66 protein-coding genes and 2 tRNA genes (1 of these 68 running past the window's edge) are annotated in these 52805 nt (G+C 62.2%); 56 read left to right on the top strand and 12 right to left on the bottom strand.

The features are described from left to right. From rplB to C8E02_RS01485, 27 genes are all read left to right on the top strand, one after another. Window positions 1-812: the 3' portion of a 50S ribosomal protein L2 gene (gene rplB / locus C8E02_RS01615; protein ID WP_082133789.1), read on the top strand. 22 nt of this gene lie to the left of the window's left edge; only the last 812 of its 834 coding nucleotides appear in the window; the start codon falls outside the window, past its left edge; its stop codon occupies window positions 810-812. A gap of 7 nt (window positions 813-819) precedes the next feature. Continuing rightward, window positions 820-1098: a 30S ribosomal protein S19 gene (gene rpsS, locus C8E02_RS01610; RefSeq protein WP_047967705.1), complete on the top strand. Its 279-nt coding sequence runs from the start codon at window positions 820-822 to the stop codon at window positions 1096-1098. A 9-nt stretch (window positions 1099-1107) separates the two neighbouring features. Beyond that, window positions 1108-1437 carry a 50S ribosomal protein L22 gene (gene rplV, locus C8E02_RS01605; RefSeq protein WP_047967704.1) on the top strand — a complete coding sequence of 110 codons (330 nt, stop codon included), beginning with the start codon at window positions 1108-1110 and terminating at the stop codon, window positions 1435-1437. Between the two features lie 10 nt (window positions 1438-1447). Next, window positions 1448-2152, top strand: a complete 705-nt coding sequence (gene rpsC / locus C8E02_RS01600) for a 30S ribosomal protein S3 (protein WP_047967703.1) — start codon at window positions 1448-1450, stop codon at window positions 2150-2152. Next, entirely contained in the window at window positions 2136-2555 is a 420-nt protein-coding gene (rplP, locus tag C8E02_RS01595; protein WP_047967702.1) for a 50S ribosomal protein L16, read from the top strand. Before rpsC ends, rplP begins: the two co-directional genes overlap by 17 nt. Continuing rightward, the gene (gene rpmC / locus C8E02_RS01590; RefSeq protein ID WP_047967701.1) at window positions 2552-2740 is read left to right on the top strand and encodes a 50S ribosomal protein L29; all 189 of its coding nucleotides are present in this window, start codon (window positions 2552-2554) and stop codon (window positions 2738-2740) included. The genes rplP and rpmC overlap by 4 nt, the downstream gene beginning before the upstream one ends. A 1-nt stretch (window position 2741) precedes the next feature. Continuing rightward, complete coding sequence (gene rpsQ, locus C8E02_RS01585) at window positions 2742-2999, top strand: 30S ribosomal protein S17 (protein WP_047967700.1); 258 nt, start codon at window positions 2742-2744, stop codon at window positions 2997-2999. Window positions 3000-3188: 189 nt separating this feature from the next. Continuing rightward, complete coding sequence (gene rplN, locus C8E02_RS01580) at window positions 3189-3557, top strand: 50S ribosomal protein L14 (RefSeq protein WP_047967699.1); 369 nt, start codon at window positions 3189-3191, stop codon at window positions 3555-3557. Window positions 3558-3568: 11 nt separating this feature from the next. After that, window positions 3569-3883 (top strand): 50S ribosomal protein L24, encoded by a 315-nt coding sequence (gene rplX, locus C8E02_RS01575; RefSeq protein ID WP_047967698.1) that lies wholly within the window; start codon window positions 3569-3571, stop codon window positions 3881-3883. A gap of 9 nt (window positions 3884-3892) precedes the next feature. After that, window positions 3893-4432, top strand: a complete 540-nt coding sequence (gene rplE / locus C8E02_RS01570; protein WP_120809397.1) for a 50S ribosomal protein L5 — start codon at window positions 3893-3895, stop codon at window positions 4430-4432. A gap of 4 nt (window positions 4433-4436) precedes the next feature. Next, window positions 4437-4742: a 30S ribosomal protein S14 gene (gene rpsN, locus C8E02_RS01565; protein ID WP_082133788.1), complete on the top strand. Its 306-nt coding sequence runs from the start codon at window positions 4437-4439 to the stop codon at window positions 4740-4742. Window positions 4743-4755: 13 nt separating this feature from the next. Then, window positions 4756-5151, top strand: coding sequence for a 30S ribosomal protein S8 (rpsH, locus tag C8E02_RS01560; RefSeq protein WP_047967697.1), 396 nt, complete (start codon window positions 4756-4758; stop codon window positions 5149-5151). A gap of 12 nt (window positions 5152-5163) precedes the next feature. Further along, on the top strand, window positions 5164-5697 hold the full coding sequence (gene rplF / locus C8E02_RS01555) for a 50S ribosomal protein L6 (protein WP_047967696.1): 534 nt from the start codon (window positions 5164-5166) through the stop codon (window positions 5695-5697). 13 nt (window positions 5698-5710) lie between these two features. Beyond that, window positions 5711-6064, top strand: a complete 354-nt coding sequence (gene rplR, locus C8E02_RS01550; protein WP_047967695.1) for a 50S ribosomal protein L18 — start codon at window positions 5711-5713, stop codon at window positions 6062-6064. 12 nt (window positions 6065-6076) lie between these two features. Then, on the top strand, window positions 6077-6595 hold the full coding sequence (gene rpsE / locus C8E02_RS01545; RefSeq protein WP_047967694.1) for a 30S ribosomal protein S5: 519 nt from the start codon (window positions 6077-6079) through the stop codon (window positions 6593-6595). Continuing rightward, entirely contained in the window at window positions 6588-6773 is a 186-nt protein-coding gene (gene rpmD, locus C8E02_RS01540; RefSeq protein WP_047967693.1) for a 50S ribosomal protein L30, read from the top strand. The genes rpsE and rpmD overlap by 8 nt, the downstream gene beginning before the upstream one ends. 1 nt (window position 6774) lies before the next feature. Next, a complete protein-coding gene (gene rplO, locus C8E02_RS01535; RefSeq protein ID WP_047967692.1) occupies window positions 6775-7209 on the top strand; it encodes a 50S ribosomal protein L15 in 435 nt (144 codons plus the stop codon). Between the two features lie 10 nt (window positions 7210-7219). Next, complete coding sequence (gene secY / locus C8E02_RS01530; RefSeq protein WP_047967691.1) at window positions 7220-8536, top strand: preprotein translocase subunit SecY; 1317 nt, start codon at window positions 7220-7222, stop codon at window positions 8534-8536. A gap of 20 nt (window positions 8537-8556) precedes the next feature. Continuing rightward, window positions 8557-8775 (top strand): translation initiation factor IF-1, encoded by a 219-nt coding sequence (gene infA / locus C8E02_RS01525; protein ID WP_047967690.1) that lies wholly within the window; start codon window positions 8557-8559, stop codon window positions 8773-8775. A gap of 35 nt (window positions 8776-8810) precedes the next feature. Continuing rightward, the gene (gene rpmJ, locus C8E02_RS01520) at window positions 8811-8924 is read left to right on the top strand and encodes a 50S ribosomal protein L36 (RefSeq protein ID WP_011137711.1); all 114 of its coding nucleotides are present in this window, start codon (window positions 8811-8813) and stop codon (window positions 8922-8924) included. A gap of 70 nt (window positions 8925-8994) precedes the next feature. Then, the gene (gene rpsM / locus C8E02_RS01515; protein WP_047967689.1) at window positions 8995-9357 is read left to right on the top strand and encodes a 30S ribosomal protein S13; all 363 of its coding nucleotides are present in this window, start codon (window positions 8995-8997) and stop codon (window positions 9355-9357) included. 15 nt (window positions 9358-9372) lie between these two features. Continuing rightward, window positions 9373-9768, top strand: coding sequence for a 30S ribosomal protein S11 (rpsK, locus tag C8E02_RS01510; protein WP_017507353.1), 396 nt, complete (start codon window positions 9373-9375; stop codon window positions 9766-9768). An 18-nt stretch (window positions 9769-9786) separates the two neighbouring features. Continuing rightward, on the top strand, window positions 9787-10407 hold the full coding sequence (rpsD, locus tag C8E02_RS01505; protein WP_047967688.1) for a 30S ribosomal protein S4: 621 nt from the start codon (window positions 9787-9789) through the stop codon (window positions 10405-10407). Between the two features lie 23 nt (window positions 10408-10430). Next, window positions 10431-11414, top strand: a complete 984-nt coding sequence (locus C8E02_RS01500; protein WP_120809396.1) for a DNA-directed RNA polymerase subunit alpha — start codon at window positions 10431-10433, stop codon at window positions 11412-11414. A 22-nt stretch (window positions 11415-11436) separates the two neighbouring features. Further along, window positions 11437-11826: a 50S ribosomal protein L17 gene (gene rplQ / locus C8E02_RS01495; protein ID WP_047967686.1), complete on the top strand. Its 390-nt coding sequence runs from the start codon at window positions 11437-11439 to the stop codon at window positions 11824-11826. Between the two features lie 470 nt (window positions 11827-12296). After that, complete coding sequence (locus tag C8E02_RS01490) at window positions 12297-12524, top strand: aldehyde dehydrogenase family protein (protein WP_120809394.1); 228 nt, start codon at window positions 12297-12299, stop codon at window positions 12522-12524. A gap of 278 nt (window positions 12525-12802) precedes the next feature. Continuing rightward, complete coding sequence (locus tag C8E02_RS01485) at window positions 12803-14425, top strand: methyl-accepting chemotaxis protein (RefSeq protein ID WP_245961034.1); 1623 nt, start codon at window positions 12803-12805, stop codon at window positions 14423-14425. Window positions 14426-14506: 81 nt separating this feature from the next. Here the strand turns inward: C8E02_RS01485 and lnt are convergent, their stop codons facing one another. The 9 genes from lnt to C8E02_RS01440 form a co-directional block, all read right to left on the bottom strand. Then, window positions 14507-16021 (bottom strand): apolipoprotein N-acyltransferase, encoded by a 1515-nt coding sequence (gene lnt / locus C8E02_RS01480; protein ID WP_120809392.1) that lies wholly within the window; start codon window positions 16019-16021, stop codon window positions 14507-14509. Beyond that, a complete protein-coding gene (locus C8E02_RS01475; protein WP_120809391.1) occupies window positions 16022-16864 on the bottom strand; it encodes a CorC family transporter in 843 nt (280 codons plus the stop codon). A gap of 9 nt (window positions 16865-16873) precedes the next feature. Next, complete coding sequence (gene ybeY, locus C8E02_RS01470; protein ID WP_120809390.1) at window positions 16874-17383, bottom strand: rRNA maturation RNase YbeY; 510 nt, start codon at window positions 17381-17383, stop codon at window positions 16874-16876. Then, window positions 17370-18359, bottom strand: coding sequence for a PhoH family protein (locus C8E02_RS01465; RefSeq protein WP_425451929.1), 990 nt, complete (start codon window positions 18357-18359; stop codon window positions 17370-17372). Before C8E02_RS01465 ends, ybeY begins: the two co-directional genes overlap by 14 nt. Then, a complete protein-coding gene (locus C8E02_RS01460; RefSeq protein WP_120809388.1) occupies window positions 18329-18670 on the bottom strand; it encodes a hypothetical protein in 342 nt (113 codons plus the stop codon). Before C8E02_RS01460 ends, C8E02_RS01465 begins: the two co-directional genes overlap by 31 nt. Window positions 18671-18673: 3 nt before the next feature. Then, on the bottom strand, window positions 18674-20008 hold the full coding sequence (miaB, locus tag C8E02_RS01455; RefSeq protein WP_120809387.1) for a tRNA (N6-isopentenyl adenosine(37)-C2)-methylthiotransferase MiaB: 1335 nt from the start codon (window positions 20006-20008) through the stop codon (window positions 18674-18676). A 195-nt stretch (window positions 20009-20203) separates the two neighbouring features. Next, window positions 20204-20280 (bottom strand) — tRNA-Met (locus tag C8E02_RS01450). 35 nt (window positions 20281-20315) lie between these two features. Next, window positions 20316-20392, bottom strand: a tRNA-Met gene (locus tag C8E02_RS01445). Between the two features lie 89 nt (window positions 20393-20481). After that, window positions 20482-21636, bottom strand: coding sequence for a class I SAM-dependent methyltransferase (locus C8E02_RS01440; protein WP_120809386.1), 1155 nt, complete (start codon window positions 21634-21636; stop codon window positions 20482-20484). A 120-nt stretch (window positions 21637-21756) separates the two neighbouring features. On the opposite strand from C8E02_RS01440, the gene C8E02_RS01435 reads away from it, so the two are divergent. The 26 genes from C8E02_RS01435 to C8E02_RS01315 all read left to right on the top strand — a co-directional run bounded on the left by C8E02_RS01435 (window position 21757) and on the right by C8E02_RS01315 (window position 46732). Beyond that, window positions 21757-22506, top strand: coding sequence for an SDR family oxidoreductase (locus C8E02_RS01435; protein ID WP_170152076.1), 750 nt, complete (start codon window positions 21757-21759; stop codon window positions 22504-22506). Beyond that, window positions 22506-22901 (top strand): dihydroneopterin aldolase, encoded by a 396-nt coding sequence (locus C8E02_RS01430; protein WP_120809384.1) that lies wholly within the window; start codon window positions 22506-22508, stop codon window positions 22899-22901. The genes C8E02_RS01435 and C8E02_RS01430 overlap by 1 nt, the downstream gene beginning before the upstream one ends. A gap of 85 nt (window positions 22902-22986) precedes the next feature. Then, window positions 22987-24006, top strand: a complete 1020-nt coding sequence (gene ttcA / locus C8E02_RS01425) for a tRNA 2-thiocytidine(32) synthetase TtcA (RefSeq protein WP_120809383.1) — start codon at window positions 22987-22989, stop codon at window positions 24004-24006. After that, complete coding sequence (locus C8E02_RS01420) at window positions 23996-24796, top strand: polyamine aminopropyltransferase (protein WP_120809382.1); 801 nt, start codon at window positions 23996-23998, stop codon at window positions 24794-24796. Before ttcA ends, C8E02_RS01420 begins: the two co-directional genes overlap by 11 nt. 113 nt (window positions 24797-24909) lie before the next feature. Beyond that, window positions 24910-25968, top strand: a complete 1059-nt coding sequence (locus C8E02_RS01415) for a Gfo/Idh/MocA family protein (protein ID WP_047967672.1) — start codon at window positions 24910-24912, stop codon at window positions 25966-25968. Between the two features lies 1 nt (window position 25969). Then, window positions 25970-26539, top strand: coding sequence for an acyltransferase (locus C8E02_RS01410; RefSeq protein WP_120809381.1), 570 nt, complete (start codon window positions 25970-25972; stop codon window positions 26537-26539). A 19-nt stretch (window positions 26540-26558) separates the two neighbouring features. After that, on the top strand, window positions 26559-27656 hold the full coding sequence (locus tag C8E02_RS01405) for a DegT/DnrJ/EryC1/StrS family aminotransferase (RefSeq protein WP_120809380.1): 1098 nt from the start codon (window positions 26559-26561) through the stop codon (window positions 27654-27656). Then, window positions 27657-28007, top strand: coding sequence for a DUF3147 family protein (locus C8E02_RS01400; protein ID WP_047967669.1), 351 nt, complete (start codon window positions 27657-27659; stop codon window positions 28005-28007). Continuing rightward, the gene (locus C8E02_RS01395) at window positions 28004-29296 is read left to right on the top strand and encodes a lipopolysaccharide biosynthesis protein (RefSeq protein ID WP_120809379.1); all 1293 of its coding nucleotides are present in this window, start codon (window positions 28004-28006) and stop codon (window positions 29294-29296) included. The genes C8E02_RS01400 and C8E02_RS01395 overlap by 4 nt, the downstream gene beginning before the upstream one ends. Next, window positions 29289-29813 carry an acyltransferase gene (locus tag C8E02_RS01390; protein ID WP_120809378.1) on the top strand — a complete coding sequence of 175 codons (525 nt, stop codon included), beginning with the start codon at window positions 29289-29291 and terminating at the stop codon, window positions 29811-29813. Before C8E02_RS01395 ends, C8E02_RS01390 begins: the two co-directional genes overlap by 8 nt. Beyond that, the gene (locus C8E02_RS01385) at window positions 29807-31033 is read left to right on the top strand and encodes a DegT/DnrJ/EryC1/StrS family aminotransferase (RefSeq protein ID WP_120809377.1); all 1227 of its coding nucleotides are present in this window, start codon (window positions 29807-29809) and stop codon (window positions 31031-31033) included. The genes C8E02_RS01390 and C8E02_RS01385 overlap by 7 nt, the downstream gene beginning before the upstream one ends. Further along, window positions 31030-32145: a glycosyltransferase family 4 protein gene (locus C8E02_RS01380; RefSeq protein WP_120809376.1), complete on the top strand. Its 1116-nt coding sequence runs from the start codon at window positions 31030-31032 to the stop codon at window positions 32143-32145. Before C8E02_RS01385 ends, C8E02_RS01380 begins: the two co-directional genes overlap by 4 nt. A 137-nt stretch (window positions 32146-32282) precedes the next feature. Further along, window positions 32283-33392, top strand: a complete 1110-nt coding sequence (locus C8E02_RS01375) for a glycosyltransferase family 4 protein (protein ID WP_120809375.1) — start codon at window positions 32283-32285, stop codon at window positions 33390-33392. A gap of 10 nt (window positions 33393-33402) precedes the next feature. After that, on the top strand, window positions 33403-33840 hold the full coding sequence (locus C8E02_RS01370; RefSeq protein WP_047967663.1) for a hypothetical protein: 438 nt from the start codon (window positions 33403-33405) through the stop codon (window positions 33838-33840). Between the two features lie 27 nt (window positions 33841-33867). After that, window positions 33868-34554, top strand: coding sequence for a DUF1345 domain-containing protein (locus C8E02_RS01365; RefSeq protein WP_047967662.1), 687 nt, complete (start codon window positions 33868-33870; stop codon window positions 34552-34554). 18 nt (window positions 34555-34572) lie between these two features. Continuing rightward, window positions 34573-35802, top strand: coding sequence for a glycosyltransferase family 4 protein (locus tag C8E02_RS01360; RefSeq protein ID WP_120809374.1), 1230 nt, complete (start codon window positions 34573-34575; stop codon window positions 35800-35802). Window positions 35803-35989: 187 nt separating this feature from the next. Then, a complete protein-coding gene (locus C8E02_RS01355) occupies window positions 35990-37030 on the top strand; it encodes an acyltransferase family protein (protein WP_120809373.1) in 1041 nt (346 codons plus the stop codon). A gap of 154 nt (window positions 37031-37184) precedes the next feature. Further along, a complete protein-coding gene (locus C8E02_RS17105) occupies window positions 37185-37796 on the top strand; it encodes a hypothetical protein (RefSeq protein WP_147424408.1) in 612 nt (203 codons plus the stop codon). Then, the gene (locus C8E02_RS01350) at window positions 37793-38956 is read left to right on the top strand and encodes a DegT/DnrJ/EryC1/StrS family aminotransferase (RefSeq protein ID WP_120809372.1); all 1164 of its coding nucleotides are present in this window, start codon (window positions 37793-37795) and stop codon (window positions 38954-38956) included. The genes C8E02_RS17105 and C8E02_RS01350 overlap by 4 nt, the downstream gene beginning before the upstream one ends. After that, entirely contained in the window at window positions 38956-39738 is a 783-nt protein-coding gene (locus tag C8E02_RS01345; protein WP_211329130.1) for a sugar transferase, read from the top strand. The genes C8E02_RS01350 and C8E02_RS01345 overlap by 1 nt, the downstream gene beginning before the upstream one ends. A 37-nt stretch (window positions 39739-39775) precedes the next feature. Then, entirely contained in the window at window positions 39776-41668 is a 1893-nt protein-coding gene (locus C8E02_RS01340) for a polysaccharide biosynthesis protein (protein ID WP_120809371.1), read from the top strand. A 297-nt stretch (window positions 41669-41965) separates the two neighbouring features. Further along, the gene (locus C8E02_RS01335) at window positions 41966-43279 is read left to right on the top strand and encodes a dicarboxylate/amino acid:cation symporter (RefSeq protein WP_120809370.1); all 1314 of its coding nucleotides are present in this window, start codon (window positions 41966-41968) and stop codon (window positions 43277-43279) included. Between the two features lie 60 nt (window positions 43280-43339). Beyond that, window positions 43340-43585 carry a DUF2164 domain-containing protein gene (locus tag C8E02_RS01330; RefSeq protein ID WP_047967656.1) on the top strand — a complete coding sequence of 82 codons (246 nt, stop codon included), beginning with the start codon at window positions 43340-43342 and terminating at the stop codon, window positions 43583-43585. A 114-nt stretch (window positions 43586-43699) separates the two neighbouring features. Then, entirely contained in the window at window positions 43700-44611 is a 912-nt protein-coding gene (locus tag C8E02_RS01325; RefSeq protein ID WP_120809369.1) for a LysR substrate-binding domain-containing protein, read from the top strand. Between the two features lie 192 nt (window positions 44612-44803). Then, window positions 44804-46207 carry an aspartate ammonia-lyase gene (gene aspA, locus C8E02_RS01320; RefSeq protein ID WP_120809368.1) on the top strand — a complete coding sequence of 468 codons (1404 nt, stop codon included), beginning with the start codon at window positions 44804-44806 and terminating at the stop codon, window positions 46205-46207. Window positions 46208-46375: 168 nt separating this feature from the next. Further along, entirely contained in the window at window positions 46376-46732 is a 357-nt protein-coding gene (locus C8E02_RS01315) for a hypothetical protein (protein WP_147424407.1), read from the top strand. 208 nt (window positions 46733-46940) lie between these two features. On the opposite strand, the gene C8E02_RS01310 is transcribed toward C8E02_RS01315, so the two are convergent. Next, entirely contained in the window at window positions 46941-47300 is a 360-nt protein-coding gene (locus C8E02_RS01310; protein ID WP_120809366.1) for a YggL family protein, read from the bottom strand. Between the two features lie 86 nt (window positions 47301-47386). After that, a complete protein-coding gene (ubiD, locus tag C8E02_RS01305) occupies window positions 47387-48862 on the bottom strand; it encodes a 4-hydroxy-3-polyprenylbenzoate decarboxylase (protein ID WP_047967651.1) in 1476 nt (491 codons plus the stop codon). A 147-nt stretch (window positions 48863-49009) separates the two neighbouring features. Between ubiD and C8E02_RS01300 the strand changes: the two genes are divergently transcribed. The 3 genes from C8E02_RS01300 to C8E02_RS01290 all read left to right on the top strand — a co-directional run bounded on the left by C8E02_RS01300 (window position 49010) and on the right by C8E02_RS01290 (window position 51881). After that, window positions 49010-49609, top strand: a complete 600-nt coding sequence (locus C8E02_RS01300; RefSeq protein ID WP_120809365.1) for an OmpW/AlkL family protein — start codon at window positions 49010-49012, stop codon at window positions 49607-49609. An 89-nt stretch (window positions 49610-49698) separates the two neighbouring features. Beyond that, on the top strand, window positions 49699-50769 hold the full coding sequence (locus C8E02_RS01295; RefSeq protein ID WP_120809364.1) for a PLP-dependent cysteine synthase family protein: 1071 nt from the start codon (window positions 49699-49701) through the stop codon (window positions 50767-50769). 26 nt (window positions 50770-50795) lie between these two features. Then, window positions 50796-51881, top strand: a complete 1086-nt coding sequence (locus C8E02_RS01290) for a VanZ family protein (protein WP_120809363.1) — start codon at window positions 50796-50798, stop codon at window positions 51879-51881. On the opposite strand, the gene C8E02_RS01285 is transcribed toward C8E02_RS01290, so the two are convergent. Continuing rightward, entirely contained in the window at window positions 51859-52503 is a 645-nt protein-coding gene (locus tag C8E02_RS01285) for a pyrimidine 5'-nucleotidase (protein ID WP_120809362.1), read from the bottom strand. The genes C8E02_RS01290 and C8E02_RS01285 overlap by 23 nt on opposite strands. Window positions 52504-52805 lie beyond the last annotated feature (302 nt).

Raw genomic sequence — 52805 nt, 5'->3', positions numbered from 1 at the left:
CGACGTCTGCTGGTCGCCGTGCTGTTGTCAAGGTGGTAAACCCTGACCTGTACAAAGGCCGCCCGCACGCCGCACTGGTTGAGAAGAAAAACTCGACCGGTGGCCGTAACAACAACGGCCACATCACTACCCGTCACATGGGTGGTGGTCACAAGAAACAGTATCGCATCATCGATTTTCGTCGTAACAAAGACGCGGTTCCGGCCAAGGTTGAGCGTATCGAATACGATCCAAACCGTACAGCCAACATCGCGCTGCTGTGCTACGCGGATGGTGAGCGTCGCTACATCATTGCCCCGCGTGGCGTAAAGGTTGGTGCTGAGCTGATGTCCGGTTCCGAAGCACCGATCAAAGCTGGTAATGCCTTGCCAATCCGTAATATCCCGGTTGGTACCACCATCCACTGCATCGAGCTGCAACCAGGCAAGGGTGCGCAAATTGCCCGTTCCGCCGGCTGCTCCGCCATGCTGCTGGCTCGTGAAGGCATCTACGCTCAGCTGCGTCTGCGCTCTGGCGAGATCCGTCGTGTACACGTTGACTGCCGCGCCACCGTTGGCGAAGTGGGCAACGAAGAACATAGCCTGCGCAAGATTGGTAAGGCCGGTGCAAACCGTTGGCGCGGTATCCGCCCAACAGTTCGCGGTACTGCCATGAACCCGGTTGATCACCCACACGGTGGTGGTGAAGGCCGTACAGGTGAAGGTCGTGTTCCTGTTAGTCCGTGGGGTACCCCGACTAAGGGCTTCCGTACACGTCGTAACAAGCGCACTGACAACATGATTGTACGTCGTCGCTTCTCGAATAAAGGGTAATTGAGCTATGGCACGTTCGCTTAAAAAAGGCCCGTTCGTTGACCTGCACCTGCTGAAAAAAGTGGATGCGGTGCGTGCAACGAGCGACAAGCGTCCAATCAAGACTTGGTCGCGCCGTTCGACGATTTTGCCTGACTTCATCGGCCTGACCATTGCGGTTCATAACGGTCGTACGCACGTTCCGGTGTATGTTTCCGAAAACATGGTTGGCCACAAGCTCGGTGAATTCTCGCTGACTCGTACCTTCAAAGGCCACGCGGCTGACAAGAAGGCCAAGAAGAAATAAGGTGATGCGATGAGAGTTTCTGCACAACTTAATAATGCACGCCTGTCGGCACAAAAATGCCGTCTGGTTGCAGACCTGATCCGCGGCCAAGCCGTCGGCCAGGCACTGAATATCCTGACCTTCAGCCCGAAAAAGGGTGCCGCGCTCATCAAGAAGGTGCTTGAGTCCGCTATCGCCAATGCTGAGCATAACGAAGGCGCTGATATCGACACCCTCAAGGTGACTTCCATCTACGTTGATAAGGGTCCTAGTCTCAAGCGTTTCTCCGCCCGTGCCAAAGGCCGCGGTAACCGCATTGAGAAGCAGACCTGCCATATCACGCTCAGTGTTGGCAACTAAGGGGTAAGCTATGGGTCAGAAGATTCATCCGACGGGTTTCCGTCTCGCAGTGACTAAAAACTGGTCTTCCAAATGGTTTGCAAATTCGCATGACTTTGCCGGCCAGCTGAAGCAAGACATCGAAGTACGCGAGTTCCTGAAGAAGCGCCTAGCGCATGCTTCGGTAGGTCGTGTTGTTATCGAGCGTCCAGCCAAGTCCGCCCGCATTACCATTCACAGCGCCCGTCCAGGTGTTGTTATCGGTAAAAAAGGTGAAGACATTGAAGTTCTGAAGAAAGAACTGCAGCGTCGTCTTGGTGTGCCTGTGCACGTCAATATCGAAGAAGTTCGCAAGCCAGAGATCGATGCTCAGATCATTGCTGACGGTATTGCCTCGCAGCTGGAAAAGCGCGTGATGTTCCGTCGTGCCATGAAGCGTTCCATGCAAAATGCAATGCGCATGGGTGCCCAAGGCATCAAGATCATGAGCTCCGGTCGTCTGAACGGTATCGATATCGCTCGTAGCGAATGGTACCGCGAAGGCCGCGTGCCTCTGCACACTCTGCGTGCAGATGTTGACTACGCTACTTCTGAAGCTCACACCACCTACGGTGTTATCGGCATCAAGGTATGGGTATACAAGGGCGACATCAAGCCAGGTCAAGTCCAGGCTGCCCCTGTAGCACCAGAGAAGAAATCCAGAAAGGCAGGAGCTCGAAATGCTGCAGCCAACTAGACTGAAATACCGTAAACAGCAGAAAGGTCGCAATACTGGTATCGCGACCCGCGGCAACAAAGTTAGCTTCGGCGATTTTGGTTTGAAAGCAATCGGTCGTGGTCGTCTGACTGCCCGTCAAATCGAAGCGGCTCGTCGTGCTATGACTCGTCACATCAAGCGTGGCGGTCGCATCTGGATCCGCGTATTCCCAGACAAGCCAATCACTTCCAAGCCAGCCGAAGTTCGTATGGGTGGGGGTAAGGGTAGTCCGGAATACTTCGTGGCCGAAATTCAGCCAGGCAAAATGTTGTACGAGATGGATGGTGTTGCCGAAGAACTGGCACGCGAAGCCTTCCGTCTTGCAGCTGCCAAGTTGCCTATTCCGACAGTGTTTGTAATTAAACAGGTGGGTCAGCAATGAAAGCATCCGAACTGAGAGCGAAAAGTGTTGATGAGCTGAAGGCCGAGTTGCTTGGTTTGCTGAAGGCGCAATTTGCACTGCGCATGCAGCATGCAACTCAACAGCTCGCCAAGAATAGTGAGCTGAAAAAGGTGCGTCGCGATATCGCCCGTACCCGCACTGTTCTGAAAGAAAAGGCTGCCTGAGATGAGCGAAACTAAAGTAGTCCGCACGCTGGTCGGCAAAGTAGTCAGCGATAAGATGAACAAGACCGTTACTGTCCTGGTAGAGCGCAAAGTAAAGCACCCTATCTACGGTAAAATTGTTCGTCGCTCCAAAAAGTTTCACGCTCATGACGAAACCAACCAGTACAAAACTGGCGACCTCGTTGTGATCAGCGAAACTCGTCCACTCTCCCGGACGAAAACTTGGGTTGTGACCTCACTGGTAGAGCGCGCAGTTTAATCTGTGTGTAATGCTTGCAGGGGGGCTTGCCCCTCTGTATAATGTGTGATTCGGTGTTCAGCCGAAGTCATCCCTTACGGGGTCCAAGACTGGCCGTTGGATACGCCACCTTACTTTAGGTGGCGTTTCTTTCATCTTCTTGAAGGTGAAAGAAAGTGACGGAATTAAGTTGGATAGAAAGGTAATCAAATGATTCAAATGCAGTCCATTTTGGATGTTGCAGACAACACTGGTGCGCGTTCCGTTATGTGCATCAAGGTGTTGGGCGGCTCCAAGCGTCGCTACGCTGGCGTGGGCGACATCATCAAGGTGAGCATCAAGGATGCAGCACCTCGCGGTCGCGTGAAAAAAGGTGATGTGTACAACGCTGTTGTCGTGCGTACTGCCAAGGGCGTTCGCCGTCCTGACGGTTCGCTCATCAAGTTTGATGGCAACGCTGCAGTTCTTCTGAACAACAAGCTGGAGCCTATCGGTACCCGTATTTTCGGGCCGGTGACTCGTGAGCTTCGTACCGAGCGTTTCATGAAGATCGTTTCGCTCGCGCCAGAAGTGCTGTAAGGAGACCACAGATGCGCAAAATTCGTAAAGGTGATGAAGTCGTAGTAATCACCGGTAAAGACAAGGGCAAGCGCGGTTCCGTTCTGCGTGTCCTGGAAGGCAAAGTCGTAGTGGAAGGCATCAACCTGGTGAAAAAACACCAGAAGCCTAATCCAGTACGTGGTGTCGCTGGTGGCATCGTTGAAAAGACTATGCCGATTGATGTATCTAACGTCGCTATTTTCAATGCGGGTAGCCAGAAAGCTGACCGCGTAGGCTTCAAGGTGCTTGAGGACGGCCGCAAGGTGCGTATCTTCAAATCCACCGGCGAAGTTATCGGCGCGTAAGGGGTGAAGATGGCACGTCTGTACGATTTTTACAAAAACACTGTTGTACCAGAGCTGGTAAAACAGTTCGGTTACAAGTCCCTGATGGAAGTTCCGCGCATTGAGAAGGTTACTCTCAACATGGGCGTGGGCGAGGCTGTAGCTGACAAGAAAGTAATGGATCACGCTGTTTCCGACCTGGAAAAGATCGCCGGTCAGAAGCCAGTTGTGACTACCGCACGTAAGTCGATCGCGGGCTTCAAAATCCGTGACCACTACCCGGTTGGTTGCAAAGTGACCCTGCGTCGTGAACGCATGTACGAGTTCCTGGATCGTCTGGTTACGATCTCGCTGCCTCGCGTACGCGACTTCCGTGGCGTTTCTGCCAAATCCTTTGATGGCCGTGGTAACTACAACATGGGCGTTAAAGAGCAGATCATTTTCCCGGAAATCGAATACGACAAAATCGATGCTTTGCGTGGTATGAACATCACTATCACCACTACTGCAAAGACCGATGAGGAAGCCCGCGCTTTGCTGGCTGCGTTCAAATTCCCGTTCAAGGGCTAAGCACATGGCAACTCTAGCTTTGATTAATCGTGAAGAGAAGCGCGCTAAGCTCGTGGCTAAGTACGCCGGCAAGCGTGAAGCGCTCCTCGCTATCATCAATAACCAGAATCTTTCCGAAGAAGAGCGTTTTGCTGCTCGTCTGCAACTGCAGACCCTGCCGCGTAATGCTAGCCCGGTTCGCCAGCGTCGCCGCTGCGCACTGACTGGTCGCCCTCGCGGTGTATTCCGTAAATTCGGTTTGGCACGTAACAAGCTGCGCGAACTCGCCATGAAAGGCGAGATCCCGGGCGTGACTAAAGCCAGCTGGTAATAGGAGATACAGAATGAGCATGCAAGATCCTATCTCCGATATGTTGACTCGTATCCGCAACGCCCAACGTGCTGCTAAAGCCGTTGTTGCAATGCCTTCTTCCAAGTTGAAGGTGGCCATTGCTCAGGTGTTGAAGGAAGAGGGTTATATCGAGACTTTTTCTGTTACCGATGCTGATAAAAAGCCGGTTCTGGAAATTGAATTGAAGTACTACGTTGGTCGTCCGGTAATCGAGAAGATCGAGCGCGTTTCGCGCCCAGGTCTGCGCGTTTACAAGGGTTCCAACGAGATCCCTAAAGTAATGAACGGTCTTGGTGTCGCTATCGTTTCGACTTCAAGTGGTGTGATGACTGATCGTAAAGCACGTGCAGCCGGTATCGGCGGCGAACTGCTCTGCGTCGTAGCCTAATCGGAGGGTTGAATGTCTCGCGTAGCAAAAAACCCGGTAGTCATCCCTGCTGGCGTAGAAGTGAAATTCGGTGCTGAAGAAGTGACTGTAAAAGGCGCTCTCGGCTCTTTGAGCACAGCACTGTGTGCTGATGTTGAAGTCAAGCTGGTTGATAACCAGCTCGAATTTGCCGCCAAGAACGACAGCAAGTTCGCACGTTCCATGTCCGGAACCCTGCGCGCGCTGCTGAACAACATGGTCATTGGTGTTAGCAAGGGTTTTGAGAAAAAGCTGAACCTTGTGGGTGTGGGTTACCGCGCTCAAGCCCAGGGTGAAGCACTCAACCTGTCCCTTGGTTTCTCGCACCCGGTTGTTCACGCCATGCCAGCCGGCATCAAGTGTGAAACCCCGACTCAGACCGAGATTTTGATCAAGGGTGCCAACAAGCAGTTGGTTGGCCAGGTCGCAGCCGAGATCCGTGCTTATCGTTCCCCAGAGCCTTACAAGGGCAAGGGCGTGCGTTATGCCGACGAGGTTGTGGTTCTGAAAGAAACCAAGAAGAAGTAATTGAGGCCCTGAAATGGACAAGAAACAGACTCGACTCCGCCGCGCACGTAAAACCCGTGCCCGTATTGCGGAGCTCAAGGTGGCTCGTCTGTGCGTTCATCGCACTAACAGCCATATCTATGCTCAAGTGATTGACGCAACCGGTAATGTTGTTCTGGCTAGCGCCTCCTCCCTGGAGTCCGCTGTGCGTGCCGACCTGAGCAATGGCGGCAACACCGCTGCTGCTGCGGTTGTTGGCAAGAACATTGCTGAAAAAGCTAAGGCTGCTGGTATCAATCAAGTTGCTTTCGATCGTTCGGGTTTCAAATACCATGGCCGTATCAAAGCCCTGGCTGACGCAGCCCGTGAAAACGGTCTTGTATTCTAATCGGAGTTAAGAATGGCTAAGCACGAGATCGAAGATCGTGGCGATGGTCTGATCGAGAAGATGATCGGCGTAAACCGCGTCACCAAAGTGGTGAAGGGCGGTCGTATCATGGCCTTCTCGGCTCTGACCGTAGTTGGCGATGCTGACGGTGGTATTGGCATGGGCAAAGGGCGTTCGAAAGAAGTGCCAGTTGCTGTGCAAAAAGGTATGGAGCAGGCTCGTCGCAACATGATCAAGGTTCCGCTGAAAAACGGCACCATCCATCATGCTGTTGTCGGCAAGCACGGTGCGACTACTGTGTTCATGCAGCCAGCTAAAGAGGGTGCCGGTGTTAAAGCTGGTGGTCCTATGCGCGCTGTATTCGAAGCACTGGGCGTACACAACGTTACTGCCAAGATCCATGGCTCGACCAACCCGTACAACGTGGTTCGCGCCACGATTGACGGTTTGAGCAAAATGGCAACTCCTTCGCAGATCGCTGCGAAGCGTGGCCTGACCGTTGCTCAGATTCTGGGAGCGGATCATGAGTGATGTTAAAAAAATCCGTGTGACTCTGGTTAAGAGTCTGATTGGTCGCATCGAGTCTCATAAAGCTTGCGCGAATGGTCTGGGTCTGAAGAAGATCAACCAAGTCGTTGAAGTGATTGATACTCCTGCTAACCGTGGCATGATCAACAAGATCAGCTACCTGGTTAAGAGCGAGGGTTAATATGCTGCTGAATACTATTAAGCCTGCAGCCGGTGCCAAACACGCAAAGCGTCGCGTGGGTCGTGGTATCGGTAGCGGTCTGGGCAAGACTGCTGGCCGTGGTCACAAAGGTCAGAAGAGCCGTGCTGGTGGCTTCCACAAGGTAGGTTTCGAAGGCGGTCAGATGCCTCTGCAACGTCGCCTGCCGAAGCGTGGCTTCAAGTCCCTGACTGCTGGCGATGTAGCCGAAGTTCGCCTGTCCGAACTGGCGCTGATGCCGGTTGACGAGATCGACCTGTTGTCCCTGAAGCAAGCCGGCATCGTGCCGACGCAAGCTCTGGGTGCAAAAGTCATCCTGTCCGGCAAGGTTGAGCGTGCTCTTAAACTGCGTGGCATCGCTGCCACCGCTGGTGCCAAGGCTGCAATCGAAGCCGCTGGCGGTAGCTTCGTAGAATAAGGTAAAGCTCGTGGCGAATGCTTCTCTAGTTGGTAATGCCAGTAAATTTGGTGACCTCAAGCAGCGGATTTTCTTTTTGATCGGCGCGCTGATTGTTTATCGCATCGGTGCCCACGTTCCGGTGCCTGGTATCAATCCGGTAGAACTAGCGAAGTTGTTCCAGTCGTCACAGACGGGCCTGCTTGACATGTTCAACATGTTCTCGGGCGGCGCCCTGTCGAGATTTTCGGTATTTGCCCTAGGCATCATGCCGTACATCTCCGCCTCCATCATTCTTCAACTGGCTTCAGAAATTGTTCCAACGCTGAAGCAGTTGAAGAAGGAGGGTGATGCTGGCCGTCGCAAAATCACTCAGTACACGCGTTATGCAACGCTCTTTTTGGCTACGTTCCAGAGTTTCGGTATTGCTGTCATGCTATTCAAGCAACCGGAGCTGGTACTGAGTGGTCAGACCGAGTTTTATGTAACGACCGTGGTGACTCTGGTCACCGGCACCATGTTCCTCATGTGGCTGGGCGAGCAGATTACCGAACGTGGTTTGGGAAATGGTATTTCGTTGATCATCTGTTCGGGTATTGCCGCTGGCATTCCTGGATCGATCGGTCAGACACTGACCTTGGCTAGCCAGGGCTCCTTGTCCATCCTGTTGGCGATTGCCTTGTTTGCGGGCGTGATTGCTGTCACTTACCTGGTGGTGTTCGTTGAACGCGGCCAACGTAAAGTGCTGGTCAACTACGCCAAGCGGCAGGTTGGCAACCGCGTGATGCAGGGCCAGTCGACGCATATGCCGCTGAAGCTGAATATGGCCGGGGTCATCCCGCCGATTTTTGCATCCAGCATCATTCTTTTCCCGGCAACCGTACTGGGCTGGTTTGGTAATACCGAAGGCTTGGGTGTGCTGAAGTCTGTTGCAGACAAGTTGCATCCTGGTCAGCCGCTGTATGTTCTGCTCTATGCTGCTGCTATCGTTTTCTTCTGTTACTTCTATACCGCCCTTGTGTTCAACCCCAAGGAAACGGCTGATAACCTGAAGAAAAGCGGTGCGTTCATTCCGGGTATCCGTCCGGGTGAGCAGACGTCGCGTTATATTGAGAAAATCATTCTCCGTCTAACACTTATTGGTGCGATCTACATCACGCTGGTTTGCTTGTTGCCTGAGTTCCTGATCCTGAAGTGGAATGTACCGTTCTACTTTGGCGGGACTTCGCTGTTGATCATTGTTGTCGTGACAATGGACTTCATGGCGCAGGTTCAATCCTACGTGTTGTCTCACCAGTATGACGGGTTGCTCAAGAAGGCCAACTTCAAGGGCGCATCCGGTCGCTGACGGTCAACGGTAGCAGTTTTATGGCTAAAGAAGATACCATCCAGATGCAGGGCGAGATCCTGGAAAATTTGCCTAGCGCAACTTTCAAGGTCAAGCTCGAGAATGGACACATTGTGCTCGGGTATATTTCCGGAAAGATGCGGATGCACTACATCCGCATCCTGCCGGGAGATAAGGTGACAGTAGAAATGACACCTTATGATTTGTCCCGTGCCCGTATTGTGTTCCGTGCGAAGTAGTCGCACTTGCTCTTTTCAGATAGAAAGGAACTGAAATGCGTGTACAACCTTCGGTAAAGAAAATTTGCCGTAACTGCAAAATCATTCGCCGCAATCGTGTGGTACGAGTGATCTGCACTGATCCGCGTCACAAACAAAAACAAGGCTAACATTTGTTAGCCAGGTTTTCGTATGTTACAATCGCAACCTTTTCAAGCTCGTAAAGCTTAAGGAAAGAGAATGGCCCGTATTGCAGGGGTAAACATCCCCAATCATGCGCATGCCGTTATCGGCCTGCAGGCTATCTATGGCATCGGTTCTACTCGTGCGAAGCTCATTTGTGCTTCCGCGAGCGTTAATCCTTCTTCCAAGATCAAGGATTTGACCGAAGCCGAGATGGAATCTCTGCGTGTAGAAGTCAGCAAGTTCACTGTTGAAGGTGACCTGCGTCGCGAAATTACCATGAGCATCAAGCGTTTGATGGACATGGGTTCTTATCGCGGTTTCCGCCATCGTCGCGGTCTGCCTTGCCGTGGTCAGCGCACCCGCACGAATGCACGCACCCGTAAGGGTCCGCGCAAGCCGATCGCCGGCAAGAAGTAATAAGGAACATAGATAATGGCTAAAGCAAACACAGCAGTGCGTGTACGCAAAAAGGTACGCAAAAGCGTAAGCGATGGCATCGTCCACGTTCACGCTTCCTTTAATAACACCATCATCACCATCACTGACCGTCAAGGGAATGCTTTGTCTTGGGCTACCTCCGGCGGTGCTGGTTTTAAAGGCTCGCGTAAAAGTACACCGTTTGCAGCTCAGGTAGCTGCAGAGCACGCTGGTAAAGTTGCCCAAGAATATGGTGTAAAGAACCTTGAGGTTCGTATCAAGGGCCCAGGCCCTGGTCGTGAATCCTCCGTGCGTGCCCTGAACGCCCTTGGCTTCAAAGTTACCAGCATCTCCGACGTGACTCCGGTACCACATAACGGATGTCGCCCTCCCAAGAAACGTCGTATCTAATCCGGAGAGTCTGAGAACATGGCACGTTATATTGGCCCAAAATGTAAGCTTGCTCGTCGCGAAGGGACTGACCTCTTCCTGAAGAGTGCCCGTCGCGCACTTGATTCCAAGTGTAAGCTTGATACCCCTCCTGGTCAGCACGGCGCGAAAAAAGGTCGTCTGTCTGACTATGGTGTACAGCTGCGTGAAAAGCAGAAAGTTCGTCGTATTTACGGCATTATGGAACGTCAATTCCGTAAGTACTTTGCTGAAGCAGCTCGTCGTCAAGGCTCCACCGGTGAAAACCTGCTGAAGATCCTTGAAGCTCGTCTGGACAACGTTGTTTATCGCATGGGTTTTGGTTCCACCCGTGCTGAAGCACGTCAGCTGGTTAGCCACAAGGCAATCACTGTGAATGGTCAGATTGTGAATATTCCTTCTTTCCAAGTGAAAGCAGGCGACGTTGTTGCTATTCGCGAAAAGTCCAAGAAGCAAGTGCGTATTCAGGAAGGCTTGGCGCTGGCCGAGCAAATCGGCTTCCCTTCGTGGGTTGCTGTTGACAGCAAGAAGATGGAAGGTGTCTTCAAGACTGCTCCTGAGCGTTCCGAGCTGTCTAGCGATATCAACGAGCAGCTCGTTGTGGAATATTACTCCAAGTAATCGCTAGCTCTTAAGGAATGACTATGCAAAACAGCGCTTCGGAATTTCTGAAACCGCGTTTGATCGATGTGCAGCCGGTTTCGGCTACACACGCCCGTGTGTCGATGGAGCCGTTCGAGCGTGGTTATGCCCATACTCTGGGTAACGCCCTGCGCCGGATCCTGCTCTCGTCGATGCCTGGTTACGCACCGACCGAAGTTACTATTGCTGGCGTTTTGCATGAGTATTCCGCTCTTGACGGTGTTCGGGAGGATGTCGTCGACATTCTTCTGAACCTGAAGGGTGTAGTACTCAAACTGCATGGTCGTGACAGTGTCATTCTTTCCCTGAAAAAGGAAGGTGAAGGCCCTGTCCTGGCTGGTGATCTGGAATTGCCGCACGATGTTGAGGTGATCAACCCTGATCACGTCATCTGCAACCTGTCGGTTGGCGGCAAGATTGATATGGAAGTCAAAGTTGAGAAGGGCCGTGGCTATCAGCCAGTTTCCGCCCGCATCAGCCATGATGACAACCGTACCATCGGCACCATCCAGCTCGATGCTTCGTTCTCCCCGGTGAACCGCTGCAGCTTCAATGTTGAGAGCGCCCGTGTGGAGCAGCGCACAGACCTTGACCGTCTGGTGCTGGACATCGAGACCAATGGCGTGATCGAGCCGGAAGAAGCAGTGCGTATTGCTGCCCGAATCCTGGTTGATCAGCTGTCGATTTTTGCAGACTTGCAAGGCACCGCAGTTGAGGAAATCGTTGAAAAGGCGCCGCCGATCGATCCGATCTTGCTGCGTCCGGTTGACGATCTCGAACTTACGGTACGTTCCGCCAACTGTCTGAAGGCAGAGAACATTTACTACATCGGTGATCTCATTCAGCGTACGGAAACCGAGCTGCTGAAGACTCCGAACCTTGGTCGCAAGTCTCTGAATGAGATCAAGGAAGTTCTCGCTTCTAAAGGCCTGACCCTTGGCATGAAACTTGAGAACTGGCCACCGGCTGGTCTTGAGAAGCCGTAAGTCGGGATAAAAGGACACTAAAATGCGTCATCGTAACAGTAATCGTAAATTGAACCGTACGAGCAGCCACCGTCTTGCGATGCTTCGCAACATGGCTAACTCGTTGCTGCGTCACGAAGTGATCGTGACTACTCTGCCAAAGGCCAAAGAACTGCGCCGTGTCGCCGAGCCGCTGATTACCCTGGGTAAGAAGCCATCGCTGGCCAACCGTCGTCTGGCTTTTGACCGCACTCGTGATCGTGAAATGGTTGTAAAACTGTTTGACGAACTCGGCCCACGTTTTGCTAACCGCAATGGTGGCTATGTGCGTATTCTGAAGTACGGCTTCCGTCAGGGCGACAACGCTCCGATGGCACTGGTTGAACTGGTGGATCGTGCAGAAGAAGCAGTTGCAGTAGAAGCCGCTGAATAAGCTGCTTCAAGTAAAAAAGCCGGCGCAAGCCGGCTTTTTTATTGCCCTCGCCACTTAGATGACTCCCGCACTGTTGCCGCCTGCTGTAGCTGATGCTTCGGCCATTGCCTGCACATTGTGTAGTTGCCAACGCTGGTCGCTGAGTGTGAAAAGTAGACGCAGCCGTCGGTGTTATTGTGGGCTACTGCATGCTAGGTGATGCGGCAGCACACGGCATGCGATTCCGTGTCGCCTAAGACAATTCATGCCAGCAGCGGTGCTGGCTATGTGCTGATTGCAGCATTGGGGGCGGCATGTGTGTCACGGTAGCCGGCCCTCGGTCAGCGTAGCCGCCGCTGGTCCGCTGTCTCGCACAAGACGCGGAATCATTTTCTGCAGATCCAGCCCCGGCCTGCAGCTCATCTCTACAGACTGATCGTAGTTCCCTGTCCCTATTAGTTGGTCCTGCCCGCATCCTGCCGGTGGTGTGAGTGGCATGGCTGCCCGATTTCGATAGTACGGTGCCGCTGCTCAACGCGCACCAGTATGGCAGCGACAGCAACATCTTTACCCGCCCCGTGACGGTAGCGCGCGAGTTAGGTGGCCGCATCCAGGTCGGCATGATCGGGGTCGATCTTCCGATCCCGCTGCCGATGGTGTGCCACCGCTTTGGCGGCGTGGCGTCACTATTCGGCGACCAGCACGGGCACGGCCCGTAAGGGGGACTTCTCTCGCCGCATGCAGATCCTTGCCACGCGCAGTCCGGATAAGCGAGCGCCGAATTGGTGATGGCGATGATGAGATAACCCTGTCCATGATGAGGGATTACCCGCTATCGCTGTTTTGCCCGGCCCAGGCCGGGTTTTTTTCTGGTTAAATGCTTTAAAAAGGGCAATTGCTCTAGTGGTGGTTTACATAAAGTGATACTAAATAAGCACGCCGGCCCACACGGCGACATAAAACGACAAGGAGAGTAGCGATGAGCAGTAAGGGAACGATGTCATTGAGGCGACGTTTGCAATTGCAGGTGGTACTGGTAGCTGTGCTGCTCTGTATCATTGGCGGCATCACGCTGTACTTCGAGCGTGCCTCGCTGTACGCCGACCGCGAGGCCAAGGTGCGTAACCTGGTCGAGAGCGCGGTCACCCTGATCAAGGGGTACGAGGAGATGGCCGCAGCCGGCAAGCTGTCCGAGGCCGATGCCAAGCAGCAGGCGATTACCGTACTCAACAGCATGCGCTACGACGAGCGCGAGTATTTCTTTGCCTTTGATCCCGGTTGGGTGTGGGTGGCGCACGGCGCCAAGCCGCAGCTGGCCGGCACCAACCTGAAAACCATCAAGGACCCGACCGGCGTCAACCTCGGTGAGCTGTTCGAGACAGCGGTGCGCGACGGTAACGGCCGCAATTTCGTGTCCTACGTGTGGGACAAGCCGGGTTTCGACCAGCCGCAGCCTAAGCTGTCCTACCTCGCCACCAGCGGCAAGTGGGGCTGGGTGGTCGGTACCGGTATCTATCTTGACGACGTGGCGCTGGCGCTGCGCAATACCGCGCTGCTGCTGTTCGCCGAGATCTTTGTCGCGCTGCTGCTGGTGGTGCTGATCGGCTACCTGACCCGCCGCAGCGTGATGCAGCAGCTGGGCGGCGAGCCGGCGCTGACGCGCGACGTGGTGCGGCAGATCGCCCAGGGCCAGCTCAATGTCGCGGTGCCGGTGGCGGCCAGCGACAAGGACAGCCTGCTGGCGGCGGTGGCCGACATGCAGCAGCACCTGCGCGAACTGGTCGGCGGCATCGCCGACAGCAGCCACAGCCTGACCGGCATGGCCGGCAATATTTCCGGCAGTGCCACCGCGGTGGCCACCGGTTCCGAGCAGCAAAGCCGCGCCGCCAGCGACATGGCGGCCTCGATCGAGGAGCTGACCGCCAGCATCAAGCAGATCTCCGAACTGGCCAGTCACGCGCACGCGGTATCGGCCAGCTCCGGGCAGCTGTCGCATAGCGGCGGTGAGGTGATCTCGCGCGCGGTGGACGAGATGCACCGCATCAACGAATCGGTGGATCAGGCGGCGCTGACCATCGGCGACCTGGTTAGCAAGACGCAGACCATCTCCACCATCATGCAGGTGATCAAGGACATCGCCGACCAGACCAACCTGCTGGCACTGAACGCGGCGATCGAGGCGGCGCGGGCCGGCGAGCTGGGCCGCGGCTTTGCCGTGGTCGCCGACGAGGTACGCAAGCTGTCGGAGCGCACCGGCCAGGCGACGCAGGAGATCGCGGTGATGATCCGCGAGATCCAGAACGGCTCCGAGGCATCGCGCAGCAATATGGAAGAGGCGGTGGAGCGGGTGAAATCCGGGCTGGCGCTGGCGGAGAAGGGCGGCGAGTCGATCCGCCAGATCCGCGACAGCGCCGGCGGCGTGGTGGCGGTGGTGAATGACATTTCGCAGGCACTGTCGGAGCAGGGCCACGCCAGCGAGGAAATCACCCGTCACGTCGAGCAGATCGCGCAGGCGGCGGCACAGAACGCCGAGGCCGCTGGTCACACCTCCGGTGCCATCGGCGAGCTGCACGGCCTGACCGGCAATCTGCGGCAGATGGTGTCGCGCTTCCACGTGTGACAAGACGACAAGGTTGGCCGCAGGCTTGCGGCCAACCTTGTGTGCAATAAAAAAAGCCCGACGCAGTGCGTCGGGCTTTGTTCATGCCGCGGCCGGCAACTGACGCCGGTAACGCTGCCAGCCATGCAGTGCGATGCCGGCCAGCAGCAGCGCCACGCAGCCCCACAACACCGGCGCATTGCCGTAGCGCATGTATGGGGTCAGCCCGCTGCGGCCCTGTACCCGTGCCGTCAGCGTCTGCCGCGTGTCCGGCGCCGCCACGGTCTGCACTTCGCCGCCGGCATCGATCACCGCGGTCATGCCGGTATTGGTGGCGCGCAGCATTGGGCGCCCGGTTTCCAGTACCCGCGCCTGCGACAGCTGCAGCTGCTGGCTCATCGCGTTGCTGCTGCCGAACCAGGCCAGATTGCTGACGTTGGCAAGCATGGTGGCACCGGCGGCGGGGCCGATCAGCTCCTCGCCGAAACCGTCCTCGTAGCAGATGTTGAAGGCGATGCGCTGGTCGGCCACCGCCAGCGGGGCCTGGCTGTCGCCGCCGCGGCTGAAGCCGGATAGCGGCATGTCCATGAAACGGTAGATCCAGCCGGTCACCGCCGGCAGCGGGATGAACTCGCCGAACGGCACCAGATGGTTCTTGGCGTAGTAGGGCTGCGCCGGATCGTTCAGCGCCACCACCGCATTGAGATAGCCACTGCCGTCGTCGGTGCGGCGCGGAATGCCGGTGATCAGCGTCGCCTGGCGGCGGCTGGCGTCACCGTTGATCATGGTCAGGTAGCCGGAGGGGAGGTCGTCGAGGAACACCGGCAGTGCGGTTTCCGGCAGCAGAAGCAGGTCGGACGGCGGCGCGCTGGCCACCATGCGGTAGTAGGTGCTCAGTGTCAGCTCGAAGGTGGCCGGATCCCATTTCAGCGATTGCGGGATATTGCCCTGCAGCAGCGACACCGCCAGCGGCTTGCCGCTGGCTTGGGTCCACTGTTGTTGCTGCAGCCAGGCGCCGCCGCCCCACAGCGCGGTGGCCAGCCCCAGCAGTGCCAGCTGCGGCAGGCGGCGCCAGCGCGGCAGCAGCACGAGGATGGCGGCGGACAGCGCCACGGCATAGGTGACGCCGTGGATGCCGGTGACGGCGGCCAGGCCGGCGAGCGGGCTTTCGGTGATCTGGCTGTAGCCGATGGCGCCCCACGGGAAGCCGGTCAGCATCCAGCTGCGCAGCCACTCGCCCAGTGTCCACAACGCCGGGAACAGCAGCAGCCAGAGGCTGGCGCTGTTGGTGCCGATGCGGCAGGCCAGCCACACCGCCAGCGCAGGGAACAGCGCCAGCCAGGCCGGTAGCAGCAAGGTCATGGCGCCGGCCATCGGCGCCGGCATGCCGCCGATATCGTGCAGGCTGATGTAGATCCAGTAGAAATTGCTGGTATAGGCAGCCAGCGCCCAGCCGTAGCCGAGCAGGAAGGCGCGTTGCGGCCAACGTTGCACCAGCTCCAGCAGCAGCGCCAGCAGCAGTGGCATCAGCAGGAACAGGCGGTAGGGGGCGAAGGCGAACACGGTGGCGGCGCCGGCCAGCAGCACCAGCAGCAAATAGCCGAAGGTACGCAGCATCTAGCGGTCTGCCTGCGGACGGCGCTCGACCAGCAGCGCCTGCAGCCGGCGGCTGTCGGCGCGGATCACGGTGAAATGCCAGTCCTGCAGCTGCAGGCCTTCGCCGCGTACCGGCACGTAGCCGAGATTGGCGGTGACCAGGCCGCCGATGGTGTCGACCTCGTCGTCCGGCAGCGCGCATTCGAAGAAGTCGTTGAAGTCGTCGATGCTGGTGGTGGCCAGCACGCGGTAGCGTTCGCCGCGCACCGGCACGATGTCGTCTTCCGATTCGATCAGGTCGTGCTCGTCGTCGATGTCGCCGACGATCACTTCCAGCACGTCCTCGATGGTGATCAGCCCGGACACGCCGCCGTATTCGTCGACCACGATCGCCATGTGCGTCTTGGTGGCGCGGAATTCGCGCAGCAGGCCGTCGAGGCGCTTGCTCTCCGGCACGAACACCACCGGGCGCAGCGTCTTTTGCAGGTCGAAATCGTTGGGCGTCAGGAAGTAGCGCAGCAGGTCCTTGCTCAGCAGGATGCCCTGCACGTCGTCCTTGTCCTCGCCGATCACCGGGAAGCGCGAATGGCCGGCCTCGATCACGTGCGACAGCAGCTTTTCCATCGGCTCGGACAGGCGGATCACGTCCATCTGGCTGCGCTGCACCATCACCTCGCGCACGGTGCGCTCGGAGAAGGACAGCACGCCTTCGATCATCGACAGCGCTTCGGCGTCCAGCACATTGCGCTCGAAGGCGGCATGCAGCTGGGAAACCAGCTCTTCGCGGTCTTCCGGTTCGTGGGTAAAGCGGTTGAGCAGGCGCTCGAACCAGTTGGGCGCGGGTTTACTGGAATAGTCGTCCATGGTGTCGGGTCAGGATTTCTCTGCGGCGTAAGGATCGGCATAGCCTAACTTGCCGAGGATGACGGTTTCAAGCGCTTCCATCGCCTCGGCCTCGTCGTCGGCTTCGTGATCGAAGCCCTGCAGGTGCAGCATGCCGTGCACCACGAGGTGGGCGTAGTGTGCGTCCAGGCGCTTGCCCTGCTCGGCGGCCTCGCGTGCCACCACCGGCGCGCAGAACACCAGATCGCCGAATAGCGGCATGCCGGCGACGGTGTCGCCCTCGTTCAGCGCGAAGCTCAGCACGTTGGTGGCGTAGTCCTTGCCACGGTAGTCGCGGTTCAGCGCGCGGCCTTCGGCCTCGTCGACCACTAGCAGCGAAATCTGGGCCTTGTGCACGTCGCGCTGCAGCGCGGCCTGGCACCAGCGGCGCCACTGTTTGCCTTCTGGCAGCGCCTGTTCGGCTTCCAGCCGGTCTTCGAGGGTCAGGTCCAGCCGTGCGGCCAACCTTTGCAGTACTTGATTGCGTTTAGCGGTCTTCATCTTCTTGGATCTGGTAACGGTCGTAGGCGTCGACGATTTTCTGCACCAGCGGGTGGCGCACCACGTCGTCGCTCTGGAAATGGTGGAAATGGATGCCGCGCACCTGGCTCAGGATACGCTCGACCTCGACTAGGCCGCTCTTCTGGTGGCGGGCGAGGTCGATCTGGGTCACGTCGCCGGTGATCACCGCGCGCGAGCCGAAGCCGATGCGGGTGAGGAACATCTTCATCTGCTCCGGCGTGGTGTTTTGCGCCTCGTCGAGGATGATGAAGGCGTTGTTCAGCGTGCGGCCGCGCATATAGGCCAGCGGCGCGATCTCGATCAGGTTCTTCTCGAACAGCTTGGCGACCTTGTCGAAACCCATCAGGTCGTACAGCGCGTCGTATAGCGGGCGCAGGTAGGGATCGACCTTCTGCGCCAGATCACCGGGCAGGAAGCCCAGTTTTTCACCGGCTTCCACCGCCGGGCGCACCAGCACGATGCGTTTCACCGCGTCGCGCTCCATGGCGTCCACCGCGCAGGCTACGGCGAGATAGGTCTTGCCGGTACCGGCCGGGCCGATGCCGAAGGTGATGTCGTGGCTGAAGATGGCCTGGATGTAGCGGCTCTGGCGCGGGGTGCGGCCTTTCAGGTCGCGGCGGCGGGTGTGCAGGGTCGGGGTGTCGTCCAGCCCGTCCTGCGGGTTGTCCTGCCGTGCCTCGACCAGCCCCAGCTGGATGTCCTGCACCGACAGCTCGCGTTTTTCCGCCAGCGCATAGAAACGCTGCAGCAGGCCAAGCGCGCGGGCGGCCTGCTCGCCGCGCAGGCTGAACTGCTCGCCGCGGCGCTGGATGCTGACATCCAGCCCGGTTTCGATCTGTTTCAGGTTCTCATCCAGTGCGCCGCACAGGCGGGACAGGCGTTCGTTGTCGACAGGGGTAAAGCTGTGGCTGCTGTGGGCTTCGGTCATGGACTGGTGGTCGTCAGGGGCGGACATTGCCGTTGCTGGTATCGCTGCTGCAATTGCAGCAGCCTGTGTTCAAGCCCGGCGATGCGCTGCGGATCCGGTTGCGCGGTGCCCAGCGGCACGCCGAAACCGATACCGGCGCTGCCGTGGCTGCCGATGGCGCCGCCCAGCCCGATATTGAGTTGCACCGGGCTGCGTGGCGCCTGTCGCTCATCCTGCAGCTGCTGCCGCGTTTGCGCAAGCGCCTGCGTCAGCGCCGCGCAGTCCATGGTCGCCGGATCGGCCGGTGGCAGGCTGGCACAGGCGGCCAGCAGGGGCAAGATTGCAAGCAGCAGGCGCATGGTTCAGTCACTTTCACGCAGCAGCAGTTCGCCGCCCAGCGAGTGCGGGTTGGCTTCGGTAATCACCACGTCGACCAGCTGGTTGATCAGCCGTGGCTGACCGACAAAATTGACCACGCGATTGTTGGCGGTACGCCCGGCCAGCATCGACGGGTCCTTCTTCGAGATGTTCTGCACCAGCACGCGTTGCACGCTGCCGAGCATGCCCTGGTTGATGCGGAAGCCTTCGGCCTCGATCACCTCGTTGAGCGCCTCCAGGCGGCGCACCTTCTCGCTGTGCGGGGTGTCGTCGGCAAGGTTGGCCGCCGGTGTGCCGGGGCGCGGGCTGTAGATGAACACATAGCTGAAATCGAAGGCCATGTCTTTCACCAGCTTCAGCGTCGCCTCGAAATCGGCCTCGGTTTCGCCGGGGAAGCCGACGATGAAGTCCGACGACAGGCACAGCTCGGGGCGGATGGCGCGCAGCTTGCGGATGATGGACTTGTATTCCAGCGCGGTGTAGCCGCGTTTCATCGCCATCAGCGTACGGTCGGAGCCGCTCTGTACCGGCAGGTGGATGTGCGAGACCAGTTTCGGCAGGCGTGCGTAGCAGTCGATGATGCGCTGGCTGAATTCGCGCGGATGGCTGGTGGTGAAGCGCATGCGCTCGATGCCGGGAATCTCGTGCACGTACTCCAGCAGCAGCGCGAAATCGGCGATCTCGCCGTCGGCCATCAGGCCGCGGTAGGCGTTGACGTTCTGGCCCAGCAGGGTGATTTCCTTCACCCCCTGTGCCGCCAGGCCGGCGATCTCGGTCAGCACGTCATCGAACGGGCGCGACACCTCCTCGCCGCGGGTGTACGGCACCACGCAGAACGAGCAGTACTTGGAACAGCCTTCCATCACCGACACCATCGCCGCGGCGCCGTCGACCTTGGCCGCCGGCAGGTGGTCGAATTTCTCGATTTCGGGGAAGGAGATGTCGACCTGGGCGTTGCCGCTTTGCTGCCGGCTCTTGATCAGCTCCGGCAGGCGGTGCAGCGTCTGCGGCCCGAACACCACGTCGACGTAGGGTGCGCGCTTGACGATGGTGTCGCCTTCCTGCGACGCGACACAGCCGCCGACGCCGATGATCAGGTTGGGATTGGCCTCTTTCAGCGGCCGGATGCGGCCGAGATCGGAGAACACCTTTTCCTGCGCCTTTTCGCGCACGCTGCAGGTGTTGAACAGGATTACGTCGGCGTCTTCCGGGTTTTCCGTCTTGATCATGCCTTCGCTGCTGCCGAGCACGTCGACCATCTTGTCGGAGTCGTACTCGTTCATCTGGCAACCGAACGTCTTGATGTAAACCTTTTTCATGCTGGGCACACTGTAAATGAGAAATGCCAGCAGGGGCCGCCAAAGCAAGCGGCCACGGGCTTGCGAACGGTTTTTGCTGGCAAATGAATAGCTTGCGCCGATTTTAACACGGCTGGCAGGGCTTGGGGATGTCGTAGGCCGGACGGGCGCCGGCGCGGAAATGGAAAAAGCCAGCATTTCTGCTGGCTTTTAAACTGGTGGCGAATCAGGGACTCGAACCCCGGACCTGCGGATTATGATTCCGTCGCTCTAACCGACTGAGCTAATTCGCCGTGAGGCTGTGTTTGCACACAGTCTCGCTAAACTGTGGTGGCGAATCAGGGACTCGAACCCCGGACCTGCGGATTATGATTCCGTCGCTCTAACCGACTGAGCTAATTCGCCACATCTCGATGCCTAGGCATCAAGGCCGCTGACTATACGCAGCAGATTTCCGGGTGTCAACTATTTTTCGTGGCCTGGCCTGGCGCCGCTTACAGGGTGTAGCAGCGGTCGCCGCTATTAAAGCCGACCCAGTCGATGGCCACCTGTTTGCCAAAACCGATCACCTTGAAGGTTTCCCCCATTTCCTGCGGTGACAGCAGACGCTGCACCGCCTTGGCCACCGGCAGGTAGTCCTTGACGTTGGCCGCATCCAGGAACGACAGCTGCTCGGTGATGCCGGCGTTGATCAGGAACTGCGCCTGGCTGAGGTAACCGATCAGGTCGAGGCCGGCATCGAGGCCGCTTTGCGCCACGGCGCTGAAATCCACATGCGTGGTCAGGTCCATCAGCCCGGGCAGGTAGAACGGGTCGTGGAGGGTGTGGTGGCGGTAGTGGCCGAGCAGGGTGCCCATGCTGCGTTCCGGGTGGTAGTACTCGCCGGCGTTGTGGCCGTAGTCGATCATCAGGATGGCGCCGCGTTGCAGCACGCCGGCCAGGGTGTGGATGAAGGCGCGGTTGGCGAGGCTGATTTCGGTGACGTAGCCGGGGATGTCCGGCACCAGCTCGGCGGCCAGCGCGGCCAGCGTGGCGTCGCCGAAGTCGCGGTCGTCGAAGCAGAAGGCGCCGTCGCGGATGGTGACGCCGCGCTGCTGCAGGCGGCCGTCCTGCTGGCGGACGACCAGCTCGCACGGCATCGCGTCCAGCACCTCGTTGCCGAGCATGATGCCGTCGAAGGTTTCCGGCAGCGCCGCCAGCCACTGCACCCGCGGCAGCAGGGCCGGGGCGAGGCGGGCGATGGTGTCGCGCTGGCGTTCGACCAGATCGGGCGACAGGTCGACGATGAAGTACTGCGCCGGCGCGCAGCCGAGTGCGTCCAGCGCCAGCAGCAGATCGGCGGCGAGGCGGCCGGTGCCGGCGCCGAACTCCATGATGTTGCCGGCGGTCTGCGGCAGCAGCTCGGCCAGCTGGCGCGCCAGCGTCTGCGCGAACAGCGGCGTCAGTTCCGGCGCGGTGACGAAGTCGCCATCGGCGCCGAACTTGCGGCTGCCGGCGGCGTAGTAACCGAGGCCGGGCGCGTACAGCGCCTGCTGCATGAAGTGGGCGAAGGAGATCCAGCCGTCGGCCGCGGCGATGTCGGCGGCGATGCGGTGGCTGAGCGCGTGGCTGGTGGCGAGGGCGTCGGCAGAGGGTTCTGGCAGGCTCATGGCGGCTAAGATTTGTCAGTGAAATTGCCGGCGAGTATATATCATGCAGCTTTTGCGCCGTGCCGCGCGTGTGTTGCCGGCAGGGGCGCGAACGGCGGGAAACGGATGGCGGGAGGACAGATGAAAGTCGTGTTGATTACCGGTGGCGCCAAGCGGCTGGGGCAGGCGATGGCGGAACAGTTTGCCGCAGAGGGCTGGCAGGTGTGCGTGCACTATCACCACTCGGCCTGTGATGCGGCCAACCTTGTCGCCCGCCTGCCGCAGGCACGCAGCTACGGGCTGGACCTGCTGGCGGCGGACGCCGACTTCGCCGGCCTGATCGCGCAGGTGGTGGCCGATTGCGGCCGCCTGGACTGCGTGGTCAACAGCGCCGCGCTGTTCGAGGAGGACGGTTTCTTCGAGTTGTCGCCGGTGGCGTTCGACCGCCAGCTGGCGGTGAACTTCCGCGCGCCGCTGATGCTGGCGGCGGCGTACGGGCAGTGGCTGCGACAGCAAGACGCGCGCGGCAGCGTGGTCAACATCCTCGACCAGAAGCTGTTCAACCTCAATCCCGACTATTTTTCCTACACTCTGTCCAAGCTGGCGCTGAAGGAAAGCATCCGCCTGCAGGCGATGGCGGCGGCGCCCTACCTGCGCGTCAACGGCGTGGCGCCGGGGCTGACCCTGCTCAGCGGCGAGCAGACGGCGGACAACTTCGCCCGCGCGCACCGCATGACGGCGCTGGGCGAGGGCACCCGCCCGCAATCGGTGGCGGAGGCGGTGCACTTTCTGGCCGAGGCGGTGCAGATCACCGGCCAGGTGCTGACCGTGGACGACGGCCAGCACCTGCTGCCGCTGGCGCGCGACGTGATGTTTGCGGTGGAGGCGTGATGCTGGCCGAAATCTTTCTGCGCGACTTCGTGTTCGACTGCTTCATCGGCATCCACGACTTCGAGCGCGGCGTGCGTCAGCGCATGCAGCTCAACATCGTGCTGCAGGTGGCGCGCATGGTGCCGCCGCGCGACGACATCGCGCTGGTGCTGGACTACGACTACCTGCGGCTGCAGACGCTGGCGCTGGTGCAAGATCGCGTATTCGAGACCCAGGAATACCTGCTCGGCAAGGTGGTCGATATCGCCTTCGGCCATCCCGCGGTGACCGGTGTGCTGGTGGAAACCTGCAAGCCGGACGTGTACCCGGACAGCGCCGGCGTCGGCTGCCGCCTGCGCCTCAGTCGCGACGAGTATCAGGCGCTGCGGCAACAGGGGGCATGGCTGGCCGACTGAGCACGCGAACAAGGGCGGATTGTGTGGCAACGGACAGGCGTTTGACGTTAAAATCGCCTGTTTTTCAATTTCTTAGCCGTCCTCCATGTCCGACACGCTGCAACTTGCCGACGACAAGGCCAAAAAGGCCCAGTTCGAAGGCAACAAACTCACCAAACGCCTGCGCCACCACGTTGGCGACGCCATCAACGACTTCAACATGATCGAAGAGGGCGACCGCGTGATGGTCTGCCTGTCTGGCGGCAAGGACAGCTACGCGCTGCTGGACATCCTGCTGGGCTTGCAGAAGTCGGCGCCGATCAGCTTCAGCATCGTGGCGGTCAACCTCGACCAGAAACAGCCGGGCTTCCCGGAGCACGTGCTGCCGCAGTACCTGGAATCGATCGGTGTCGAGTACCGCATCATCGAGGAAGACACCTACAGCATCGTCAAGCGCCTGATCCCGGAAGGCAAGACCACCTGCAGCCTGTGCTCGCGCCTGCGCCGCGGCATCCTGTACCGCGTCGCCGACGAGCTGGGTGCGACCAAGGTCGCGCTCGGCCACCACCGCGACGACATGCTGCACACGCTGTTCCTGAACATGTTCTACGGCGGCAAGCTGAAGGCGATGCCGCCGAAGCTGGTGTCCGACGACGGCCGCCACATGGTGATCCGCCCGCTGGCCTACTGTCGCGAGAAGGATCTGGAACGCTACGCGCAGCTGCGCGAATTCCCGATCATCCCGTGCAACCTGTGCGGCTCGCAGCCCAACCTGCAGCGCCAGGTGGTGAAGGAGATGGTCAACGACTGGGACAAGCGCTTCCCCGGCCGCGTCGAGAGCATGTTCCGCGCGCTGCAGAATGTCGTCCCGTCGCACCTGGCCGACAGCAAGCTGTTCGACTTTGCCGGCCTCAAGACCGGCGACAGCCCGTTCGAGGGCGGCGATACCGCCTTCGACAAGGAAGAATTCCGCGATCCGGTCGCGCTGGCGAGCGCGGATGACGAAGACGCCGCAACGTTGGCCGCAACGCCCGCAACGCCCGCCGCGCCCGCCCGCCGCACCATCAGCATTCTCGATTCGCGTCCCAAGGCCGACAGCCAGACGGGAGACAGCCGTGGCGGGTAAAGCACAACACCCGTTCCGCCGCCGCGTGCGCCACAGCCAGGACGCGTTGCCGGACGTGGACATCTCCGAGAGCGACAACATCCGTTCGCTGCACCTCGGTTCGGCCACCATCCAGAGCTCGATGGATCTTGACGATCCGGCCGACCTGGTGCTGACCTACACCCGCGCGATGATGGCCTTCCTGCTGTGGAACGACGACCCGCGCCACATCGTGCAGATCGGCCTCGGCGGCGGTTCGCTGGCGCGCTTCATCGACGAGTACCTGCCGGACGCGATCAGCGTGGCGGTGGAGATCAATCCGCAAGTAGTCGCCGTGGCGCGGGTGTTCTTCCAGCTGCCGCCGGAGGGCGACTTCTTCGAGATCGTCGAGGCCGACGGCGCCGATTACATCAAGATGTTCCGCGAATCTACCGACGTGATCATGGTCGACGGTTTCGACGGTCAGCAGATCGTCGCCGACCTGACCACCGAGGAGTTTTTCGAAGACTGCAAGCGGGCACTGACCGCCAACGGCATCTTCGTCACCAACTGGTGGAGCGGCGACAAGCGCTATCAAAGCTTCCTCGAACGCCTGCTGGCCGCCTTCGGCGGCTGCGTGATCGAGCTGCCGGCCGCCACCCACGGCAATATGGCGGTGATGGCGTTCAAGCAGCCGCCTAGCCTGACCGGCTGGGACGCGCTGGCGAAAAAGGCGGACGAACTGGAAGGCCGTTTCGGCCTGGAGTTCGGCGAATTCGTGAAGCGGCTGAAAGAGGCCAACCTGCACAGCAACAACCGTTTGCTGATCTGAGCGCCTGCGCGCCACGGATCCGGCCGCCACGTGCGGCCCTTGTCTATTTTGGGCCCGCCGCCTGCGCGGCGGGCAAAGCCTGCGGCAGCACGCCGCAGCGGGAAAGGACTGAAATGATTGCTTACGACAGCATTACCGACCGCAAGATCCGCTTCGCGCTGATCGGCTGCGGCCGCATCGCCAATAACCACTTCGGCGCGCTGGAACAGCACGCCGACCGCGCCGAGCTGACCGACGTCTGCGACACCGATCCGGCGGCACTGGCCGCCGCGGTGGCGCGCACCGGCGCCCGCGGCCACGCCACCTTGGCCGCACTGCTCAAGGCCAGCGACGCCGACGTGATCATCCTGACCACCCCGTCCGGCCTGCACCCGCAGCAGGCGATGGACTGTTTCGCCGCCGGCTTCCACGTGATGACCGAGAAGCCGATGGCGACGCGCTGGCAGGACGGCGTGGCGATGGTGAAGGCGGCCGACCAGGCCGGCCGCCGCCTGTTCGTGGTCAAGCAGAATCGCCGCAACGCCACCTTGCAGCTGCTCAAGCGCGCGGTGCAGGAAAAACGTTTCGGCCGCATCTACATGGTCAACGTCAACGTGTTCTGGACCCGGCCGCAGGAATACTACGACCAGGCCGACTGGCGCGGCACCTGGGAATACGACGGCGGCGCGTTCATGAACCAGGCCAGCCACTACGTCGACCTGCTGGACTGGATCATCGGCCCGGTGGAGAGCATGCAGGCTTACACCGCCACCATGGAACGCGACATCGAGGTGGAAGACAGCGGCGTGGTCAGCCTGAAGTGGCGCTCCGGCGCACTGGGCAGCATGAACGTGACCATGCTCACCTACCCGAAAAACCTGGAAGGTTCGATCACCATCCTCGGCGAAAAAGGCACCGTGCGCATCGGCGGCATGGCCGTCAACGAGATCCAGCACTGGGAATTCGCCGCGCCACACGCGATGGACGACGACATCAAGGCCGCCAGCTACGCCACCACCAGCGTGTACGGCTTCGGCCACCCGCTGTACTACGACAACGTGATCCAGGTGATGCGCGGCGAGGCGGAGCCGGAAACCGACGGCCGCGAGGGCCTGAAGTCGCTGGAACTGCTGGTCGGCATCTACCTGTCGGCGCGCGACGGTCGTCGCGTCAGCCTGCCGCTGGAGTACTGACATGGCCGCCCATACCGTTCATTCCACCGCCATCGTTGACGACGGCGCTCAGATCGGCGACGACACCCGCGTCTGGCACTGGGTGCACATCTGTAGCCAGGCGCGCATCGGCGCGCGCTGCTCTTTCGGTCAGAACGTGTTCGTCGGCAACGACGTGATCATCGGCGACAACGTCAAGGTGCAGAACAACGTGTCGATCTACGACGCGGTGACGCTGGAAGACGACGTGTTCTGCGGTCCGTCCATGGTGTTCACCAACGTCAACAACCCGCGCAGCCACGTCAGCCGCAAGAACGAATACCGCCGCACCGTGGTGAAACGCGGCGCCACCATCGGCGCCAACGCCACCGTGGTCTGCGGCCATACCGTCGGCGAGTACGCCTTCATCGGCGCCGGCGCGGTGGTGACCCGCGACGTGCTGCCGTACGCGCTGATGGTCGGCACCCCGGCCAAACGCATCGGCTGGATGTGCCAGTGCGGCGAGCGGCTGGCGGACAGCATCGGCGAGCACGACTGCGCCGCCTGCGGCCAACGTTACGATATCGGCGGCAACCACTGCACGCCGCTTTGACCCTGTTGAGAGTGACACCATGTCCATCCAGTTCATCGATCTGAAAGCGCAGTACCAGCACCTGAAAAGCGACATCGACGCCCGCATCCACGCGGTGCTCGACCACGGCCAGTACATCATGGGGCCGGAGGTGAAACAGCTGGAAGACCAGCTCGCTGCCTACACCGGCGCCAGACACGCCATCGGCGTCTGCGACGGCACCAAGGCGCTGCTGATCGCGCTGATGGCGCTGGGCGTCAAGGCCGGTGACGAGGTGATCACCACCCCGTTCACCTTCATCGCCACCGGCGAAATGATCGCGCTGCTGGGGGCCAAGCCGGTGTTCGTCGACATCGACCCGCTGACCTACAACCTCGACCCGGCCAAGCTGGAAGCGGCGATCACGCTGCGCACCAAGGCAATCATGCCGGTCAGCCTGTATGGCCAGTGTGCGGATTTCGACGCCATCAACGCCATCGCCGCACAGCACGGCATCGCGGTGATCGAGGACGGTGCGCAGAGCTTCGGCGCCAGCCAGCACGGCAAGCGCTCCGGCAACCTGTGCACCATCGGCACCACCAGCTTCTTCCCGTCCAAGCCGCTGGGCTGCTACGGCGACGGTGGCGCGGTGTTCACCAACGACGACGAACTGGCCAAGAAAATGCGCGAAATCCGCGTGCACGGCCAGGACCGCCGCTACCACCACCCGGTGATCGGCCTCAACGGCCGGCTGGATACGATTCAAGCGGCCGTGCTGCTGGCGAAATTGCCGAGCTTCCCGGACGAAGTGGTCGCCCGCGCCCGCATCGGCGCGCGCTACAGCGAATTGCTGAAGGATGTCGCGCGGGTGCCGGTGATTGCAGCCGGCAACAGCCATGTCTACGCGCAGTACACCATCGAGGTGGACCACCGCGACGCGGTGCAAAAGGCGCTACAGGAACTGGGCGTGCCGACCGCGGTGCACTACCCGATTCCGCTGCACCTGCAGCCGGCGTTCGCCGATCTGGGGCAGGGCGAGGGCAGCTTCCCGCTGGCCGAGGCCGCCGGCCGGCGCGTGATGAGCCTGCCGATGCACCCGTTCCTGGACGAAGCGACGCAGGATGCCATCGTTGCCGCGGTGAAGAAGGCGCTAGCCTAAGTGGCGTATCTGGCGTTCAAGTACCTGGTTTCCGCCGCCATGGTGGTGCTGGTGTCGGAGCTGGCCAAGCGCAGTGACAAGCTGGGCGCGCTGCTGGCGTCCTTGCCGCTGGTGACGGTGCTGACGCTGATCTGGTTGCATCTGGAGCGGCAGCCGGAAGCCAAGGTGGCTAACCACGCCTGGTATACCTTCTGGTACGTGCTGCCGACGCTGCCGATGTTCCTGGTCTTTCCCTGGCTGCAGGCGCGGCTGGGCTTCTGGCTGGCGCTGGGCGCCAGCGTGCTGCTGACCATGCTGCTGTTTGCCGCCTTCGCCTGGCTGCTGCGGCTGGCCGGTATCCAGCTGTTATGAGCTTGAGCGTGCTGCGTCAAAGGTTGGCCGCAGGCGGCTTCATGCGCCATGTGGCGACGCTGGCCAGCGGCGCGGCGCTGGCGCAGGCCTTGCCGCTGCTGTTTGCGCCGCTGTTGACGCGGCTGTACACGCCGGCCGATTTCGGCGTGCTGGCGGTGTTCGTCGCCTGGCTGTCCAATCTGGCGGTGATCGCCACCGCGCGTTACGACATGGCGGTGGTGCTGCCCAAGTCCGAGCCGGAAGCGGCGCGGCTGATGCTGCTGGCGCTGGCGATCAACACCGGCCTGCTGTTGCTGACGCTGCCGCTGTTCTGGCCGTGGCACGACGCCATCGCCGGCCTGCTCGGCGCGCCGCAGCTGGCGCCGTGGCTGCCGTTGCTGCCGCTGGGCGTGTGGCTGGCAGGCGCGGTGGCGGCGTGGACGGCGTGGAACAACCGCCAGCGCCGCTATGCGGCCAACGCGCAAGGGCGGGTGGTGCAGTCGCTGGGCGTGTCGCTGCTGCAGGTGGCGGCCGGCTGGTCCGGCCTCGCCGCCAGCGGGTTGATCCTGTCGCAGCTGGCCGGCCAGGCCATCGCCTTGCTGACGCTGGCGCGTGCCGACGTCGCGGCGCGCCTGCCGTGGCTGCGCGGTCATGATCGTGCCGCGCTGCTGGCCGAGGCGCGGCGTTACCGCGAATTCCCGCTGGTGAACACGCCGCACGCCTTCGTGGTGGCGTTCCAGGATTCGCTGATGCTGGCGCTGCTGTCGGCGCTGTCCGGCGCCGCCATCGTCGGCCAGTACGCGCTGGTGCTGCGGGTGCTGAAACTGCCGGCGGCGCTGGTGGGGCAGGCGGTGGCGCAGGTGGTGTTCCGCGATCTGGCCGAGGCGGCGGCGTCCGGCCGCGCGCTGTCCGGCCTGCTCAAGCGCGCGGTGCTGGTGCTGGCGGCGCTGTCGGTCGTGCCGTTCGGCGTGCTGGCGCTGTGGGGCGGGCCGCTGTTCGCGCTGGTGTTCGGCGCGCCGTGGCTGGCCGCCGGCGAGATTGCGGCCAACCTGGCGCCGTACTTCGCCGCCGCCTTCATCGTCGGCCCGGCGTTCATGGTGCCGATGGTGATCGGCCGTCAGCGCGCCTCCTTCCTGTTTGTGCTGTGCGGTGTCATCGTCAATCTGGCGGTGTTTGCCGCGGTGTATGTCGCCGGGCGCGACGCCATGCTGGCGTTTCGCGTGATGGCGGTGGTGATGACACTCTATTTTGCGGCGTATCTGGCGTGGGTGTTCCGCCTGCTGCGGCTGCGGGAAAGGTCCGATGTTTAAGCGCGTGCTGTTGTTGCTGTGGCGCCAGTGGCTGGTGTGGCGCGGAGCCCGCCTCGCCGCCTCGGCGCGGGTCAACCCTTCGGTCAGCGTGGTGCCGGCGGCCTTGCAGCTGGGCGAGCACGCGCGGCTGTACTGGGGCGGCGAGGTGCTGACCCACGGCGCCGGCCGCCTGGTGCTCGGCGCGCACAGCCATATTGCACCGCATTTCTACTGTCTGATCGGCGGCAACCGGCTGCAGATCGGCGCGCGCGTCGCCATTGGCCCGCGCTGCATGCTGTTCTGCCACAGCAACGCGATTCCCGCCGACGTGACGGCGACGGCGTTTGTCGATTGTCACACCGACGGCGACATCCGCATCGGCAATAACGTGTTCATCGGCGCCGGCGTCATCGTGCTGCCCGGCGCCGTGATCGGCGACAACGTGGTGGTCGCCGCCGGCAGCGTGGTCAAGGGCGAGCTGGCACCGGGCGGGCTGTACGCCGGCCAGCCGGCGAGAAAGGTGAAGGCGCTATGCTGACCGCCAATTCGCTGAGCATCTGGCAGTTCCTGTCCGCCTTCCCGGCGATGCTCGCCGGTCGCCGCCATCACCGCGCCGCGCTGCGCATCGAGCTGGCGCAGCTGTTCGAGGTCGAGGTTGGCCGCATCGTGCTGTTCGACAGCGGCCGCGCCGCCTTTGGCGCATTGCTACGCCTGCACGGGGTGCAGGCCGGCGACGAGGTCATCGTGCCGGCGTTCACCTGCGTGGTGGTGCCCAACCAAGTGCCGCCGACCGGCGCCACGTTGCGTTTCGTCGATGTCGGCCGCGACAGCCTCAATTTCGACTGGCTGGCGCTGGACGCCGCGATCACGCCGCGCACCCGCGTGGTGGTGGTGCCGCACAACTTCGGCATCGCCTGCGAAGTGCCGACCTGGCTGCGCGAAAAACAGCGCCACGTGCGCTTTGTCGACGACGCCGCGCACGGTTTTGCTTCCAAGTGCGACGGGCAATGGCTGGGCACCTATCACGACGGCGCCTTTTTCAGCTTCGAATACTCGAAAAACCTCACCGGCGGCATCGGCGGCATGGCGCTGTTGCCGGCCGGTAGCGAGCTGCTGCCCGCGGCGCTGCCGGAGCTGCCGTGCGGCGACGAGTGGCGGCTGGCGGCGACGCTGAAGGCGCACCTGCTGAGCGCACGCTGGCCGCTGCTGGGGCGCTGCACCATGGCCGCGGTACGGCGGCTGGGCATGGTCTACCGCTCCGGCGACGGCGAAGTGGCGCGCGGCGAGCCGCATCCGCCACGCGCGATGCCGCTGCTGTCGGCGGTGCTGCTGCGCCGCCAGCTGCCAACGCTGGCGGCCAGTATCGTGCACAAGCAGCAACTGGCCGTCCGCTACCAGCGTGCGCTGGCCGCGCTGCCGCAGCTGCTGCAGTGGCCGGCGCCGGTCGGCACCCACTGGGTGCGCTACCCGTTCGCGCTGCCGTTCGCGGTGACGGACAAGGCGGCGCTGGCACGGCAGTTGTCCGTCGCCAGCGGCCTGAACATCGGGGTGTGGTTCGACGACGTGATCCACCCCGCCGGCTCGTTCCGCCACGGCTATGTCGCCGGCAGCGCGCCGCACGGCGAGCGGCTGGCCGCCAGCGTGCTCAACCTGCCGATGAACATCGCCGTCGCCGCCGACGCGCAGCTGGAACGCAAGCTGGCGCGACTGAGCCGGGCGCTGGCTGAACTGCTGCGCCAGCACAAGGACCCCGCATGAAACTGCTGCTGATCGGCTCCGCCTCGGTGCACACCTTCCGCTACCTCGCCGGCATCGCGCCGCACGTGGACGAAATCCACCTTGTCACCAGCGGCGAGCTGCCGGCGCGCTACCATGCGGCCAACCTTGGCCGCGTGCTGCAGGTGGATTTCAGCCTCAAGGCGCTGGCTACCGCCGGCAAGATCGCGGGCCTGATCGATGCGGTGCAGCCCGACATCGTGCACGTGCACCAGGCCAACAGCGTGGCCTGGCACGCGCGCCGCGCGCTGGCCGGGCGCAAGCTGCCGTGGCTGCTGACCTGCTGGGGCTCGGACGTGCTGCTGCTGCCGCAGCAGAACCGTTTCATGAAACACCTGGTTGCGGCCAACCTTGCCGCCGCCAGCGCGGTGACCAGCGATTCGCTCAACATGGCGGCGGTGTGCCGCCAGCTGGCGCCGATTGCCCGCATGGACGTGCTCAATTTCGGCATGGACGCGCTGCCGCCGGCGCCGGACATCGCCGCCAAGCCGCTGCAGGTATTGTCCTGCCGCCTGCACAAACCGCTATACCGTATCGACAGCATCGTGCGCGCCTGGGCCGAGGTGGAAGCCGACGCCCGCTTTGCCGGCTGGTCGCTGACCGTGGCCGCCAGCGGCGAGGAGACGGAAAGCCTCAAGACCCTGTCCGCCAGGCTCGGCCTTGGCCGCGTGAACTTCACCGGCTTTGTCGCGCCGGAAGTGCTGGCCGGGCTGTACCGCGACGCGCGCGTGTTCGTCAGCGTGCCGCAGAGCGACGCCACCAGCATCAGCCTGCTGGAGGCGATGGGCCACGGCTGCCTGCCGGTGCTGTCCAACCTGCCGGCCAACCTGGAGTGGGTGCTGGACGGCGTCAACGGCGCCATCGTCGAGGACGTGGGCCGGCTGGGCGATGCGCTGAAAACCCAGCTGCTGCGCGCCGCCGACGACGCGCAGCTGGCGGAAGCGGTCGCGCTGAACCGCCGGCTGGTGGCGGACAAGGGCTTGCACCAGCCGAACATGGCGCGCTTTGCCAGTTTATATAAGGAAATTCTTAAAACACCCTCTAATTCGAGGAGTTACCCCCCGAATTCCGAGGGTGAGTCGCGCAAAACATAGCTCAAACTAGATCTCTCTGAACCAAGGAGGGATTTTATGAAGTTGCTAATTAAAAGTTTGTTGTGTTTGTTATTAATCATGTACCCATCTCAGCTGAGTTCGGATGGGGTAACGCTACCAGTCATGATGGTAAGAAAATGAAAATTGCCCATCTCAGCAGCGCCCACCCGCGCCACGACATCCGCATCTTCGTGAAGGAGTGCGCCACGCTGGCCGCCGCCGGGCACGAGGTGCACCTGATCGTCGCCGACGGGCTGGGCGACGAGATCAACCGCGACGTGCGCCTGCACGACGTCGGCGCCAAATCCGGCGGTCGCCTGTCGCGCATGACCGGCACGGTGAAGCGGGTGTACGACAAGGCGCTGGCGCTGATGCCGGACGTCGCGCACTTCCACGACCCGGAGCTGATCCCTGCCGCGCTGCGCCTGCAGCAGGCAGGCATCCGCATCGTCTACGACGTGCACGAGGACGTGCCGCGCCAGGTGCTGGCCAAGCACTGGATACCGGGCATGGCGCGGCCGTGGGTGTCGCGCGGGGTGGAAACGCTGGAGGACTACGCCGCGCGCCGTTTCGACGCCATCGTCGCCGCCACGCCGGTGATCCGCGAGCGCTTCGCGCGCGCTGGTGCGCGCCGTAGCATCGACGTCTGCAACTACCCGATCCTGGCCGAGCTGGTGCGCGACACGCCGTGGAGCAGTCGTCGCAACGAGGCCTGCTACCTGGGCGGCATCAGCCGTACCCGCGGCATCGAGCCGATCATCGCCGCGCTGCCGGATTCCGATACCCGGCTGAATCTCGCCGGCATCTGGAGCGAACCGGACCTGAAGGCCGCCTTGCAGCGCGAGGCCGGCTGGAGCCGCGTCAACGATCTGGGCGTGCTGGACCGTGCCGGCGTGGCCGAGGTGCTGGCCGCCAGCAAGATCGGGCTGGTGACGCTGCTGCCGACGCCCAGCTACGTCGAGTCGCTGCCGATCAAGCTGTTCGAGTACATGGCCGCCGGCATGCCGGTGATCGCCAGCGATTTCCCGCTGTGGCGCGGCATCGTCGAGGATGCCGGCTGCGGCCTGCTGGTCGATCCGCAGGACCCGCGCGCCATCGCCGACGCCATCGCCACGCTGCTGGCCGACGACGCGCGCGCGCAGGCGATGGGCGAGGCCGGCAAGCGTGCGGTGCTGGCCAAATACAGCTGGGCCGCCGAGGCCGACAAACTGCTGGCGCTGTACCGCCAGCTGCAGGTGACGACATGAAGGAGACGACATGAACTGGCAAACCGCCCCGCAAACCCTGCTGCTGGTGTCGCTGCCGCTGGGCCTGCTGTTTACCCTGCTGCACTGGGGGCTGTACGACATGCCGCTGACGCTGGGCAATGTCGCCACCCACCTGGTGGTGGCGATGGTGTACGCGATCTGGCAGCTGCGCAGCAACGCCTGGTTCGCGAAGCTGCGCGACAACGACTACGCGCGCTGGCGCCGTGTCGCCGCCGGCGGCCAGCTGCGCTTTTTGTTCGCCTATGGCCTCGCCAGCAAGGGCATGGCGCTGGCCTGCCTGATGGTGGGCATGAACTGGGCCTACAGCGGCGCGATCCCGACCTCGGAACGGCTGATGAGCGACGGCATGATCTGGTCGATACTGGGGGTGTGGTTTGCCCGCAACGACTGGAAGCGCATGCAGCGCGGCGCCGGGCTGGAACCGTGAACCGTCGTGCCTGAGCGGGAGCCTGCGATGAACCGACCCCATACCAGCCTGCCGCTGCGTCTGCTGCGTGCCCATCCGCGCCTGCTGGTTGCCATCCTGTTTGGCGTGCTGCTGGCGCGGCTGGCGCCGTGGTTCAGCCCGATGCCGCCGCTGACCGCCTTTCTGGTCGGCTGGAACGGCGGCGCCTGCCTCTACCTGCTGCTGGCCGCGCACATGATGCGACAGAGCGACGACGACAAGATCCACCGCCACGCGCAGGTGCAGGACGAGGGCCGCCACGTGCTGCTGCTGCTGGTGGTGCTGTCGGCGCTGGTGTGCCTGCTGGCGATCGTGGTCGAGCTGTCGCTGGCGCGGCCGCTGGGCGGCGTGCAGCGCCTCGGCCATATCGCGCTGAGCGGGCTGACCATCGTCACCTCGTGGCTGTTCACGCAGACCATGTTCGCGCTGCACTACGCGCACAGCTATTTTCTGGCGCGGCACCGTCGCCAGCCGCCGGGGCTGGATTTTCCCGGCCAGGAAACCCCGAATTACAGCGATTTTTTCTACTTTTCCGTGGTGATCGGCACCTCGGCGCAGACCGCGGATGTCGCGCTCAGCTCGCGCGCGATGCGCCGCATCGGCACCCTGCACTGCATGCTGTCGTTTGCCTTCAACACCACGGTGCTGGCGCTGATGATCAACATCGCCGCCGGGCTGATGTCGCTGACCCCTTAACCGAACAGACCCGATAACGTGCGCATTCTCTACATCAATCACTACGCCGGCAGCCCGCGGCACGGCATGGAATTCCGCCCCTACTACCTGGCCCGTGAATGGGTGAAGGCCGGGCACGAAGTCCACATCGTGGCGGCGGACTACTCGCACCTGCGCCAGCACAACCCGACGCTGGCGGCCAACTACGCCGACGAGGACATCGACGGCATCCGCTACACCTGGTGCAAGACGCCCAGCTACGAAGGCAACGGCCTGAAGCGGGTGCTCAACATCTTCCGCTTCCTCGGCCGGGTGATGGGCCTGTCCGGGCGCTATTTCAAACAATGGCGGCCGGACGTGGTGATCGCCTCGTCCACCTACCCGCTGGATACCGTGCCGGCGGCGTTCATCGCCGGCAAGACCGGCGCCAGGCTGGTGTACGAGGTGCACGACCTGTGGCCGCTGACACCGGTGGAGGTGGGCGGCATGAGCCCGAAGCACCCGTTCATCCGCCTGCTGCAGTGGGCGGAAGACTTCGGCTACCGCAAGGCCGACACCGTGGTGTCGATGCTGCCCTGCGCCCGCGACTACATGCTGGCGCACGGCATGGCGCCGGAAAAATACGTGGTGATTCCCAACGGCGTGGACGTCGCCGAGTGGCAGGGCGCCAGCGAGCCGCTGCCGGCCGAGCACCACCAGCAGCTGGCGCAGCTGAAAGCCGACAAGCGCTTCATCGTCGGCTATGCCGGCGGCCACGGCCTGGCCAACGCGCTGGACTTCCTGCTGCAGGCGGCCAGCCAGCTGCCGCAGGAGAGCGGCGTGCACATCGTGCTGGTCGGCGACGGCCCGGACAAGGCAGCACTGGTCAGCCAGGCGCAGGCACTGGGGCTGCAGAATGTCAGCTTCCTGCCGTCGATTGCCAAGCGTGCGGTGCCGGCGTTTCTGGCCGAGTGCGACGCGCTGTACATCGGCTGGCGCAAGCTGCCGATCTACCGCTTCGGCATCAACCCCAACAAGCTGTTCGACTACCTGATGGCGGCCAAGCCGGTGCTGCATTCGGTGGAGGCCGGCAACGACATGGTGCTGGATGCCGGTGCCGGCATCAGCGTGGCGGCGGAAGACGCGGCGGCGATCGCCGACGGCCTGCAACGACTGGCGGCGCTGACGCCGAACCAGCGCGGCCGCATGGGCGCCGCCGGCAAGGCTTACGTGCTGGCGAAGCACGACTACGCGGTGCTGGCCAGACGCTTTTTGCAGGGCCTCCGCTGAAAACCGCCTGTAGCCCGGAAAAGCGCAGCGCATCCGGGGATATGCACCCGTTAAGGTCGCGGCCAAGGTTGGCCGCATCACATCAGGACAGGCATGAACCAGTGCCGTCGCCCGGATATGCCACCGGCGCATCCGGGGATTCGAAACCGGCAAGGCTTGCGGCCAACCTTTTGACAATGAGCACAGCATGAGCCAGCAACAACACATCCGCTTCGATTTTGCCGACGGCCTGCGAGGGCTGGCCATGCTGGCCGTGGTGCTGTTCCACTACACGCAGATCTTCTGGCAACGCCGCGACCGCATCGGCGAGGTGATGCACCTGCCGCCGCTGGACGGCTACCACGGCGCTTCCTTCGTGCTGCCGTTCAACCTCGGCGCGGTGGGGGTGGGGCTGTTCCTGCTGATCTCCGGCTTGCTGATCCCGCTGTCGCTGACCCGCATGGGCGCGGCGCGCTTCGCGGTGTCGCGCGTGTTCCGCATCTACCCCACCTATTGGGCCGGGCTGGCGCTGAGCGTTGCCGCGCTGTGGCTGGCGTCCTGGCTACCCGGCGGCGAGTTCGACGTGACCCGCGCCGATGTGCTGGGCCACGCCAGCATCGCATTCCAGGACTGGCTGGGCGGTCGCAACATCGACCCGGTGATGTGGACGCTGAAGGTGGAGCTGTGGTTCTACGCCATGCTCAGCGCGGCGTTCGCGCTGACCGGGCGGCGCATCAAGTGGGCGATCTGGCTGCTATTGCCGCTGATCGGCTGGCTGTGCCGCTTTGCCGCGCCCAACCCTTTCCAGACCATCGTCTGCTACTTTCCGCTGATGTTTGCCGGCTGCTGGCTGTACTTCTACCAGACCGGGCAGGCCGGCAAATGGGAAACCGTGCTGCACTTCCTCGCCATGCTGGGCCTGTTCGTGTGGGTGACCAACTGGCACAGCGCCGAGCTGTACGCCAGCTACGGCATCGGCGTGGCGCTGTTCGTCGCCGGCGCGCTGTGGCCACGGCTGGTGGCGGCGCCGTTGCTGGTGCGGGTGGCGGGTGTCAGCTACGCCTGGTACGTGTGCCACTCGGTAGCCGGTTACGCCATCCTGTTCGCGCTGGCACAATACGGCACCCCGTGGTGGCTGATGGTGCTGCTGGCGCTGGCGGCGACTTGGTATCTGGCGCTGGCGATCAACCGCCTTGTCGAGTTGCCGACGCAGAAGATCGGCAAGCGGCTGGCGGACAAATTGAAGTGACGCGGCCAAGGTTTCAGGTTTTGAGGTAGATCGGCTTAGCGCAGCGTAACCCGGCAAGGTTGGCCGCAGTGGGGTAGGTTGGGCTTCGCAGGCTCAACCCAATCTGTGAGATGGAGTTTTGGTGCTAAGTGTAGAGAATACAGAGTGAGTGCACATGAAAAATATTAGAGAAATAATTTTATATACCATTCTCCTGCTTGGTGGGTTTTCTTTAGGGGTGTTTTTTCAAGTATTCAGAGAATTTATCTTGCCGTTCTCAATGGGGAAAATTGGTGACGCAGCAAGTTTGGTGTCGGCTATCGCTGCAATTCTTACGCTATTTCTTGGGCTGTATGTGGCAAGGCAGTGGAAAGATCAATTAAAATATGCAGAGGAAGTTGAAGCACTAGTTACTCTTAGAGGTGAACTTCGTGCATTTTGCATGTCATGGTTTAATTATGTTGATAAAAAATTTTCTGAAAAGAATTTAATTCGTCACACACCGTTGGATTATGAGGATGAGCGTGATGCCTTTATTGCGGCTAGACATGCTTACACGTGGTGTTGGAATCAGGTTGATGGATTTGAATTAATTGATAAACATGATTTTAAATCTATCAATCCTGTTAATTTGATATGTGAATTTAATAGTAGGTGTGCTAAATCTTTTGGATTAAGTCCGGATGAGGCGAGGGAAGTAAATTCCGAATATATGGATTACCTTGGCTCTGTTCTGTGTGATGGTGTGAAAGAAATAAATAGAGCATTGAAAGAATTGAGAAAATGACTGAACAAAAATTCCTCCCCTTCGCCCTGCCCGACATCGGCGAAGACGAAATCAACGAAGTGGTCGATGCGCTGCGTTCCGGCTGGGTGACCACCGGCCCCAAGACCAAGCAGTTCGAGGCCGATTTTGCGGCGTTTATCGGTGACGGCGTGGAAGCGATTGCCGTCAACTCCGCCACCGCCGGCCTGCATCTGGCGCTGGAGGCGGTCGGTATCGGCCCGGGCGACGAGGTGATCGTGCCCAGCTACACCTTTACCGCCACCGCCGAGGTGGTGCGCTATCTCGGCGCGCATCCGGTGTGTGTCGATGTCGATGCGGCGACCTTCAACATCCGTCCGGAGGCGATCCGCGCCGCGATCACGCCGAAGACCAAGGCGATCATGCCGGTGCATTTCGCTGGTCTCGCCTGCGACATGGACGCCATCATCGCCATTGCCCGCGAGCACAAGCTGAAGATCGTCGAGGACGCCGCCCACGCGATGCCGACGTACTACAAGGGCAAGCTGATCGGCACGCTGGATTCCGATGTCACCGTGTTCAGCTTCTACGCCAACAAGACCATGACCACCGGCGAGGGCGGCATGGTGGTGTCCAAGAACAAGGACATCATCGCGCGCTGCAAGGTGATGCGCCTGCACGGCATCAGTCGCGACGCCTTCGACCGCTACACTTCCAAGACGCCGGCCTGGTATTACGAGGTGGTCGCGCCCGGCTACAAGTACAACATGCCGGACACCGCCGCGGCGATGGGCATCCACCAGCTGAAGAAGATCAACGCCTTCCTGGCCAAACGCGAAACCTTGGCCGCACGCTACGATGAGGCGCTGGCCGACCTGCCGCTGATCCTGCCGGTGCGTCCGGTGGACGCCGGTAGCAACCACGCCTGGCATTTGTACCCGGTACGCCTGAAGCCGGAAGCCGGCATCAGCCGCGACGACTTCATCGTGCGCATGGCGGAGCTGGGCATCGGCTGCTCGGTACACTTCATCCCGCTGCATCGCCAGCCGGTGTGGCGCGATGGTTACGGCCTGAAGCGCGAGGACTTCCCGGTGGCCGACGCGGCGTTCGAGGCCGAGGTGACGCTGCCGCTGTACACGCGCATGACGGACGACGACCAGCGCCGCGTGATCGCCGCGGTGCGCGAAGTGCTGGGCAAGTGATGAGCGACAAGCCAGAAAACAAGCAAGGCGTCGCGAGCGGCGCGGAGGCAGGGCGGGCGGCGCGCAGCGACCGAGAGAGTACGGACGGTACCGCGCGAGCATCGGCCAACGCCGCAGACGAGTCGCGCAGCAGCTTTGGGCTACCGGATAATCTGCGGCCAACCTTGGCCGCTACCCACGGCTCGCCGATCGTCAAGCGGCTGTTCGACCTGACGGCGGTGCTGGCCGGGCTGTGGCTGATCTGGCCGCTGCTGCTGGCCATCGCGTTGTGGGTGAAGCTGGATTCGCCGGGCCCGGTGTTCTTCCGCCAGGTGCGGGTAGGCCGCGGCGGCCAGCTGTTCCGCATCCACAAGTTCCGCACCATGCAGATCAATGCCGAAGCCGCCGGCCAGCTGACGGTGGGCGCCGACGCCCGCGTCACCCGCGCCGGGCGCCTGCTGCGCAAGACCAAGCTGGACGAGCTGCCGCAGCTCTTGGACGTGCTGTTCGGCGACATGAGCCTGGTCGGGCCACGCCCGGAGGTGCCGAAGTACGTGGCGCTTTATCCGGCGCGGGTGAAGGAGGTCGTGCTGTCGGTGCGCCCCGGCATTACCGACTGGGCGTCGATCCGCATGATCGACGAGAACGAGCTGCTCGGCAAAGCGGCGGATGCGGAAAAGATGTATATCGAATCGATCCTGCCGCAGAAGCTGGATTACTACCTGCAATACGCGCGCAGCTACACGCTGTGGGGCGATGTGCAGATCATCCTGGCCACCTTGCTGAAGATCGTGTCGCGCTAGGCTTGCGGCCCTGTCTGCGGCCAACCTTGGGAACAACATGCTGGAAAAACTGCTGTCCTTCTCGCGCCACCACAAGATGGCGCTGTTGATGCTGCTGGATGCGCTGCTGCTGCCGCTGGCGCTGTGGAGCGCGGTGCTGCTGCGCCTGGGCGGCAACTGGGACCCGAAGCTGGACCCGTACCTGTGGATCTTCGCGGTGCCGCCGCTGTGGGTGCTGCCCATCTTCATCAAGCTGGGCCTGTACCGCGCGGTGCTGAAGTTTCTGGATGACCGCATCGTGTACACCGTGTTCGTCGGCGTGTCGCTGTCGGTGCTGCTGCTGATGGCGGTGATCCTGATGGCTGGCATCGCGCCGTTCCCGCGCACCGCGATCGTGATCTTCTGGGTATTCGCGATGGCCTATATCGGCGGCAGCCGCTTTTTCCTGCGCGGCATCGTGCGTCGCATCGACGCGCTGGACGCGCCGCGGCGGCCGGTGATCATCTACGGCGCCGGCCGTGCCGGCCTGCAGCTGATGGCGGCGCTACAGGAGGGCCGCGAATACCGGCCGCTGGCCTTTGTCGATGACAACCCGCAGCTGTGGCGCCGCACCTTCCGCGGCCTGACGGTGCACGATCCGCTGACCCTGCCGCAGCTGCTGCAGGACAGCGGCGCGGAGGCGATCCTGCTGGCGATGCCGTCGGCCAGCCGCGGCCGCCACCGCCAGATCCTGGAGCAGCTGGAAACGCTGCACGTGCCGATCAAGCGCCTGCCGGGGATGGCCGATCTGGTGTCCGGCGAGGTGCGGGTGGAAGAGCTGCGCGAGGTGGAGATCGACGACGTGCTCGGCCGCGACCAGGTGCCGCCGCAGCCGGAACTGTTGGCCGCCAATATCCGCGGCAAGGTGGTGATGGTCACCGGCGCCGGCGGCTCCATCGGCGCCGAGCTGTGCCGCCAGATCGTGAAAAACCGGCCGGCGCGCATCGTGCTGTTCGAGCTGAGTGAATACGCGCTGTACGCGATCGACCAGGAGCTGGCGCGGCTGGCGCCGGCGGTGGCGCGCACGCCGGTGCTGGGCAGCGTCACCGATACGGCACGGCTGAGTTCGGTGCTGCAGGCGTTCGCGGTGGAGACGGTGTACCACGCGGCGGCTTATAAACACGTGCCGATGGTGGAACACAATCCGGTGGCCGGCATCGTCAACAACGCCTTTGGTACCGACAGCTGCGCGCAGGCGGCACAGGATGCCGGTGTCGCCACCTTCGTGCTGATTTCCACCGATAAAGCCGTGCGGCCAACCAACGTGATGGGCGCCAGCAAGCGCCTGGCGGAGCTGACCTTGCAGGCGCGCCACGCCGCCGGCAGCCGCACCCGTTTCGTGATGGTGCGCTTCGGCAACGTGCTGGGCAGCTCCGGCTCGGTGGTGCCGCTGTTCAAGCAGCAGATCGCGGCAGGCGGGCCGGTGACGCTGACGCATCCGGACATCACCCGCTACTTCATGACCATCCCCGAGGCGGCGCAGCTGGTGATCCAGGCTGGCGCGATGGGCGAGGGTGGCGACGTGTTCGTGCTGGACATGGGCGAGCCGGTGAAGATCATTGACCTCGCGCGGCGCATGATCCACCTCTCCGGGCTGGAGGTGCGCGACGACTACCATCCGCACGGTGACATCGAGATCCGCTGCACCGGGCTGCGTCCGGGCGAGAAGCTGTACGAGGAGCTGCTGATCGGCGACGGCGTGCTGGCCACCGACCATCCGCGCATCATGCGCGCGCAGGAGTACCACCTGCCGCCGGCGCAGCTTGCCGGCCATCTGGCGGCCTTGCGCGAGGCCTGCGCCGCGCTGGACGCGCCGCGCGCCTTTAGCGAGCTGCAACAGGTGGTGCACGAATTCAAGGCGGCGGCGCACACCGCCGACTGGGTGGCACAGGCCAGCAGCAGCGGCGACTGAAGCCGCCACGTCCCACACCGCCCGTCATGCCAGCCATGACGGGCGGTTTTTTTATGGCCGTGCGGCGGGGGCAGGGCGTTCGGAAATCCGGATGCAGATCGGGTGGGTATTCGGTCTGCCGTTTTGATGGCCGCTCATGACGAGAGTATTCCTTGTAAATCAATGGTTTGATCGTGGTGAAGGCTGGCACGGTCTGTGCTGTAGGGGCTGCCAATAGAAAACGGCACGCCAGATGCCGTACGCCGGCCTGGCCGGAACCACGAAAGTGTTATTGACCCTCATATGCATGGAGTCCCCGTGAAACTGAATCGACTGACAACGATGATCCTGGCCGCAATGGTTCTGGGCATCATCACCGGTTATGCCTGGCGCGAGATGGCCGGCAGCCCGGAAGCCATCAAATCCTTTGCCGACAATCTGTCCATCCTGACCGACGTCTTCCTGCGTCTGATCAAGATGATCATCGCGCCGCTGGTGTTCTCCACCCTGGTGGTCGGCATTGCACGCATGGGCGACTCCGCTACCGTTGGCCGCATCGGCGCCAAGGCGATGGGCTGGTTCGTGACCGCCTCGCTGGTATCCCTGATGCTGGGCCTGGTGATGGTCAACCTGCTGAAGCCGGGTGTCGGCCTCAGCCTGCCGCTGCCGGACATTACCGCCAGCTCCGGCATCGAGAAGGGCGCGCTGACACTGAAGGACTTCATCGGCCACCTGATTCCGAAGAGCGTGTTCGACGCGCTGGCCAAGAACGAGATCCTCGCCATCGTGGTGTTCTCGCTGTTCTTCGGTACCGGTGCCGCCGCCATCGGCGACAAGGCCAAGGGCCTGATCGACGCCATCGACGCGGTGGCCCACATCATGCTGAAGGTCACCGGCTACGTGATGAACTTCGCGCCGTTCGCGGTGTTTGCCGCAATCGCCGGCATGGTGGCGAAAGAGGGCCTGGGCATCCTGTCCACCTACGGCAGTTTCATGGCCCAGTTCTACATGTCGCTGAGCCTGTTGTGGCTGGCGCTGCTGGCCATGGGGGCGATCTTCCTGAAGGGCCGCGTCATCGAGCTGCTGCGCGCGGTGCGCGAGCCGGCACTGCTGGCCTTCTCCACCGCCAGCTCCGAGGCTGCTTATCCGAAGACCCTGGATCGCCTGAAGCGCTTCGGCTGCTCCGACCGCATCGCCAGCTTCGTGCTGCCGATGGGTTACTCGTTCAACCTCGACGGCTCGATGATGTACTGCACCTTTGCGACCATCTTCATCGCCCAGGCCTACGGTATCGACCTGACGCTGTCGCAGGAAATCACCATGCTGCTGATCCTGATGGTGACGTCCAAGGGCATGGCCGGCGTGCCGCGCGCGTCGCTGGTGGTGATCGCCGCCACCCTGGCACAGTTCAACATTCCGGAAGCCGGCCTGCTGCTGCTGCTGGGCGTCGACCACTTCCTGGACATGGGCCGCTCCGCCACCAACGTGCTGGGTAACGCCATCGCCGCCAGCGTGGTAGCCAAGACCGAGAAGGAACTGACTGCCGCGCTGCCGCAACTGGATGACGATGATGACATCGAGCCGCAGGGCCGTGACGTCGAGCTGCAACCGGCACTGGCCAAGCAGGGCTGATAGACTGCGCGTTTTGCGCTGCCGCCGCCCGGCGGCAGCCTGTCATTCCGGAGTCTTGCCATGAGTCGCGACGAACGTTTTCTCAGTCCCGCCCAGCTTGCCGAGCTGGCCCCCGCACTGCAGCGCCAGCTGGATAGCGAGTTCGGGGTGGAACTGGGCACGTTCGACGCGCAGTCGCTGCTGCTGTTTGTTGCCGGGCGCATCGGCCCGGCGATCTACAACCGTGCACTGGCCGACGCCCGCAGCGCGCTGGATGCGCGCATGGAGTCGCTGCAGTCTGCACTGTGGGAGCTGGAGCGCGACTGAAGGCGCCCGTTGATGTCATGAAAAAGGTTGGCCGCATGATCACTCATGCGGCCAACCTTTTTTGCGTGCGGCCGGCAGAGCGTTTACGCTGCTGGCCATTGCAGGAGGTGTGCTATGGAAACCCGCTGGCTGGAAGACTTTCTGGTATTGGCCGAGACCGGCAGCTTTACCCGCTCCGCCGAATTGCGCCACCTGACGCAACCGGCGTTCTCGCGCCGCATCAAGGCGCTGGAGCAGTGGTTGGGCGCCGACCTGATCGATCGCACCACCTGGCCGACACGGCTGACGCCGGCCGGCGAGCTGCTGCTGGACAAGGCGCGGCAACTGGTCGGCGAGCTGTCCAGCACCCGCACCCTGCTGCGCGGCCTGCACGCGGCGGACGGCACCACGTTGACGCTGGCGGTGCCGCACACGCTGTCGTTCGGCTTCGTGCCGCGCTGGCTGGCGGACGAGCGCACGGCGCTGGGCGAGGTGTCGTGGCGCCTGCTGGCGCACAACGTGCACGACGCGGTGGTGGCGCTGGTGGAAGGCAATGCCGACCTGCTGCTGTGTTACCACCATCCGCGCCATCCGGTGGAGCTGAGCGCCGGCCGCTATCCCGGCCTGCGCCTGGGCAGCGAGACGCTGGGGCCGTTCGCGCGCGCCATGCCCGACGGCCAGTCGCAGTGGCAGCTGCCCGGCAGCAGCGCCGCGCCGCTGCCCTTCCTCGGCTACGGCCCGAACGCCTACTTCCGGCGCATGACCGACCTGATCCTGGAGCGGGCACCGGCGGTGTGCGCGCTGCGGCAGTGCTTCGAGACCGACATGGCCGAGGGGCTGAAGGCGATGGTGCTGGAAGGGCACGGCGTCGCCTTCCTGCCGCACAGCGCGGTGCAGCGCGAGCTGGCGGCCGGCCAGTTGTGTGCCGCCGGCGGCGAGCAGTGGACGCTGCCGATGGAGATCCGCGTCTACCGCGATGCGCGACGCGAACTGCCGGCGCTGGATGCGCTGTGGCAGCAGCTGGCGGCGCGCTATCCGGCGGTGTAGCGCGGCACAATCCACTATCGCGGCCAACCTTGCAACGAGATTGACCGAATTTTATTGTCTTTTGACCTCGCATTGACTGCATGATCGACGATCATGCAAATCCTGCATCATCCCATCGCCATTCGGAATTGGTCGGGGCTGTCATGGCGGCGCTACAGTGGCGGCCATCCTTCCCCACACAAGAACACCACCATGTCGACCCGTCTTGAACACGATCTGCTCGGCGACCGCGAGGTCCCTGCCCACGTTTACTGGGGTGTGCATACCCTGCGCGCCATCGAGAACTTCCCGATTACCGGCCAGACCATCGCCGGTTACGGCGACCTGATCCGCGCGCTGGCGGTGATCAAGCAGGCGGCGGCGCAGGCCAACCACCAGCTCGGCCTGCTCGGCACCGTGCACAAGGACGCAATCGTGCTGGCGTGCGAGGAAATCCGCGGAGGCAAGCTGCACGAGCAGTTCGTGGTCGACGTGATCCAGGGCGGTGCCGGCACCTCCACCAACATGAACGCCAACGAGGTGATCGCCAACCGCGCGCTGGAGATCCTCGGCCACGGCAAGGGCGAGTACCAGTACCTGCACCCCAACGAGCACGTCAACATGGGGCAGAGCACCAACGACGTGTACCCGACCGCGCTGCGGCTGGCGACGTTCTGGGGTGTGCAGCGCCTGCTGGCGGCGATGGCGCGCCTGCGTGACGCCTTCGACGACAAGGCCGACGAATTCGGCGGCGTGCTGAAGATGGGCCGCACCCAGTTGCAGGACGCGGTACCGATGACCCTGGGTCAGGAATTCCGCACCTACGCGGTGATGCTGGGCGAGGACGAGCAGCGGCTGTACGAAGCCAGCGCGCTGATGCTGGAGATCAACCTCGGCGCCACCGCCATCGGCACCGGCATCACCGCGCACCCGGACTACACGCCGCTGGTGTGCGAAAAGCTGTCGGCGCTGACCGGCATCGCGCTGCAGACCGCCCCGAACCTGATCGAGGCGACCCAGGACTGCGGCGCCTTCGTGCAGCTGTCCGGCGTGCTGAAGCGGGTGGCGGTGAAGCTGTCCAAGAGCTGCAACGATCTGCGCCTGCTGTCGTCCGGGCCGCGTGCCGGCCTCGGCGAAATTAACCTGCCTGCCCGTCAGGCCGGCTCCTCGATCATGCCGGGCAAGGTCAACCCGGTGATCCCGGAAGTGGTGACCCAGGTCGCGTATGAAGTGATCGGCAACGACATGACCGTCACCATGGCCGCCGAGGCTGGCCAGTTGCAGCTGAACGCCTTCGAGCCGGTGATCGCCTACAGCCTGTTCCGCAGCGTCAGCCATCTGGCCGCGGCCTGCGACACGCTGCGCGACAACTGCGTGGTCGGCATCACCGCCAACCGCGACTACCTGCTGGACACCGTGCACCGTTCCGTCGGGCTGGTGACGGCACTGAACCCGTACATCGGCTACGCCGCCGCCACCGAAGTGGCGACCGAGGCGCACGCCAGCGGCGGCAGTGTCTACGACATCGTGCTGCGTCGTGGCCTGCTGACGCGCGAGCAGCTGGACAAGCTGCTGCAGCCGGAAGCGCTGACCAGCCCGCGCTGGGTCACGCTGTAAGTTTGTAGGTCCCTTTATAGGGCGTCGTCGTGCGGTTCTCCGCATGGTGACGCCTTTTTTTGTGGCGGTTCGAGTGGGGGGCAGGGAGAGGCCGCAGGGCGAAGTGTCTTGGCAAGGCGGCAGAATCGGTTTATACCGCTTTTGTGCATTGCACAAAAAGGAGGTCCCATGACCCAGCCCTTGTTACCCTTGCTGTTGGCGGTCAACGCCGTGTTGCCGGCCTTGTGCCGCCGCCAGTGTCGCAGCAGCTTTGCCCTGTGGCATTCGTTGCTGTTTTTCGGTTGGCGCACCGTGCAGTCCGGTGCGCCGTGGCCGCAGCAGTATCAGCGCCTGCAACGCCGTGGCGAGGCGGACTGGCTGGCGTGGCAGCACGAACAGCTGGCGCTGTGCCAGACGCTGGCGGCGGCCGGCGATCCGTCGCCGCTGTGCGGCCAACCTTGCCCGCCATCACGCGTGCCGCGGCTATGCCAGCATCTGGCCGATGGGCTGTTGCTGTATGCGCGGCGCCGGCTGACCGCGCCCTGAGAAGCTGCTCACGCCTGATATCCAAGTGGCTGATCCTTCGTTGGCATTGGCCAAAAAATGCGTATTGATATCAACATCAACGGCGCTTTTTTGGTCTATTCCCCTTGTCTGGCTTTGGCTCACGAGATCGTGAACAGGTTCTGACGCGCATAGAAAAAAGCCTCCGCATGCGGAGGCTTTTTTCATGGTGCCAAGGTTGGCCGCAGCCTTACCAGGCGCTGTGCCACACGTCCAGCAGCTCGCTGCATTCCACGTCGCTGACTTCGGCGCGCGCCTGCAGCCAGGTGTTCAGCGCGTTGCGCATCTCGGCGGTCACTGCCACGCCGTTGATCGGGAACACGATGCCGTCCAGCTGGCCATCGCTGAAGTGGCCGCCAAAGCTGACACCGTGCTGCTCGACCGCGTCCAGCCAGGCATCCAGCAGGCCGTCGTGGGCGCCGGCAGCGGCGTCTTCTTTCAGGTTGGCAATCACGGTAAAGCCCAGTTCCTGGAACTCACCAACGCGCAGCTTCTTGCGCTGGCGGGGTTTCAGGCGTTTCAGGCGCTGGCGGGAATTGGCATTGATCATGGTGACATCTCCAGGGTAAGTGCGGACAGGGCGCGATGATAACGCGCCCTGCCCGGGGTAACACAATTATTTGCGGCGGCGGCGCGTTACAGCCCCAGTTGCTGCCACAGGCTGTCCACGCGCTGGCGGGTGGCGGCGTCCATCACGATCGGGGTGCCCCATTCGCGGCTGGTTTCACCGGGCAGCTTGTTGGTGGCGTCCAGCCCCATCTTGCCGCCGAGACCGGACACCGGGCTGGCGAAGTCGAGATAGTCGATCGGGGTGTGCTCGATCAGCGTGGTGTCGCGCACCGGGTCCATGCGCGTGGTGATCGCCCAGATCACTTCCTTCCAGTCGCGGGTGTTGACGTCGTCGTCGACCACCACGATGAACTTGGTGTACATGAACTGGCGCAGGAAGCTCCAGCAGCCCATCATCACCCGCTTGGCGTGGCCGGGGTACTGCTTCTTGATCGACACCACCGCCATGCGGTAGCTGCAGCCTTCCGGCGGCAGGTAGAAGTCGACGATCTCCGGAAACTGCTTCTGCAGGATGGGCACGAACACTTCGTTCAGCGCCACGCCGAGGATGGCCGGCTCGTCCGGCGGCTTGCCGGTGTAGGTGCTGTGGTAGATAGGGTTCTCGCGCATGGTGATGCGGTCGATGGTGAACACCGGGAAGCTGTCCTGCTCGTTGTAGTAGCCGGTGTGGTCGCCGTATGGGCCTTCCATTGCCATGTCGTTGGGGTGGATGTGGCCTTCCAGCACGATTTCGGCGCTGGCCGGTACCTGCAGGTCGGAGCCGAGGCACTGCACCAGCTCGGTGCGGCTGCCGCGCAGCAGGCCGGCAAACTGGTATTCCGACAGCGTATCCGGCACCGGGGTCACCGCGCCCAAGATGGTGGCCGGGTCGCAGCCGAGTACCACCGCCACCGGGTAGGGCTTGTCAGGGTTGGCCGCACGGAACTCGCGGTAGTCCAGCGCGCCGCCGCGGTGCGCCAGCCAGCGCATGATCACGCGGTTGCGGCCGATCACCTGCTGGCGATAGATGCCGAGGTTCTGGCGTTTCTTGTTGGGGCCGCGGGTCACGGTCAGGCCCCAGGTAATCAGCGGCGCCACGTCGCCGGGCCAGCAGTGCTGGATCGGCAGCCGGGCCAGGTCCACGTCGTCGCCTTCCCACACGATGTCCTGGCACGGCGCCTTCTTCACTTCCTTCGGCGCCATCGACAGCACCTGCTTCAACAGCGGCAGCTTGTCCCACGCGTCGCGCAAGCCCTTCGGCGGTTCCGGTTCTTTCAGATAAGCCAGTGTCTTGCCGATTTCGCGCAGCTGCATCACGTCGCTGGCGCCCATGCCCATCGCCACGCGCTTGGGGGTGCCGAACAGATTGGCCAGCACCGGGATGTCGTAGCGCTTGTCGCCCTGTTGAGGTGTTTCGAACAGCAGCGCCGGGCCGCCGGCCTTCAGCACGCGGTCACCGATCTCGGTCATCTCCAGGTGCGGCGACACCGGCACGCTGATGCGCTTCAGCTCGTGCTGTCGTTCCAGTTGGCTAATGAAGTCTCGCAGGTCGTGGTATTTCATGATCGTTTCATGATCTAACGCAAAAACCCTGTTTCAGAGCAAGGTTATTCTTGCCGCACGTCTTCGCCGTGCTCGACAAGTTGCTGGTCAATTAAGAGTGCTTTGGCGAACAAGAAGAATTTTCGCAGAACTTGCTTGGAGATAACCATGAAAAAATTCGCTATCGCCGCCATTCTGGCTTCCTTGTCCGCCGGTGCCTTCGCGGCACAGGGCGACATCATCGCACGTTTGCGTATTGCTAACGTAAATCCGCAAACTTCGGTAAACGACACCCTGCAAGCGCTGAATGTTGATGTCAAGGATGACACCATTCCCGAGCTGGACTTCACCTACATGCTCACCAACAACATTGGTGCCGAGCTGATCCTGGGTACTTCCAAGCACGACATCACCGCTGGCGGTGCCAAGATCGGCTCCGTGAAAGTGCTGCCACCGACACTGACGCTGCAGTACCACTTCAATCCGGAAGGCCAGTTCCGTCCGTACGCCGGTGCCGGTATCAACTACACCCGCTTCTACGGCTTCAAGGATGACTCCGGTCTCGGCCTGTCCATCAAGAAAAACAGCTTCGGTCCAGCACTGCAGGTTGGTATCGACATGCCGCTGACCAAGGATGTGTTCCTGAACCTGGACATGAAAAAAATCTGGATCAAGACCAAGGTTGACTCCTCCGTTGCTGGCGGCAATGTCGGCACCCTCGACATCAATCCGCTGGTGACCAGCGTCGGTATCGGCATGAAGTTCTGATCGACCGGCTGCGGCTGGCATGAAAAAGGGCGCTGCGGCGCCCTTTTTGCATGACTCGGGTACAATGCGTCTATTCCAAGGAGATTGTGATGAGCAGCTGGGTAGCGCAGGCGGTACAAAAGATCGAGGCAGACTTCAATCGCTCCAGCGATACGCACCTGATTCCCTTGCCGCTGCCGGGGCTGCCCGACATCCAGCTCTATTTCAAGGACGAGTCCACCCATCCCACCGGCAGCCTCAAGCACCGCCTGGCGCGCTCCCTGTTCCTCTACGGCTTGTGCAACGGCTGGATCAAGGCCGGTACCAGCATCATTGAGGCGTCCAGCGGCAGTACCGCAGTGTCGGAAGCCTACTTCGCCCGTCTGCTGGGCTTGCCGTTCATCGCGGTGATGCCGCGCAGCACCTCGGCCGAGAAAATCCGCGCCATCGAGTTTTACGGCGGGCGCTGTCACCTGGTAGATGATCCGGCCACCATCTATGACGTGTCGCGGCAACTGGCGCAGCAGCTGGACGGCCACTATATGGACCAGTTCACCTACGCCGAGCGCGCCACCGACTGGCGCGGCAACAACAATATCGCCGATACCATCTTCCGGCAGATGGCGCTGGAACCGCATCCGGTGCCGGAGTGGATCGTGTGCGGCGCCGGCACCGGCGGCACCAGCGCCACCTTTGGCCGCTACGTGCGCTACCAGCGCCTGGCGACGCGGGTGTGCGTGGTGGATCCGGAAAACTCGGTGTTCTACGACAGCTACTATAGTGGTCAACGCGACCAGCAGTGTAGCGGCGGCTCCGGGGTGGAAGGCATCGGCCGCCCGCGTGTCGAGCCGTCCTTCATTCCCGGGGTGGTGGATCACATGATCCGCGTGCCGAACGTCGCCAGCTATGCCGCGGTGCATTTTCTGGAGGAAGTGCTCGGGCGCAAGTGCGGCGGCTCCACCGGCACCAATTTCTACGGCGTCTGCCAGCTGGCGGCGGAAATGCAGCGTAACGGCCAGAGCGGCAGCATCGTCACGTTGCTGTGCGACGACGGCAACCGCTATCTCAACAGTTACTTCGATCCCGCCTGGCTGGCGCAAAATGGTTACGACATCGCGCCATGGCTGACCCGTTATCGCCGCTTCTTCCACGATGGCGTCTGGTCGGAGGCGCAGGCCTGAACCGCTTGCCTGGCCATACGATACCGATGAGTTCCGCTCCCGTTCCCCACGTTTCCGATCGCAGTCATGTCGCGCTGCATGCGGCATTGATCAATGCCGCGCTGATTGTGTTCCTCAGTGCCTATCCGTTTAGCGGCTGGCAGGACACCGGTTTGCCGTTGTTCGACTTCTTGTTCTACCCGCTGCCGTACTACACCCGCTTTTTCGACAATGCCGTCAACCTGCTGATCTATATTCCCTACGGCTTCAGCCTGGCGCTGGTGCCGCATCGCAAGTGGCAGGGCTGGGGGCTGGCGATGGTGGTGGCCAGCCTCAGCAGCGTGCTGGTGGAGACGCTGCAGCAGTTCCTGCCGCTGCGCGTCGCCTCCAATCTTGACGTGCTGTACAACGTCGGCGGCGCCGCCTGCGGCGCGACGCTGGCGACGTTTCCGCTGTTTTCCCGCTTCTGGGCGCAGGGAAAGGCCTTGCGCCGGCGCTGGTTCGTCAGCGACAGCAGTGCTGACTACGCGTTGCTGCTGATCGGATTGTGGTTCCTGACGCAGCTGAATCCGGCGATTCCGCTGTTCGGCATGGTGGTGTTGCCGGAAGGATTGCCGCAGCCGTATGTCTCGCCGCTGCAGGATCCGCAGCTATTCCTGATGCTGATCGAAGGCGGCAGCGCGATGCTCAATCTCGCCGGCAGCCTGCTGTTCCTGACCTGCTTCCTGAGCCGGCGCCAGTACCAGTTGCGCGCCATCGTCTACTTCCTGCTGACGGTTATCGTGCTGAAGCTGGTCACCGCCGGTGCGCTGCTAAAGCCGGCATTATTCTTCCAGTGGGTCAACCTCAATGTTGCGCTGGGTCTGCTTGGCGGCCTGTTGCTGGTGTGGGCGGTGACGCGCGGCCAACGTTGGCCGCAAACCCTGGCCGCCATGCTGTGCCTGCTGCTGTCACAGCTGGTGGTGTCGTTCTGGCCGCTGTCCGGTCTGCAGTCCGACGTGTTGTCGCTGTTCCGCTGGAGCTACGGCCACCTGTTGAACATGAGTGCGCTGGTCGACCTGGTGGCCGACTTGTGGCCACTGGCGGCATTTGCCTGTCTGCTGCTGTCGCTCAGGCAGCAGGGGCGGCACTAATTGCCAGTCGCGGCAACTGGCTCAGGTTGCCGATGCGGTAGTCGACCCAGCACGGCTTGCGCTTCTGCTGGCTGATCCACACCGTCCGCATGCCCAGCTGTCGTGCCGTGCGCAGGTTGGCTGCAGAATCTTCCACCATGATGCAGTGCTCGGCGGCAATCCCACTTTGACGCAGCACCTGCCGAAACGCGGCCGCCCGCGGCTTGGGCTGGCCGAAGCGTTCGATGCCGAACACCTCTTCAAATAGATGGCCAATGCGCATGTGCTCGATCAGCGCCTCTACATAGTGTTGCGGACCGTTGGAAAACACCCACTTGCGTCCCGGCAGGTGGCTCAGCAACTGCGGTAGCTGATTGCTGCTGTCGATCAGGGGTAATAGTTCGTCCATGTCGTGGGTGTGGCGCAGAAAATGGTCGGCGTCGACACGGTGATGTCTGACCAGGCCGCCGAGAGTCGCGCCGTAGCGATGCCAGTACAGCTTGCGCAGGCGGTGCGCCTCGTCTTCGTCAACCTGCAGGTGTTGCATGATGTAACTGGTCATTCTCAGCGTAATCAGCGGAAACACCTGCGCGCCGGCGTGGTGTAGCGTGTCATCAAGATCGAAAAGCCAGTGTCGTTGCATGAATTAATGGGAGCTTGGTAGTTGGAAGGAGTCGGGCGTCCAGCGTAGCAGAGCCAATCCGGCTTGGGTTTTCAATTTTGTTCAGGCTGCTTGCTTATTGAAATCAATGGTTTGTGGTTTTTGTGTCGAAAAGTCCGTTTGCGGGTGTTGACGCGGGTGGCGGGCTTCGCTATAGTTTGCCTCCTCAGCTGACGCCGCAAACGAAACGCGACGCAGCACTGCTCTTTAACAGAACGAATAACCGATAGGTGTAAGTGTCTGGCTTAGCCAAATACTTGCACTGTCAAGATTCTGAGAAACGA

The organism is Vogesella indigofera, from assembly GCF_003633895.1.
GTDB lineage: Bacteria > Pseudomonadota > Gammaproteobacteria > Burkholderiales > Chromobacteriaceae > Vogesella > Vogesella indigofera.
The sequence above is the reverse complement of the archived record's forward strand: the minus strand, read 5'-3'. Positions and strand labels throughout refer to the sequence as shown.

What these genes read in the sequence shown, in the direction of transcription:
- rpsS (WP_047967705.1), top strand. Translation starts at nt 820, where the DNA reads ATGGCACGTTCGCTTAAAAAAGGCCCGTTCGTTGACCTGCACCTGCTG.
- rplV (WP_047967704.1), top strand. Translation starts at nt 1,108, where the DNA reads ATGAGAGTTTCTGCACAACTTAATAATGCACGCCTGTCGGCACAAAAA.
- rpsC (WP_047967703.1), top strand. Translation starts at nt 1,448, where the DNA reads ATGGGTCAGAAGATTCATCCGACGGGTTTCCGTCTCGCAGTGACTAAA.
- rplP (WP_047967702.1), top strand. Translation starts at nt 2,136, where the DNA reads ATGCTGCAGCCAACTAGACTGAAATACCGTAAACAGCAGAAAGGTCGC.
- rpmC (WP_047967701.1), top strand. Translation starts at nt 2,552, where the DNA reads ATGAAAGCATCCGAACTGAGAGCGAAAAGTGTTGATGAGCTGAAGGCC.
- rpsQ (WP_047967700.1), top strand. Translation starts at nt 2,742, where the DNA reads ATGAGCGAAACTAAAGTAGTCCGCACGCTGGTCGGCAAAGTAGTCAGC.
- rplN (WP_047967699.1), top strand. Translation starts at nt 3,189, where the DNA reads ATGATTCAAATGCAGTCCATTTTGGATGTTGCAGACAACACTGGTGCG.
- rplX (WP_047967698.1), top strand. Translation starts at nt 3,569, where the DNA reads ATGCGCAAAATTCGTAAAGGTGATGAAGTCGTAGTAATCACCGGTAAA.
- rplE (WP_120809397.1), top strand. Translation starts at nt 3,893, where the DNA reads ATGGCACGTCTGTACGATTTTTACAAAAACACTGTTGTACCAGAGCTG.
- rpsN (WP_082133788.1), top strand. Translation starts at nt 4,437, where the DNA reads ATGGCAACTCTAGCTTTGATTAATCGTGAAGAGAAGCGCGCTAAGCTC.
- rpsH (WP_047967697.1), top strand. Translation starts at nt 4,756, where the DNA reads ATGAGCATGCAAGATCCTATCTCCGATATGTTGACTCGTATCCGCAAC.
- rplF (WP_047967696.1), top strand. Translation starts at nt 5,164, where the DNA reads ATGTCTCGCGTAGCAAAAAACCCGGTAGTCATCCCTGCTGGCGTAGAA.
- rplR (WP_047967695.1), top strand. Translation starts at nt 5,711, where the DNA reads ATGGACAAGAAACAGACTCGACTCCGCCGCGCACGTAAAACCCGTGCC.
- rpsE (WP_047967694.1), top strand. Translation starts at nt 6,077, where the DNA reads ATGGCTAAGCACGAGATCGAAGATCGTGGCGATGGTCTGATCGAGAAG.
- rpmD (WP_047967693.1), top strand. Translation starts at nt 6,588, where the DNA reads ATGAGTGATGTTAAAAAAATCCGTGTGACTCTGGTTAAGAGTCTGATT.
- rplO (WP_047967692.1), top strand. Translation starts at nt 6,775, where the DNA reads ATGCTGCTGAATACTATTAAGCCTGCAGCCGGTGCCAAACACGCAAAG.
- infA (WP_047967690.1), top strand. Translation starts at nt 8,557, where the DNA reads ATGGCTAAAGAAGATACCATCCAGATGCAGGGCGAGATCCTGGAAAAT.
- rpmJ (WP_011137711.1), top strand. Translation starts at nt 8,811, where the DNA reads ATGCGTGTACAACCTTCGGTAAAGAAAATTTGCCGTAACTGCAAAATC.
- rpsM (WP_047967689.1), top strand. Translation starts at nt 8,995, where the DNA reads ATGGCCCGTATTGCAGGGGTAAACATCCCCAATCATGCGCATGCCGTT.
- rpsK (WP_017507353.1), top strand. Translation starts at nt 9,373, where the DNA reads ATGGCTAAAGCAAACACAGCAGTGCGTGTACGCAAAAAGGTACGCAAA.
- rpsD (WP_047967688.1), top strand. Translation starts at nt 9,787, where the DNA reads ATGGCACGTTATATTGGCCCAAAATGTAAGCTTGCTCGTCGCGAAGGG.
- C8E02_RS01500 (WP_120809396.1), top strand. Translation starts at nt 10,431, where the DNA reads ATGCAAAACAGCGCTTCGGAATTTCTGAAACCGCGTTTGATCGATGTG.
- rplQ (WP_047967686.1), top strand. Translation starts at nt 11,437, where the DNA reads ATGCGTCATCGTAACAGTAATCGTAAATTGAACCGTACGAGCAGCCAC.
- C8E02_RS01485 (WP_245961034.1), top strand. Translation starts at nt 12,803, where the DNA reads ATGTCATTGAGGCGACGTTTGCAATTGCAGGTGGTACTGGTAGCTGTG.
- lnt (WP_120809392.1), bottom strand. Translation starts at nt 16,021, where the DNA reads ATGCTGCGTACCTTCGGCTATTTGCTGCTGGTGCTGCTGGCCGGCGCC.
- C8E02_RS01475 (WP_120809391.1), bottom strand. Translation starts at nt 16,864, where the DNA reads ATGGACGACTATTCCAGTAAACCCGCGCCCAACTGGTTCGAGCGCCTG.
- ybeY (WP_120809390.1), bottom strand. Translation starts at nt 17,383, where the DNA reads ATGAAGACCGCTAAACGCAATCAAGTACTGCAAAGGTTGGCCGCACGG.
- C8E02_RS01465 (WP_425451929.1), bottom strand. Translation starts at nt 18,359, where the DNA reads ATGTCCGCCCCTGACGACCACCAGTCCATGACCGAAGCCCACAGCAGC.
- C8E02_RS01460 (WP_120809388.1), bottom strand. Translation starts at nt 18,670, where the DNA reads ATGCGCCTGCTGCTTGCAATCTTGCCCCTGCTGGCCGCCTGTGCCAGC.
- miaB (WP_120809387.1), bottom strand. Translation starts at nt 20,008, where the DNA reads ATGAAAAAGGTTTACATCAAGACGTTCGGTTGCCAGATGAACGAGTAC.
- C8E02_RS01440 (WP_120809386.1), bottom strand. Translation starts at nt 21,636, where the DNA reads ATGAGCCTGCCAGAACCCTCTGCCGACGCCCTCGCCACCAGCCACGCG.
- C8E02_RS01435 (WP_170152076.1), top strand. Translation starts at nt 21,757, where the DNA reads ATGAAAGTCGTGTTGATTACCGGTGGCGCCAAGCGGCTGGGGCAGGCG.
- C8E02_RS01430 (WP_120809384.1), top strand. Translation starts at nt 22,506, where the DNA reads ATGCTGGCCGAAATCTTTCTGCGCGACTTCGTGTTCGACTGCTTCATC.
- ttcA (WP_120809383.1), top strand. Translation starts at nt 22,987, where the DNA reads ATGTCCGACACGCTGCAACTTGCCGACGACAAGGCCAAAAAGGCCCAG.
- C8E02_RS01415 (WP_047967672.1), top strand. Translation starts at nt 24,910, where the DNA reads ATGATTGCTTACGACAGCATTACCGACCGCAAGATCCGCTTCGCGCTG.
- C8E02_RS01410 (WP_120809381.1), top strand. Translation starts at nt 25,970, where the DNA reads ATGGCCGCCCATACCGTTCATTCCACCGCCATCGTTGACGACGGCGCT.
- C8E02_RS01405 (WP_120809380.1), top strand. Translation starts at nt 26,559, where the DNA reads ATGTCCATCCAGTTCATCGATCTGAAAGCGCAGTACCAGCACCTGAAA.
- C8E02_RS01395 (WP_120809379.1), top strand. Translation starts at nt 28,004, where the DNA reads ATGAGCTTGAGCGTGCTGCGTCAAAGGTTGGCCGCAGGCGGCTTCATG.
- C8E02_RS01390 (WP_120809378.1), top strand. Translation starts at nt 29,289, where the DNA reads ATGTTTAAGCGCGTGCTGTTGTTGCTGTGGCGCCAGTGGCTGGTGTGG.
- C8E02_RS01385 (WP_120809377.1), top strand. Translation starts at nt 29,807, where the DNA reads ATGCTGACCGCCAATTCGCTGAGCATCTGGCAGTTCCTGTCCGCCTTC.
- C8E02_RS01380 (WP_120809376.1), top strand. Translation starts at nt 31,030, where the DNA reads ATGAAACTGCTGCTGATCGGCTCCGCCTCGGTGCACACCTTCCGCTAC.
- C8E02_RS01375 (WP_120809375.1), top strand. Translation starts at nt 32,283, where the DNA reads ATGAAAATTGCCCATCTCAGCAGCGCCCACCCGCGCCACGACATCCGC.
- C8E02_RS01370 (WP_047967663.1), top strand. Translation starts at nt 33,403, where the DNA reads ATGAACTGGCAAACCGCCCCGCAAACCCTGCTGCTGGTGTCGCTGCCG.
- C8E02_RS01365 (WP_047967662.1), top strand. Translation starts at nt 33,868, where the DNA reads ATGAACCGACCCCATACCAGCCTGCCGCTGCGTCTGCTGCGTGCCCAT.
- C8E02_RS01355 (WP_120809373.1), top strand. Translation starts at nt 35,990, where the DNA reads ATGAGCCAGCAACAACACATCCGCTTCGATTTTGCCGACGGCCTGCGA.
- C8E02_RS17105 (WP_147424408.1), top strand. Translation starts at nt 37,185, where the DNA reads ATGAAAAATATTAGAGAAATAATTTTATATACCATTCTCCTGCTTGGT.
- C8E02_RS01350 (WP_120809372.1), top strand. Translation starts at nt 37,793, where the DNA reads ATGACTGAACAAAAATTCCTCCCCTTCGCCCTGCCCGACATCGGCGAA.
- C8E02_RS01345 (WP_211329130.1), top strand. Translation starts at nt 38,956, where the DNA reads ATGAGCGACAAGCCAGAAAACAAGCAAGGCGTCGCGAGCGGCGCGGAG.
- C8E02_RS01340 (WP_120809371.1), top strand. Translation starts at nt 39,776, where the DNA reads ATGCTGGAAAAACTGCTGTCCTTCTCGCGCCACCACAAGATGGCGCTG.
- C8E02_RS01330 (WP_047967656.1), top strand. Translation starts at nt 43,340, where the DNA reads ATGAGTCGCGACGAACGTTTTCTCAGTCCCGCCCAGCTTGCCGAGCTG.
- C8E02_RS01325 (WP_120809369.1), top strand. Translation starts at nt 43,700, where the DNA reads ATGGAAACCCGCTGGCTGGAAGACTTTCTGGTATTGGCCGAGACCGGC.
- aspA (WP_120809368.1), top strand. Translation starts at nt 44,804, where the DNA reads ATGTCGACCCGTCTTGAACACGATCTGCTCGGCGACCGCGAGGTCCCT.
- C8E02_RS01315 (WP_147424407.1), top strand. Translation starts at nt 46,376, where the DNA reads ATGACCCAGCCCTTGTTACCCTTGCTGTTGGCGGTCAACGCCGTGTTG.
- C8E02_RS01310 (WP_120809366.1), bottom strand. Translation starts at nt 47,300, where the DNA reads ATGATCAATGCCAATTCCCGCCAGCGCCTGAAACGCCTGAAACCCCGC.
- ubiD (WP_047967651.1), bottom strand. Translation starts at nt 48,862, where the DNA reads ATGAAATACCACGACCTGCGAGACTTCATTAGCCAACTGGAACGACAG.
- C8E02_RS01300 (WP_120809365.1), top strand. Translation starts at nt 49,010, where the DNA reads ATGAAAAAATTCGCTATCGCCGCCATTCTGGCTTCCTTGTCCGCCGGT.
- C8E02_RS01295 (WP_120809364.1), top strand. Translation starts at nt 49,699, where the DNA reads ATGAGCAGCTGGGTAGCGCAGGCGGTACAAAAGATCGAGGCAGACTTC.
- C8E02_RS01290 (WP_120809363.1), top strand. Translation starts at nt 50,796, where the DNA reads ATGAGTTCCGCTCCCGTTCCCCACGTTTCCGATCGCAGTCATGTCGCG.
- C8E02_RS01285 (WP_120809362.1), bottom strand. Translation starts at nt 52,503, where the DNA reads ATGCAACGACACTGGCTTTTCGATCTTGATGACACGCTACACCACGCC.